We start from the raw sequence: 55,178 nt of genomic DNA, 5'->3' as shown, positions 1-55,178 counted from the left end.
ACGACATCAGCGGGCATGCGGTCTTCGCACTGAGCAAGCGGCCGAACCCGCAAGCGCGCGAGGCCTTCGAGGAGAAGTTGACCGACGACCGCCCGTGGGTGCGGAAGAAGGCTGCGCTCGGGCTGCGGAAGATCGGATGAAGCGCGCCGCGCTTGCGAAAGGAACCGTAGGAATGCCGGATGACACCGTCGTCACGCACGACAACCCAGTGCTCGGAGTCGAGAAGGTCGTCCGTGTGGAGCTTGATCCGTCGTGGGACCCGATCCGCTACGAAGACCTGACGATCATCGTCCTCGACGACGGCCGCAACGTCGTCAGCTGCGTCCCCTTGTTCGCGAAGGACGTCCATCTCGGAGACATCATCGACACGGTCGAGGACACTTCGACCGGACAGCTTGAGTACGGAGGTCGTGTCGAACGGGGACAGTCGTGGGTCTTCAGGATCAGCCCTCGTGATGCAAGCGCCTTCCGCATCGCTCACCAGGTCATCCACGAATTCGGCGGCGCCGTCGAGACGTGGGGCTCGATCACAGGAGTAGCGATCCGAGGGGATGCGGCCGCCGACCAGTTCGCGGACCGGTTGCAGCGGCTGGAAGACGACGGACTCATCGAGTACGACACCGCAGAGCGCTGAGCGGGCGAACGTGTCATGGGGTGGCGAGTCCCTGACGCGGGACAGCATCCGATGCTCGCGGCCCCGCACCCGGCGAACGATCGACCGGTTCCGGACACCGACCTGGAGGCGCGACGTACTGCCGCTGTTGTCGCGGCTGCGGGGCTACTGTCGCGCAGGGTCTCACCAGCTCCTGCGCGGGCCTGGGTTGAGACGAAGCTCCTCAACCATCCACCATGAGAGACAGCCGGTCGTTCAGCAGCACGCCCGTCGGGGCTCACACGCTCAGTTGAAACACCGAAGGGGCCACGACAGGAGGTTGTCGCGGCCCCTTCCGATCGCGTCAGGCCTGAGCGGCCGCGAGGACTTCCTTCGGCAGCACCTTGGTGGCACCCAGAACCTCGATCCCGAGGAGCAGCCCGTTCTCGTCGAAGTCGAGCGTCACCTCCCCGAGCTCGCCGGGAGTAGCCACGGAGTGCAGCTGCCGTGCACCAGCTACGTCTGCGATCTCGTCGACGGAGCTGTACGCCGCCTCCACGGTCTGGTCGTAGGTGATGCGCATGGTCTAGCCCTTCGTGACAGTGATGACGTTGCCGGTCTTGTTGTCAACGATCACCCGAATCTTGTTTCTACCCGAGCCCTGCGTGAAGACGGAGGTGCCCTTGTTCCCCGCCGTCTTCTTGACGATCGGCTGTCGAGACGCAGAGAAGCCCGGGCACAGGTGCTGCGGCGGGGCTCTTGCCTGTTCTATTGGAAGAAGGTGGCCCTCGCGCTGGGGCCGTCCTCTGTTAATGCACACGGAAGGCGCGGTACCAGCTGGCACCGCGCCTCTCGTGTGGTTCCCGAGTACGTTGCTCAGTCCACCGCGTCGCCGATGGCGGCACCCACGCCGCCGGCCGCGACCACAGCTGCTGCCCACGCCACGGCGGCCGGGGTGGCCGCCACGGGGCGGAGCCCGCGGAATGCGGTCGCGTCATCGGTGTCGAACGGGATGTCGTTGAGCTGTGGGATCTGCTGCATGGTGCTGGTCCTTTCTCGTGGGTCGGGGGTTCAGTTGCCCACGGTCTCTTCGACCGCGTACGCGGCGACAGCCCCGGTGAACACGGAGGTCGCAGCGAGTGCTGCGAGCGGGGTCGCTGCGAGGGGCTGCTCCGGCGCGAACCGCTGCCCGCGGTCGCTGTCGAAGGCGATGTCGGCGATGGTCGTCATGCTGGTGTCCTTCCGTTGCATTGCGTTGATGGCCGGACCACGGTGGTCCGGCCGCCGGTCCTGCGGACCGGGGTCACTCTCGTCGGGCTGAGACGACGAAGACTGCGGCGGCGATGGCGAGGACGACCGGTACCGAGAGCCACACCAGGCCCGGCAGGTCGAACAGGAGTATCGCCACGACGAGTGCGATGAGCACGATGGGGGCTGCGAACCAGAGCGTGGCGCGCGAGTTGACGTTCATCAGGTCTCCTCCTTCGATCGAGCGGACGCCGTCGGCGGAGCCGCGGCTCGACGGGGCTCGTGCCCGTCGGTCATGGGTTCCCGACGAGAGGCGAAGAGCTCCTCGACGGGTACGTCGTCGTCGTGGCCACCGGTGCGCACGATCGCGAACTGCACGGCGTCTGCGCGACCACTCGTCTCGGCAGCCACGGTTCGGCGCACGAAGGCGAGCAGCGCCCGGTAATCTGCTCCGGCTTCGTAGCCGTCTGGCTGTTGCTCAGCGGCGACCAGGAAGCGGCCGATGACGTCGAAGAGGCCCTTGTCGATCCGGCGGCCGGGGAACCAGGCCATGTGCGCGAGGCGGCGCGCGGCGGTCTCCTTCGTCCGGCCCCACTCGCTCACCTCGCCGTCCACTCGGAATCGGTGCAGCAGCTCGAAGTCCATGGACGCCGGTACCGGTGCGAAGAACCTCCAGTTGGGGATCAGCAGGGCAGCTGTGTCCACCTGGCGAACCCGGTCGAATCGACGGTTGGGGTGTTGCCCGATGACCGTGGCGATCAACCACAGTGCAAGTCCTGCGGCCAGCGGCAGGTGGCCTCTGCTGTTCCGCCGGCCCATCACTGCTTCGTTCCGATCATGTCGCGAACCAGTTCGCCGACGCGTCGGACCGGGCCGGAGTGGATGAGCAACCCGTCGTGGGTCGAACGGACGATGGCTCGCTGCCCGGCGTGCTCGCGCGCTACTCGCTGATGGGCTGCGCTCACCGCTGGCTGGAGTTCGTCACTCGTGCTGGCAGTCACGACCAGGACCTGCGTCGCTTTCGGGAATCGGGGACCGGGTCGGTCGTCGAGGAGATCCACCTCCGCCGCCTGCCACTCCGCGCGGCCGGTGCGCCACAGTCGGGCGTTCCGGTACACGGCGCTGAGGTCCTTGGTGGGCGCACCGCGGGCTGGTATCGCCCACGTGGACGCATCGAGCAACCAGCCCCAGCCCGTCCGCAGCGACCACTCCATCAGCGGGAACCCCTCGGTGAGCGACCGGACCGCCGACAAGACATCGTGGTCGGGCTGGTCGATGAATCCCGTGGTCGGGTCGAGCAACACGACTCCGGCGACTTCGCGTCCGAGGGAGGTGACGTGCTGCCGGAGGAGGTACCCGCCGAAGGAGTGTCCGATGAACCAGATTGGCCCGTCTCCGGCGTATCGGTGCACGAGTTCACGCAGGTCGTCCGCATAGCTGCTCAGGGGCGCGGTGGGACTCGTGCTCGCCCCCGTCCCGGGCCGGTCGTAGGTGAGTGTCGCGATGTCATCGCCGAGTTCCGCGATGAGTGGTTCCCAGTACTCCTGGACGGCGACGAGCGAGTTCTCGAACACCACCAGTGGTGCACCTGCCCTCGCCGCCGCCGCCGGACGGTACCGGACGGCCAGCTTCGACCCCGCCGCTGTCTCGACCAGCTCTTGCTGGGCTCTCGGACGCCGGCTCCGCCGAGCGTCGATGACCTGCCGCGCGATCGCCTGGACGCCGACCGCCGTACCGATCGTTCCGAGCACCAGCGGGAACCCGTCGTTGCGGGCGGGATGGGTCGACGTGCGATCTGCCGTCACGAAGAGGACCGCGGGCTGCAGAGCGAGGAACGCGGGCAGGAAACGACCGAGTCCCATCGTCGCGGCGATGGTGAGGTGCATACCCGCGATCGCCGCCAAGTAGGCGACCCGCATTCTCGGTCCCGAGACGAAGACCACCGGGAAGGCGCACTCGAGGATGAGGGTCGCAACCTCACCCGTTCGAGCAAGGGCCGGCCGGTCCCGGAGGGTCCGCCACATCACCTCCGAGCCGTACGTCCTCGTCCGCATGACTCCCAGGAGCGCGGACCCGTTCCGCCAGGGCGCTCCGAGCAACTTCACCCATCCGGACACGAGGTACGACAGCGTCGCTTGGCTCGCGATCGCCCACAGCGCCGTGTCGACGGTGGCGACCCGTCCCGAGCTCCGGGCCACGCCAGAGAGTGCCTGCGTGAAGAATGCGGCTTGGTCGCTGCCGTCGCCACCGTTGTGGTGCAACGGGCCGAGTGCGTAACCGGTGACCACCGTCACAGCGGACGCGGCAGCGCGGACGCGGTTGTCCTTGATCGGCGAGAGGTGGACCAGTGCAGCAGCCACTCGCATCACATGCATCGCGGTCACTACTCGTGGCCGGTACACCTGATCGAGCACGCGCTTGAGTGGTTCGTTCCGGACCAGCGCCGACCCTCGCAAGACAGCCCAGTCGTTCAAGCCGCCCGATCGCCGGTTCTCCGCGTTCGCGAGGTGTTCCAGGCTGCCGAGCAGCACCACGAGCGCTGAGGCGCGTTCGGTCGCCTCGACCACAGCGGTGCGGTCGGTTGCGCGATCCAGTACGCCGCGCACGACGCGATCGACGATGCGCATCACCGCGCCACCTCGAACTCGATTGTGTAGGTGGGCGACTCCGCGGTGACCGGACCACCGGCCCGGTCTCCGGTCACCGAGCGGACATCGAGACCGACCTCGGCTGCCATGTCAGTCAGGACGTCAACCGGAGTCAGGAGACTCGTCTCGGTCCCGATGATCGTCCGTCCACAGTCGTGCCACAGATGGCTCACCTGCCACAGCCCGGCCTCCTCGTCGAGCATCGAGTAGGTCTGCAGGCCCCGTCCTCTGCCCGGATAGGGAACGAACCAGCTCGCTCGGCGGCGGCCTTCGTGTAGTCCCAGCACCACCTCGGGATTGTGCGTCTCAACCACCAGCCGACCATCGTCTGCGAGGTGTTCACGCGCGGTCGCCAAGGTGGCCCGCTGTTCGTCGCGGCTCAACAGCATCGAGAGCGACGCACACACGCTGAAGACCAGATCGAAACGCCGCTCGAGACGCACATCCGTCATGGACCCCTGGATGAGCTCGACGTCGACGACGGCGTCCTGCGCACCTCGGCGGCACCGTTCGAGCATCTCCGGCGACAGGTCCACCCCGGTGACCGCAACTCCGGCATGAGCAAGCGGAACAGCGATACGACCGGTCCCCACCCCGAGCTCGAGTGCCGTGGTCGGCTGGGACTGCGTCAGCAAGCCGACGAGGTCCGGATCGGGCGGGAACACGTCATCGTAGATCGCCGCGAACTGCTGACCGTACGTCTCCTGCATGGTCTGATCCCCCGATCTCGGACTCCCTCGGCCCTCTTTCAAGACGGTAGACCTGTGCGTCTACTCAGGCCCGAAAAGGCAATCAGTTCTCAGTTTCTTGTGAGCTTGCCTCGGTCCTCTCGCGCTTCCGCTTGATCCAAGTGCCGAGCCCTTGCGCGAACACGACGACCCCACACACGACGAGCACACCGACCAGCACCGGCGTCGGAATCATGTTCAGAGGCCCCTGATTCACGCGATCTTCCGGAGCGGCAACCACCGGTCCGACGACGACGCCCATGATGACGAAAACCGCCCCGAGCCCCATCTCTGCGACTGGATGAGGCGAGTTGAAGAACTTGGCCATCCGACGCGTTCCCATCCTCGAACTTCGCGCACGTGCGAGCGCACGACTGATCGAACCATGGAGTCCCGGTAGCCGGTGGATCACCGCTACACGACAGCTGTCACCTTCGACACCTTCCGTTGCCTACTGCCGTCTGACCAGGGGTATTCCCGTATACCTGTCCCGCAAAAATGCCGGGTGAAGGGGTGCCGAACGCTCCACGCCACCCCGGGCGACGAAGGCCAAGGAACCCGCGCCGACATCCTTCTCGACACCGGCATCGCCGTGACGGTCACGGACGCCCCCGACGACAACCTCGAGCACGAGGACCGGAACTCCGTAGCCGAGATCACGGTGCGTCCGGACGATGGCTGAGCCTCGCCCGTGACTCGGCCGTGTACCGACCGGAGGCGCGGTGCCAGCTGGCACCGCGCCTCCAGTCCGGGTGGGGTCGCGTCAGTTCGCAGTGTCCTCGAGCGCGTCGAGTGCGGCCACGTCCTCGGCGGCCAGCACGAAGTCGACGTCAGCGTTCTCGGCGATGCGTGACGGGGTGGTGGACTTCGGCAGCGGCAGGACGTCCTTCTCGAGCAGGTAGCGGATCGCGACCTGGGCAACGGTCTTGTCGTACTTCGCTGCGATCTCGGCGATCTGCTCGTTCTCGAGCAGGCCGCCGGTGGCGAGCGGGGAGTAGCCCTCGGTCAGGATGTCGTGCTCGCGGTCGAAGGCGGTCGTCTCGTCCTGGGTGTTGCCGATGAACCAGCGGATCTGGTTGGCGTGCGGGACGACGTCCGTGCGGCCGAGCAGGTCCTCGAGGTCGGCGACGGCGAAGTTCGAGACTCCGATGCTCTTGGTGCGGCCGGCGTCGTAGAGCTCCTCGAAGACCTTCCACACCTCGACGTTGCCGTCACGGTGGTCGGAGCCCATGTCGCTCCAGGGCCACGGCGCGTGGATCAGGTACAGGTCGACGTGTCCGAGGTCGAGGTTGTTGCTCGACTCCTCGAAGGCGTCGCGGGCGCCCGAGGCCGTCTTGATCTCGGCCGGCAGCTTCGTGGTGATGAAGAGTTCGTCGCGGGGGATGCCGCTGTCGCGGACGGCCTCGCCGACGCTCGCCTCGTTGCCGTACGCCAGGGCGGTGTCGATGTGGCGGTAGCCGAGGTCGAGGGCGGTCTTCGTGGCGTCGTACGCGTCGGAGCCGGACGGGATCTGCCAGGTGCCGAAGCCGATCTTCGGGATGTGCAGACCGTTGGACAGGGTGAACGTGTCGATGAGTGCGGGCATGCAGCGGACAGTACGCCGGACGGGTTCAGCCACGGTCACGGTGCGGAACGCGGGTGCGCTCGGGCTTGAGCACATTCGGGGAGGAAGTGCCGGTACTCCTCCTTGCGGGCAGCGGTGCTCACTGCGCCGTCGAAGTCGGTCTCCGGAACAACCCCGACTGCGACGTCCCGGTGGCCAATCCCATCGCAGACGGCGACGATGACGCCGTCCGCTCCGTCGGCCTGAGACAGTGTCGCTGGGCGATGGAGCACCTGTGGAGACAGGTCGTACCAGACGAACGCGTCACCGTCCGGGACGAGGGCACCGGCTTCGGTGACCGTCATCCCGACCCGGATCTCCGTGGCGACCGGCGGTGTCAGAGGGGTGCACCCCGTCAGCAACGCTGCCACGAGGGAGCTCGCGAGAGCTGCGGCTTGCTTCGTCATCCGACCAGTCTGCCGCGTGCAACACCGCATGCAGAACATCAGCCATTGTGCAGTCGGTCGCCGGCCATGCGAGGGCGGGGAGGTGCCAACGGGTTGCATGGCGCCCACCTCGAACGGACGGAAGGACGCCCCCATGCCCCTGAACCCCACCGTGCACGACCGGAAGACCGGTGTCACCCCGCCCGGAGAGCCCGGCGGCTTCGAGCTCGCCCTGCTCGACCGCGGCGCCGCCGTGTTGCAGACCTCGGCGCCGCTGCGGGGCTTCGACGTCTACGTGGTCGGGTTCCACTGCGTGAAGGGCGAGCCCGACGTGCAGATGGAGGCGCACCACTTCTGCAAGGTGGTGAACGCCGAGATGCTGCAGTGCGTGCTCTTCGACGGCAACACCGCCGACGCGAACCTGATCGGCATCGAGTACATCGTGTCCGAGCGGCTGTTCGACTCCCTGCCCGAGGACGAGCAGGCGTCGTGGCACCCGCACAACCACGAGGTGTTCTCCGGCGAACTCGTCGCTCCGGGCCTGCCGATCGCGGTGGAGACCGAGCTGATGGGGCACCTGGTGAACTCGTACGGCAAGACCTGGCACACCTGGCACAGCACCCCGATGGGTTCGCAGCCCGCACACGACCTGCCGATCGGTGATCCGATGCTCATGTGGTCGTTCAACCGCGAGGGCGAGGTGGACAGTGCGCTGCAGCAGGACCGGAACCAGGCGATGCGCACCGATCCGGAACCGCGCAAGCAGTCGCGGGCGAAGTACCTGGACCGCGCCCACCCGCAGCGCGGTGTCGGCACGATGCGCGACGCCTTCACGGGCACGACCCCGACCCCGGGCGTCGTCGACGCGGACGACGGACGCCCCTGACCACGGACGCCCCTGACGACGGACGGGAGGCCCGTGGCGGTGTCGCCACGGGCCTCCCGTCCGGTGTGTGCTGCGGTTCAGCGCGCGGTGCGCGTCCCGATCCGGGGCAGGACGAAGCCGAGCACGATCATCGCGACCGCGAGGAACGCGTGCAGGACGTTGTCGGCGCTGTTGAGCGGCACGAAGTTGGCGGGGTCTGCCATGCCGGCGGTGAACAGGCCGTAGACGAAGAGCACCAGGTAGACGATGCCGCCGACGAGCAGGTACAGGCGGGCGGAGGCGGCGCGGCGGGCGGCGACCAGGCCGACGATGCCGAAGAGCAGGTGCACGATGTTGTGCAGGACGGACACCTGGAACGTGCCCAGGAGCAGGGCCATCGAGCTGTGGCCGGCCATCGACATCGAGCCCATGTCCATGGTGAGGCCGGGGATGAAGCCGGCGATGCCGACGATCAGGAAGACGACACCGAAGACGAACGCGCCCCGCTGGGTCCACGTCGAACCGGAGGCGGTGCGTGCGGTTGCTGCGCTGCTGGTCATGATCAGCCCTCTTTTCTGTACGCGCCGCACTGTGCGGCACACATGACATTCGGAGCGCTTCCCCGGTCGGTTTGCAGCGTGACGACTCAGTGCGTTCGGGGGACAACGAGCCTGTGCCCCCGTGCACGAGCACTGCCTACCGTCCACGGCACACCACGACGAGAGGAAACACCATGGCAAGTGGAGTCGCAGCAGTCTGGGTCCCGGTCAGCGACATGGAGCGCGCCGTCGCGTTCTACCGCGACACGCTCGGTCTCACCGTCAAGGACCAGTCCGACGACTGGAGCGAGATCGATGCCGGCGGCCTGATGATCGGCCTGAACGGGCGCGAGTCCGCCAGCCAGGCGAGCGAGGGCGGCGCCGTCGTGTCGTTCCAGCCGGACGGCAGCATCGAGGACGAGGTCGCCGCGCTCAAGGAGCGCGGTGCGGACATCCAGGGCGAGATCAGCGAGCACCCGTGGGGCAAGATCATCCCCTTCAAGGACAGCGAGGGCAACGACCTGCAGCTCTACTCGCCGCCGCAGGGCTGACCCAGCCGGGTGCAGGACGCACCCACGGACGGACTGGAGGCCCGTGGTGACGCCGCCACGGGCCTCCAGTCCGTCCTGCGGCCGGCTACGCGGACCCGCGCCAGACGACCTCCGTCGGCAACAGCAGACCGCGTGGACCGTCGTCCGTGCCGCCGATCTGCTCGAGGACCTGGTGTGCCGCCTGCTCGCCGAGCAGGCGCGCCGGCTGCCGCACCGTCGACAGCTGCGGGTCGCACCGCAGCGCCCAGGCGCTGTCGTCGAACCCGACCACACCGACGTCCGACGGCACGCTCCGGCCGCTGCGCTGCAGGACGTCCATCGCACCGGCGGCGACCGCGTCCGACGCGGCGAACACCCCGTCGATGTCCGGGGCCCGCTCGAGCAGCTCGCGCATGCCCTCGGCGCCGGCGGTGTAGCTGAACAGGGGGTTCCGGGCGACGAGGTCGGGGTCGAAGCGCTCGCCGAGCGCCGCGGTGAAGCCCGCCAGACGGTCCTGGCCAGAGTCGCGGTCGAGCCCGGAGGCGAGCATCCCGATCCGGCGTCGACCGGTGTCCATGAGCCGCCGGGTGATCTGCTCGGCGGCGTCGCGGTTGTCGATGCCGATGTACGAGATGTTCGCGGCGTCGGACGGGTGCCCGACGAAGCACGCGGGCATGCCGATCTCCTCGATCGCGCCGGTGATCGGGTCGCCGTCACGGGCGGACAGCACGATGGCGCCGTCGACGAACCCGCCGCGCAGGTACTCGACCACGCGCTCGCTGTCGCGGGCGGAGTCGACCATGATCGTGACGAGCTGCTGGTCGGCGTCGGACAGCACGGCGTTCGTGCCGATCAGGATGTTGCCGATGTTGGGGTCGTCGAGCACCACGACCGAGGGTTCGTGGACGATGAGCGCGATCGCCCCGGACCGCCGGGTGACCAGGCTGCGGGCGGCGGCGCTGCGCACGTAGCCGACGCGTCGGACGGCGTCCTGCACGGCCTCGCGCGCCTTCGGCGACACGTACGGCTCGTCGTTGAGCACCCGTGAGACGGTGCCGCGGGACATCCCCGCTTCGTCGGCGACGTCCTGGATCGTGGCGCGCTGACGAGCGGATCGGACCTCGGACATGGGGCAACCATATCCGCCGCTGAGGAGCCCTCGGAACGCCTCGCAGTTGACAGGGTGCAGCCGCTGGTGTTTGCTCTGGGAGCGCTCCCAGAAACGTCCGGCCCCGATCGGAAGGTGTGGACTGGGAGCGCTCCCAGAACACTGGGTGGCCTTCGCCGTCGAAGGGGTCGCACGCGACCGAGGCGGCCGGGGTCGCCCCGATCAGCGAGGATCCCCGTGACGACCACCACCCTGCCGACGACCGCCACCGGCGCGCTCGGCCTCGGCTCGACGGGCCTCGCGTTCGGGTGCGACTACAACCCCGAGCAGTGGGACCCCGAGGTGTGGGTCGAGGACGTCCGGCTCATGCGCGAGGCCGGCGTGAACCTCGTCGCGATCAACGTCTTCGGCTGGTCGCACGTCGAACCGCGGCAGGGCGAGTACGACTTCGCCGCGCTCGACACCGTCATCGAGCTGCTGCACGGCGCGGGCATCGGGGTCGACCTCGGCACCGGCACCGCCTCGACCCCGCCGTGGCTCACCACCCGGTACCCCGAGGTCCTGCCCGTCGTCGCCGACGGCACCACCCGCTGGCCCGGCGGCCGCCAGGCGTTCTGCCCGAGCTCGCCGATCTACCGTGAGCACGCCCTCGCCCTGGTCCGCGCCACCGCCGAGCGCTACGGCGACCACCCCGCCGTGCGGCTCTGGCACGTGTCGAACGAGCTCGGCTGCCACAACGCTGACTGCTACTGCGACGTCTCCGCCCAGGCGTTCCGCGGCTGGCTGCAGGCCCGGTACGGCACGGTCGACGCACTCAACGCCGCCTGGGGCACCTCGTTCTGGAGCCAGCGCTACTCGGCGTGGGAGCAGGTGCTGCCGCCCCGCGCGACGCTGTCGTTCACGAACCCGGCGCAGACCATCGACTTCGACCGGTTCTCGTCCGACGAGCTCCTCGGCCACCACCGCGCCGAGGCCGCCGTCCTGCGCGAGCTGAGCGACAAGCCCGTCACGACGAACTTCATGGTCGCCGCGCACATCACGGCACTCGACTACTGGTCGTGGGCCGGCGACATGGACGTCATCGCGAACGACCACTACCTGGACCACCGCCTGCCCCGGCCGCACGTCGAGCTCGCCTTCGCCGCCGACACCACGCGTGGCCTGGCCGGCGGCGCCCCCTGGCTGCTCATGGAGCACTCGACGGGTGCGGTCAACTGGCAGCCGCACAACGTCGCGAAGGCCCCGGGCGAGATGCTCCGGAACACCGCGGCGCACATCGCCCGCGGCGCCGACGGGGTCTGCTTCTTCCAGTGGCGCGCGTCCGTGCAGGGCAGCGAGAAGTTCCACTCCGCGCTGCTGCCGCACGCCGGCACCGAGTCGGGGACGTGGCACGACGTGGTCGCGCTCGGCGCCCTGGTCGAGCGGCTCGGTGAGCTGCGCGGCTCCCGTGTGGTCGCCGACGTCGCGCTCGTGTTCAGCTGGGAGAACCAGTGGGCGGCCGACCTGGAGGCCCACCCCAGCACCGCGCTCCGCTACCTGGAGCAGGTCCACGCCTTCCACGCCGCGCTCTGGGACCTCGGCGTGACCGTCGACGTCGTCGCCCCCGGGGCACCGCTCGACGGGTACGCGCTCGTCGTCGTCCCCGAGCTGTACCTGGTGCGCGACGAGCACGCTGCCGTCATCGCCGACCACGTCGCCGGCGGCGGGCACGCGATCGTCAGCTGCTTCAGCGGCATCGTCGACGAGCGCGACCGGGTCCGCACCGGCGGCTACCCCGGCGCCTTCCGCGACCTGCTCGGCGTGCGGGTGGACGAGTTCCTCCCGCTCGCCGCCGACGCCACGATCGCGCTGTCCGACGGCACGACCGGCAGCGTCTGGTCGGAGCCGGTCGAGCTGCGCGGTGCGACGAGCGTCGTCGACTACGCCGAGGGCCCGCTCGCCGGCCGTCCGGCCGTCACCCGCAACGAGCACGGCGCCGGGACCGCCTGGTACACGTCCACGGTGCTCGACGCCGGTGCGCTGGGCGGGTTCGTCCACCGCGTCCTCGACGAGGCCGGGGTGCGCGCCGACCCCGCCGTCCGCCTCGGACTCGAGGTCGTGCGACGCCGGGACGACACCCACGAGTGGGTCTTCCTGCTGAACCACTCCGACCGCACCGTGGAGCACCACGAGGCCGGCCACGAGCTCGTCGCCGACCGCCCCGTCACCGGCACCACCGCCATCGCCCCCGGCGGGACCCAGATCATCCGCACCGACAGGAACCGCTCATGACCACCACCGCACAGTCGCCCAGCGCGACCCGACGACGCCGGGGCGGCGGGTTCCGCTACCGCCGCGCCATCGCGATCTTCGTCCTGCCGTTCGCCGTCCTGTTCACGGCGTTCTACCTGGTCCCCATCCTCTACGCCGTGTGGGAGTCGCTGCAGAAGATCGAGCGGCAGGGCACGTTCGGCGCCCCGACGCAGGTCTTCGGCGGTCTGAGCCAGTACGCCCTGGTGTTCCAGGACGGCGAGTTCTGGAGCTCCGTGCTCCGCGTGCTGCTGTTCGGCGTCGTGCAGGTGCCGGTGATGCTCGGGCTCGCGCTGCTGTTCGCCCTGCTGCTCGACTCCCCGCTGCTGCGCGGCAAGCGGTTCTTCCGCCTGGCGTTCTTCGCGCCGTACGCGGTGCCCGGCGTCATCGCCGCGATCATGTGGGGCTACCTCTACGCCCCCGACCTGTCGCCGTTCTCCGCGGTGACCTCGCGGGTCGACCTGCTCGGCGGCAGCACCGTGCTGTGGGCCGTGGCCAACGTCGTGACCTGGGTCTACGTCGGCTACAACATGCTCATCATCTACTCGTCGCTCCTCGCGATCCCCGCCGAGGTGTACGAGGCGGCGAAGCTCGACGGTGCGTCCCAGCTCCGGATCGCCCTGTCGATCAAGATCCCGCTCGTGGTGCCGGCCATCGTCCTCACCGCGGTGTTCTCCGTCATCGGCACGCTGCAGCTGCTGACCGAGCCGACCGTGTTCCGCCAGTTCACCTCGACCATCTCGTCGACGTTCACGCCGAACATGCTCGTCTACTCGACGTCGTCGGTGCCGAACTTCAACCTCGCCGCGGCGTTCTCGGTCGTCCTCGCCGTCGCCACGTTCGTCCTGTCGATCGGGTTCCTCCGACTGACCCAGCGGAAGGCCGCCGAATGACCGTCAACGCCCCGTCCCAAGGTGACCTCGTCCGCGACGTCGGCCGACCGCTCGAGCCGAACCGGGCCTCCCGTCCGCACCAGCGCGGAGCGCGCGGTCCCCGTGAGAGCGTCATCTCGCGCAGCGCCGCGATGATCGTGATGGGGGTCTTCACCCTCTACTTCCTGCTGCCGATCTTCTGGCTGCTGGTCTCGTCCACCAAGACCGCCGCGAACTTCAACTCGACGTTCTCGCTGTGGTTCAGCGCCACCTCGGTGCAGGACTTCTTCGGCAACCTCGTCGAGCTGTTCACGCGGCAGGACGGCATCTACCTGCGCTGGCTGCTGAACAGCATCGCCTACGCCGGGGTCGCCGGCCTGCTCGGCACGGTGCTCTCCGCGATGTGCGGGTACGCCCTGGCCAAGTACCGGTTCCGCGGCCGCGAGGTGCTGTTCAACGTGTTCCTCGGCGGCGTGCTCGTGCCGGCGACCGCCCTGGCCCTGCCGCTGTTCCTCATCTTCAGCCAGGTCGACCTGACCGACACGTTCTGGTCGGTGTTCCTGCCGAGCATCGTCAGCCCGTTCGGCGTCTACCTGTCGCGGTTGTTCGCGGCGTCGAGCGTGCCCGACGAGATCATCGAGGCCGCGCGAATCGACGGCTCCGGCGAGGTCCGCACGTTCTTCACCGTGGCCGTGCGGCTCATGTCGCCCGCGCTCGTGACGATCTTCCTGTTCCAGTTCGTCGCCGTGTGGAACAACTTCTTCCTGCCGCTCGTGATGCTCCGCGACTCGTCGCTGTTCCCCGTCACCCTCGGCCTCTACACGTGGAACTCGAGCGTGAACCAGTACCCGGACCTGCGCACCCTCGTGCTCATCGGGTCGTTCGTCTCGATCATCCCGCTGCTCATCGCCTTCCTGAGCCTGCAGCGCTTCTGGCGCTCCGGCCTCGGCTCCGGCGGCCTGAAGTAGCCCCTCGACCCGCACCCCTTCCCGCACCAGCTCTCCCCACACCACATCCGAACGGAAACAGCATGAAGACAACGAAGTTCCTCAGCGTCGCCGCGATCGCCGTGGCCGCCACCGTGGCCCTCGCCGGCTGCAGCACCGGTGGCAGCAGCAGCGGCGGTGGATCCGACACCGCGGCCGCGAGCTGCAAGCCCTCGGACGGCAAGGTCACCCTCGACTTCACGACCTGGGTGCCGAACATGGACAAGGTCGTCGCGATCTGGAACAAGGCCAACCCGGACATCCAGGTCAAGGTCTCGATCGTCGCGAACGGCAACAGCGGCACCTACCAGAACTTCTTCAACCAGCTGAAGGCCAAGCAGGCGCCGGACATCGGCCAGGTCGAGTACGACACCCTGCCGGCGTTCCGCGTGCAGGGCGGTCTCGAGGACATCGGCGCGTGCGCCGGCATCAGCGACGCGAAGAAGGACTTCTCCGACGGCCTGTGGAACCAGGTCACCTTCGGTGAGTCGAAGTCGGTCTACGCGGTGCCGCAGGACTCCGGTCCGATGGCGCTGTACTACCGCAAGGACCTGTTCGAGAAGGCCGGCCTCGACGCCCCGAAGACGTGGGAGGAGTACGCCGAGGACGCCGTGAAGATCAAGAAGCTCGGCGGCAACATCACCAACTTCGCCAAGGGTGACGTCAACCAGTTCGCCGGGCTCGTCTCGCAGGCCGGCGGCCAGTGGTTCGAGAACTCGGGCCAGGACTGGAAGGTCAACCTGGACGACGCCGCGTCGAAGAAGGTCGCCGACTACTGGCAGGACCTGATCGACAAGAAGCTCGTCAACACCCTGCCGAGCTTCACCGACCAGTGGAACAACGCCTACGACAGCGGCAAGGACTGGACCTGGGTCTCCGCGGTCTGGGGTGCGAACACCATCTCGAGCGGTGCGCCGTCGACTCCGGGCAAGTGGGCCGTCGCTCCGATGCCGCAGTGGAAGTCCGGCGAGACCAAGTCGGCCGCCTGGGGCGGTTCGTCGAACGTCGTCTTCGCGGGCAGCAAGCACCCGGCCGAGGCGTCGAAGTTCCTGGTCTGGCTGAACACCTCGACCGAGGCGCTCTCCGCACTGAACAAGGAGGCCAACCTGTACCCGGCCTCGACCACCGGCGCCGACCTGCCGGCCCTGACCGAGGGTCTCGACTTCTACGGTGGCCAGAAGATCTACGAGGAGTTCGCGACCGCGGCGAAGGACATCCAGCCCTTCACCTGGGGTCCGACGATGACGCAGACCTACTCGGACGTGTCCGACGGCTTCGGGCAGGCGGCGTCCGGCTCGGGCACGTTGGCCGAGGCGCTCGAGTCCGGGCAGTCCAAGACCATCGCGGCGCTCAAGGCGCAGTCGATCCCGGTCAAGGGCTGACGGACGGCGGCTGACGTCGCGCGGTCCACGCGCTGACAGCGGACAGGAGGCCCGTGGAGGGATCGCCACGGGCCTCCTGTTGCGTCTCGGGTCGTGTTCCGGACCCCGTCGCGCGCTCGCATCGCGCTCGTCTTGCTCGTCGCTACGCGACCGCGATCTCGTTCGGCACGCCCGGCAGCTCGTCGCTCGAGGCGATGACCTTGCCGGTGGTCAGGTCGACCGCGTGGACCTTCCGCTCGGCGGGGTCGGTGACGTAGGCGACGTCACCCTCGACCTTCAGGGCCGGGTGGGCGTCCTGCCACTCGGCCGGGCCCTCCCACGCGTCGATCACCGGGTACGACTCCAGCTGCTCGCCGGTGGTCTCGTCGAAGGTGTGCAGGGCACCGTCGTCGCCGAGCACGACGGCCTCGTCACCGGGGCCGCGGGCGAGGTCGCGGAACGTGAAGCCGACGCCGTCGGGCATGTCCGCGACGGTGTACTTCCCCGAGGCCGCGTCGATCAGGGCGATCTGGTCGAGCAGGTAGCCCTCGCTGTCGGGGTCGTCGTTGTAGTCGCCGACGGCGACGGACGAGTCCTCGGTGGTGAACAGGTTGCCGGTGCGGCCGTACTCGGTCGGGGCGTCGATCTTCTCGAACGCGCCGTCCTGGTAGACCAGGGCGCCGTCGGTGCAGCCGAACACCGCGACCTCACCCTTGACCGCACCCTCGCCGTGCACGTCGGGGCACTCCTCAGACCGGGTGATCTCCGTGCCGTCGGCGTCCAGGGCGCGCACGCCGGAGCGGCTCTCCTCGGTGCCGATGGTCGTCAGGAGCGTGCCGTCCTCGAGCTCGATCGCGACGCCGTGGTGGGCGGCCTCGGACTTCGTCGTCTCGACCTCGGGCAGGTCGGCGCCGTCGAGCTCGGTGTGGTCGAACGTCGTCACGTCGCCGGTGCCGTCGGCGAACAGGGCGGTGCGGTCGCCGTGGACGACCGCGTGGCCACCGGTGTCGGCGGGGAAGACCGCGTCGGTCAGGGCCGGCTCGGCCTGCGTGTCGAGGACCCGGAAGCCCTCGGGCACGGTGACGAGCACGTGGCGTCCGTCACCGGCCGGGTTGACCCGGGTGAAGCCGTCGATCGCGTCGTCGGCCACGACCCGCAGATCCTGGTCGAGGACGAGCAGGCCGCCGTCGTGGGTCAGGGTGATGCGGGTCCCGTCGGCTTTCGGGGTCGCAGTGGTGTCGGACCCGGCGTCGGTGTTCGTGGCGCACCCGGTCAGGGCCAGGGCGGCCGCGCCGAGCAGGGCGGCGGGCCACACGGCCCGGAGCGTCTTCGTGTTCGTCATGCCGCTCACTGTATTGATTCTCATTCTCAATTACTAGTCGACAGGCCGTCGACGATGGCCTCGGTGTTCGAGCGCATCATGCCGAGGTAGGTGGAGGCGTCGCCGTCCTCGGTGAGGGACTCCGTCGCCAGCGGTCGGATCTCGACGTGCAGGTCGACCTCTTCCGCGAGCACCTCGGCCAGTCGCGCGGGCTGCGAGGCGTCGGCGAAGATCGTCCGGACCCCCGCCTCGTCGATGGCGTCGGCCAGGTCGCGCAGGTCGGCGGCGCTCGGGGAGGCCAGGGTGGTCCCGCTCGGGATCACCGCCCCGACGACCCGGAACCCGTAGTGGTCGGCCAGGTAGCCGAACACGTGGTGGTTCGTGACGAGCGCCCGGCGTTCCTCGGGCACGGTCCGGAACGCGGTCGTCATCGTGTCGTCCAGGTCGCGGAGCTCGTCCAGGTAGGCATCGGTGCCGGTCGGCTCGATGCCGTTGTCGCGCAGGTCCTGGTCGAGGGCCTCGACCACGTCGACCATCCGGGCGGGGTCGGTCCAGAAGTGCGGGTCGGGGCCGCTGTCGTCCTCGGTGGTCCACTCCAGCGGGTCGAACGCGTCTCCGGCAGTGGAGACCGGCACGCCGTCCTCGGCTGCCGCCGCGACGTGACGGGCGACCCCTTCTTCGAGCCCGAGCCCGTTCTCGACCACCAGGTCGGCGCTCCGCAGTCGTGCGGCTTCCTGCGCGGAGACCTCGAACGAGTGGGGGTCGGCACCCGGGGGCATGAGGACCATGACGTCGGCCTGGTCCCCGACGACTTCGCTGACGACGTCGCCGAGGATGTTCGTCGTCACCGCGACGAGGGGGCGGTCGGAGCCGGCGGTGGTGCACCCCGTGGCGACGAGGGCGACGGCCGCGGCGACGAGGCCCGCGGTCAGGGCCCTGGTGCGCATCACAGTCCGACCTCGGCGAAGGCGACGGGGGTGACGGGGAGCTCGATCGTGCGGGCGACCCGGGCGCCGTCGGCGAAGTCGATCTCGTGCACGGTGCCGTCCGCGGGGTCGGCCACGTAGGCGCGCTGGGCGTCGAGCTGCAGCATCGGCGCGGGGTCGTCTGCGCCGGTGTCGATGAGCGCCTTCGTCGTGGCCACCTTCCCCGTCGAGGCGGTCACGACGACCACCCGCCCGGAGTCGTCGACCCCGACCACGTGCTCGTCCTCGTCGTCCACCGCGACCACGGCGCGCAGGGGCCGATCGGTCGGCACGAGCCGCCAGGAGCCCTCGCGCACGTCGAGCAACCAGAACCCGGTGGTGCCGGCCAGTCCGGCGACGGTGGGCCGGCCGGCGCGTGCGGCGAAGGCCGTCGGACGTTCGGCACCGTCGGGCAGGTCGACGAACGAGGGCTCGCCGGCGTCGTCCACCACGACCGCTCCGTCGACGCAGCCCACGACGGCACCGGCGCGGGTGACGATCCCGCCGGCGGGGTCGGTGCAGGTCTGCGCTGCGCCGGCGGCGTCGGTCGCCTCGCCGTCCGGGTCGAGCACGCGGACCGTGTCGCCGTCGGCTGCCACGAGCTGCTCGCCCATCGGCAGGAGGACGCTCGCGTCGATCCGTGCGGTCTCGTCGACCTCGCCCTGGCCCAGCGCCTCGCGGTCGAGCACGACGGCCTCGGCCCGGTCTGGCCAGGTGATCGTCGTCATGGTCTCGGACGAGTGCACCGCGACCCGGCCGCCGCCGTCGATCGTGCCCACCACCCGCGGCTCGGCGGCGTAGTAGTGCGTGTGGTCGCCGTGGTCGACGGTCCAGGACCCGCCGTCGACGATCGTCGTGCGGTCGGCGTCGCTGGTCACGAGGAACCGGCCGTCGGTCGCCGAGTGCTCCGGTGCGTCCACGTCGTCGAGTTCGGTGGTCTCCTCGGTGAGCAGGTCGTGCAGCGCGGTCGCGCCGGATGCCGACACGGCCAGGAGGCGCACCTGGGGTTCCTGGGACTCGCTCGCGCCCGCCACGTAACCGTGGGGACGGGCGGTGCCGGTCGAGCTGTCGGCCGACGGGGTGCCCGGGGAACAGGCGGTGACGGTGAGGGCCAGGCCGGTGGCGAGGCCGATGGTGGACAGGAGGCGCGCGGGGGCGCGGCTGGTGGTCGAGTGCTTCATGCTCCCTCTCGAGACGGTGCGGCGGATCGTGGTGCTGCCGGCGCGGCCGCGCGCGCCGGTGTGGGGATCGGGGTGCGCCGCAGGACGACGGCGGCCAGGGCGCGTGAGACCACGACGCTGGCGACGGCGACCGCGGCGATGCTCGCGCCGGCGGCGGTGCCGGCGTGCCAGGACACGAGCAGCCCGACGAGCACGGCGGTGGCACCGATGCCGGCACCGAGGAGCATCGTCGAGGCCACGTGCCGGGTCCAGGCGCGGGCGGCGGCCGCCGGCGCGAGCAGCAGGCCCACGACGAGCAGGGTGCCGACGGCCCGGTACGAGGCGACGACCGCCAGGGTGACGAGCCCGATGAGCACGACCTCGGCCAGGCGCGGGTGCAGGCCGAGCGTCGTGGCCTTGCGGGTGTCGAACGCCAGTGCGGTGAAGGGCCGGTGGAACGCCGCGGCGACTGCCAGGGCCACGGCGGCGGCCATCGCGAGGCCGCTAACGTCGGCTCGGGTGACGGCGAGGACCTCGCCGAACAGGATCGCGGTGACGTCGGTGGCGAACGACCGCGAGGACGAGACGATGATCACACCGAGCGCGAGCATCCCGACGAACAGCAGGCCGATCGAGGTGTCGTACGACAGTCGGGCGCGACGACGCAGTGCCCCGACGCCGAGCACCATCACGCCCGCACTCACCGCGGCACCGAGCACCGGCGCGACCCCGGTCAGGGTGGCGATCGCGACGCCGGGCAGCATGCCGTGCGAGAGCGCCTCGCCCAGGAACGCCATGCCCCGGACCAACACCCAAGTGCCGACCACGGCGCAGAGGACCGCCGCCAGGGAGCCGCCGACCAGGGCGCGCACCATGAAGTCGACGGAGAACGGATCGGTCAGCCAGGTCACGCTCCGAGACGCTACATGAAAACGAGTATCGATACTGATAGCGTGCTCAGGTGCCTGCGACCGAGCCGACCGACCCCGCCGAACCCCGATCTCCCGTCCACCTGGACCGGGTGACGGCCGTCCTCGGCGACCGGACCGTCCTCGACGGTGTGGACGCGGTCTTCCCCGCCGGGGTCGTCACCGCGCTCACCGGGCCGAACGGCTCGGGCAAGTCGACGCTGCTCGACGTGGTCGCGGACGTCGTACGGCCGACCGCCGGGCGGGTGACGGGCCTCCCGTCCGACGGCGTCGCCTACGTGACCCAGTCCGTGCCGCCGACCACGCTCCCGCTCACCGTCCGCGCGGCCGTCACGATGGGGCGGTGGCGGCACCGCGCGTGGTGGCGGCCGCTCGGACGCGCCGACCGAGCGGTCGTGGACGCGCAGCTCGAGCGGATGGCGATCACGGACCTCGCCGACCGGCCGATCGAGGAGCTCTCGGGCGGGCAGCGGCAGCGCACGCTCGTCGCGCTCGGGCTGGCCCAGCGGGCCGGGGTGCTGCTGGTGGACGAACCGACCGCTGGCGTGGATGCGGAGTCGGCGGCGCTCGTGGTGGCGGCGCTCGCCGACGAGGCCGCGGCCGGGGTCGTGGTCGTGCACGCGGCCCATGACCCGGCGGTGATCGCCGCGGCCGACCGCGTCGTCACCCTGACCTGACCTTGCTTCCGGCGTGCCGATTCCGCAAAACACCGGTGTTCACCCGTTGAACCGCGGTTTGCGCGTGTTCAGCGCTCGAACACCGGTGTCTTGCGGACGCCGGAGCGGGTGGCGGTGAGGTCGATCTCGGACCGGGTGCGCAGGATTTTCTGAGATACGGCCTGATCTCAGAAAATCTGGTGCGTCGATTCTGAGATCAGGGAGTGCTCGTGTTCAGGCCGTCGGGACCGGTTCCGCGCCGTCCGGCTCGCAAAACACCGGTGTTCGCCTGTCGAACCGCGCTTCTCGCGTGTTCAGCGTGCGAACACCGGTGTTCTGCGGGCCCCGGAACGGCGGTCAGGGGCAGGCGACGGACACCGGGCCGGTCGACTTCGGGTCGGCCGCGACCGGCTCGACCACCGGCACGGCGCTCGACTTCCGCAGCCCCATCGCGACGAGCACGACGGCACCGACGATCGCGACCCCGCCGGCCAGCCAGAAGTCGGCAGCCAGGCCGAACGACGACACCGCGGCACCGCCGAGCACCGAACCGGCGGCGATCGCGAGCTGGATCGTCGTGACGAACAGCGCGAGCCCGGTCTCGGACCCGGCCGGCGACGCCGTCGACATCCACGTCTGCATCCCGAGCGGCAGCGCACCCCACACCAGGCCCCACACGACGAGCAGCACGAAGACCCCCACGACGGAGTGGGCGAGCAGCGGGAGCAGCACGACGGCCGCCGCGAGCACGAACTTCGACGCCCCGATGGTGCCGAGGACACTGCGGTCGAGTGTGAAGCCCGCGGCGAAGTTCCCGACGATGCCCGCGACGCCGAACACCAGCAGCGCGATCGTCACGGTGTCCGGGCCGACGCCGACGAGCTGCTGCAGGTACGGCGCGATGTAGGTGTACGCGGCGAACTGGGCCGCGAAGACGAAGGCTGCGGCGATGAGCCCGACCCGGGCGCGGGGCACACGGAGCAGCGACCCGAGCGTGGCGAACCGCACCCGCTGCTGCGCGGGGATCCTCGGCAGCATCGCCAGCTGCAGGACGAGCGCGACGACACCGAGCGCCCCACCGATCACGAAGCCGAGGCGCCAGCTGGCGAGCGACGACACGAGGGCGCCGAGCGGCAGGCTCACGACGGTCGCGACGGAGACGCCGGCCGTGATGAGCGAGGTCGCACGGATCGTCAGCTCGGGCCGGACGAGTCGCCCGGCGATCCCGGCACCGATGGCCCAGAAGCCCCCGATGCCGACACCGAGCAGCATCCGTGCGATGAGCAGCACCCAGAACGACGGTGCGATCGCGGCGAGGCCGTCGGCGACGACGAGCAGCACGGTCAGGGACACGAGCACCACCCGGCGGTCGAGTCGCGAGGTCAGGACGGTGACGACCGGTGCCGCGACGGCGCCGACGAGTCCGGTGGCGACGACCATCAGGCCGGCGGTGCCGATGCCGACGTCCAGGTCGTCGGCGATGGCGGGGAGCAGCCCGATGGGCAGGAACTCGGACAGGACGAGCACGAACGACCCGAGTGCGACGGACGTGACGCTGAGCCACCCGCGGCGCGCTGCTGACGATGTCATGGGGGCGTCAAGCCCCGGAGTGCGACGATCCATTCCCGGCCTCGCCGAGTCCGCTCCACAGGTGCGCGATCGTCGCCGCACCGTCGAGCAGGGTGCGCAGGTCGACGCTCTCGTCGCTGGCGTGCCAGTGGTCCTCCGGCAGCCCCGTGCCGACGAACAGGACGGGGGCGTCGAACACCCGGCCGAGCAGCTCCGCGGGACCGCCCCCGGCGTTGCCCATCCGCCCGGCGGTCTCGGTGCCGTGCCCGAGTTCCATCGCCCGCACGAGCGCGTCGAGTTCGGGGCCCGACGGGGTCACGTACGGGTCCTGGCCGGTCTCCTCGGGGATCGTCAGCTCGTAGGTCACCCCGTCGGGCATCGTGTCCCGGACGAACCGGCGCAGCTGCTCGGCGACGGCCTGCACCCGCTGCCCCGGCACGGTGCGGATGCTGATCTCGGCCGTTGCCTCACGCGGGACCACGGCTCGTGGGAACCCGGTGGGGTCGCCTGCGAGCAGGGTCAGCACCTCGATGGACGGTCGTGCCCAGAGCCGCTCCTCGACCGAGTACCCCGCCTCGCCGGTGATCGCCCGGGTCTCGGTTCGCTCGACCCAGACGTCGGGGTCGAAGTCGAGTGCCTGCAGCTCGGCACGGCGTTCGTCCGTGAGCGCGTCGACGTCGTCCAGGAACCCGGGGATCCTGATGCGGCCCTGGTCGTCGTGCAGGGCCGCGAGCGCGGTGACGAGCGCGTGCACCGGGTTCGGCGCGGGGCCGGACACGGCGCCGCTGTGGACGTCGCGCGCTGGCCCGGTGACGGTGAGGGTCGCGCCCGTCATGCCACGCATCGACGTGACGACGGCGGGGTTGCCGGCCTTCCACTGCAGCGTGTCCGAGAACACGACGACGTCGCACGCCAGCCGCTCCTGCTCGGCGTCGAGCAGGTCGGCGAAGTGGCTGGAGCCGAGCTCCTCTTCTCCTTCGACGAGGAACTTGAGGTTCACGGCCGGGGTGGCGTCCGGTCGGGTGGCGAGGTGCGCGCGCAGCCCCCACAGGTGGGCGAGCACCTGCCCCTTCGCGTCCGACGCCCCGCGCCCGTACAGGCGTCCGTCACGGAACACGGGTTCCCACGGCGAGGTCTCGTGCCACTCCTCGGGCTTCGCGTGCCGCACGTCGTGGTGGCTGTAGACGAGCACGGTCGGCAGCGCCGGGTCGACGAGCAGCTCGGCGTACACGGCCGGTGCGGGACCGGCCTGCAGGATATCGGTGTCGAGCCCGACCTCGCGCATCGCTCCGGCCAGCCAGTGCGCGGAACGGTCGACCTCGATCGCGCGCTCGGGTTGCGATGCGACGGACGGGATCCGCACCCACTCGCGGAGTTGCCGCACCAGGTGTTCGCGGTGCTCCTCGAGGAACCGCGCGACCTCGGCACGACGGGTGTCGGGTTCGGTGCTGTCGGTCACGGGAGCGGACACGGTTCTCCGTTCGGTCAGGTGGTGCCGACCGTAGGAGCGGGTCCCTCCGGGTGGTCCCGGATTGGCCTGGAGGCGCGGTGTGCGTCCGCTACGCGCCGCACCTCGGACCCGGTGCGGGTCCGGAGCCCGGTGTGGGTCCGGGACTCGGTGCGGGTCTGGAACGACTCAGGCGTCGAGCGCGCGCCGCGCGGCCGCGACGACCTCGGCGTCGGTGACGAAGTGCGCCGAGCCGTCGTCCCCGGCGCCCATCGGCACCCCGGCGTGCGTGCTGTCCGCGGCCGGACGTTTGGCCGACAGATGCACGGCGGCGGCGCCGGTGGCGAGCAGTGCACGGACGTCGGCGGGGGTGACGCCGGCACCGGCCATCACCTGCACGGGCCCGGCGGCCTCGACCATGCGCGCGATCGTCGCCGCACCGGCGACCGCGGTGGGGGCGGCGCCCGAGGTCAGGACGCGGGTGAACCCGAGCGCGGCGAGCGACCCGGCTTCGGCGACGGGGTCGGTCGCGTGGTCGATCGCGCGGTGCAGGGTGATCTCGGCGGTGGCGCTGACCGAGCGGGCGGCGTCCACGAAGCGGCGGAGGGCGTCCTCGTCCAGGGTCCGGTCGGGGCGCAGGGCACCGACCACGACGCCAGCGGCCCCGGAGCGCAGGACCGTGCGGACCTCGCGCACCATGAGCTCGACCTCGTCGGGGGAGTGCACGAACCCGCCCGGGCGGCAGCGGACCAGCGCGTGCGCGGGGATCCCGGTCTCGTGGGTCGTCTCGACCAGGGCCTGTGAGGGCGTGAGTCCGCCGAGCTCGAGACCGACGCAGAGTTCGACGCGGTCGGCGCCACCGTCCCGCGCGGTGATCGCACCGGCGGGTGAGGTGACGGCGATCTCGAGTGCGGCGGTGGTGCTCATGCAGGGGCTCCGAGCGGTTCGTTGGAGGCGGGGACGATGCGGGCGCGGAGGTCCGGTGCCGTCGGGAACACTCGATCGTAGGGGAACATCGGCCGCTCGATCCTGTGGTGCCCGAGGCGCAGCAGGTCCTGGTCGACACCGCCCGGGGTGAGCGCGAGCATCCAGTCAGCGGACATGTCGAACAGCTCCGGTTCGAGGTACCCGATCTTCACGATGACGACGTCCGCCTGCCGCGGCGCCAGGTCGAGGTCGGTGAAGTCGTGCTCGTGGTGGTACGGCTTCCGCAGCTTCGTCAGGATCGCGAAGACGCTACCGACCTGCAGCACGACCTCGGTCTCGGCGTCGCGGTCACCCTGTTTGATCGCGTGCACCCGGCCGGTCATCGTGATCGGGCCCGCGTGCACGTGGTCGACCTCGGCACCGGCGGTCACGGTGATCGTCGCACCGACGCCGGCGTCCACCGCCGCGGCGACGGCGGCCGGTCCGGGCACGCTCGCGTAGATGACGGTCGGGCCGGACGGGTCCTGGAACTCCGGGCGGGCGAGCACCTGCGTCAGGCCCCAGGTCATGTCCCCGGAGCCGCCCGCCGTGGGGTTGTCGCCCGAGTCCGAGACGAAGTACGGCTTCGCGGCGCCCGGGGCGAGCGCGGCGTCGAGGCACTCCTCGAACGTGCCGGTCGGTGCGACGAACACGAAGTCCTCGCGGACGTCCCAGAACGCCGCCGCGAGCCGCTCGGCACCGGCGGCGACGGCGGCCTCGTCCCACCCGGTGACGACGGTGACGGCCTGGTCGCGGGGCTGGTCGGCCCAGGCGTACCCGACCCAGATCGCGGCGTCGAGCACACCCTCGGTCTGCTCGACGAGCGGGACCTGCGAGTACAGGGACTTCGCCGGCTCGAGACGGGTCGAGGTCTGCTCGCCGGGCAGCAGGACGGGGATCGGGACCCAGGCCTTCACGGGTCGCTGCGCACCGACCGGGCGTTCGGTGAGCACGTCGACGAGGTTCCGGACGGCACGCTCCTTCGTCTCGAGGGTGTCCTCGTGCGGGGCCATCCGGTAGCACGTGACGAGGTCGACCTGGTGGGCGAGCTCGCGCGTGACGTTGCCGTGCAGGTCCATCGACGCGGACACGATGACGTCGGGGCCGACGACCGCGCGGATGCGACCGAGCAGGTCCGTCTCCGCGTCGTCGAGCCCCTCGACCACCATCGCGCCGTGGATGTCGTACCAGAGCCCGTCGACCGGACCCATCGCACCCAACCGCTCGACGATCTCGTCGGCCAGGGCTTCGTACGACGCCCGGTCGACGATCCCGCCGGGCAGCGCGTGCCCGATGAGCGCCCCGCGGAAGTCCGCCCGGTCGGCCATGGTCGCCAGGAACGGGTACCGGGCGACGGCCTCGTCGCCGCGGTCCGGGTGGAACGCGGGGGCGTGGGTCCGGGTCGGCGTGAACGTCGACGTCTCGATGGCCAGGCCGGCGATGGCGATGACCGGGCGACGGGCACCAGCGGTGCTGGCGGGGGCGGCGGGGGTGACGGGACCGGTCTCAGACACGGACGCTCCTGTTCCTGGTGGTGGACTGGGGGATGGGCGCGGAGAGCTCCTCGAGCGAGGCAGCGAGGCCCCGCTGCAGGGCGAACTGGCCGGCGCCGACGAGCCCGGCGTCGGCACCGAGCGACACCGGCTCGATGGCCAGGTGCTGGGTCATCAACGGGTGGCAGCTCTCGTAGAGCTGGCTGCGCACGGCGGCGATGAACGGGTCGAGGGTCGACAGGATGCCGCCCAGGTAGACGGCGTCCGGGTTGAAGAAGTTCACGTTGGCGGCGAGCACCTCGCCCAGGTACTTGCCCGCCATCCGCACGGCACGGGTGGCCTCGGGGTGTGCGTCCGAGGCGAGCCGGACGACGTCGGCGGTCGAGGCGACGTCGACCCCCGCGTTCGACAGGATCCGGACCAGGGCGGCCCCGGACGCCACCGTCTCGAGGCAGCCGGTGTTGCCGCACGAGCACGGGGTGTCCCCGGCGGCGTCGATCCGCACGTGCGTGATGTCCCCGGCCGCACCGGTCGACCCGCGGTAGAGCCGACCGTCGATGACGATGCCCGCGCCGATCGCCGAGCCGGCCTTGATCGTGATGGTCTGGCGTCGAGCGGGGTCCTGCACGGTCTGCTCACCCGCCGCCATGCAGTTCGCGTCGTTGTCGACGATCGCCGGCAGGCCGAACCGGTCGCTCAGCCACGCGGCCACGGGGAACCCGTTCCACCCCGGCATCCGGCTCGGCAGGTCCACGACCCCGGCGACGACGTCGACGGGCCCGGGCAGGCTGAGCCCGACGCCCCGCAGCCCCTCGCGACCACGGTCGTCGGCGAGCCGCTCGAGCAGCGCGGCCAGGCGCTGGAGCCCGGCGGTCGGACCGTCGGAGAGCGCGAACGGGACGTTCGCGACCGACTCGAGCGCGCCTCCAGGCAGGACCACGCCGATGCGCGCGTGCCCGCCACCGACGTCCGCGGCGACCGCGTACTCGTCGACGCCGCCGATGCGGAGCACCTTGCGGGGGCGACCGCCGGTCGAGACGTCGGTGCCCTCCTCGGCGAGGATCCCGTGCTCCAGGAGCTGGCCGACGACGTGCGAGACGGTCGACGGGGCGGCTCCGAGCACCTTGGCGATCTCGGTCCGGCTGGCGGCCTGCCCCGATGCGACGAGCTCGAGGACGCGGGCGCTGAGATCGGCCACGACTTTCTCCAATCCGGGCGGAACGGGAACGGAACACCGGTCGGTGGTCCGTTCTGCCGCGAGCCTACGGGGCGGATCGAGCGGTCCACCCTTTCGTCCGTTCGGCAGTAACGCAGTTTTTACATCGAGATGTTTGTTTTTCCAATTGCTTTGGTCCTTGACTGTCCTCGTGCCGCTCGGCACCCGTGCTCCACCTCCCCGAAGTCCCTCGCACAAGGAGACACCGCATGTCCAAGCCCCGTCGCTGGGCGCTCCTCACCGGAGCTGCGATCGCCGTGAGCGCGCTGCTCGCCGGCTGTTCCGGAGGCGGCAACGCCTCGCAGGGATCGACCGACGAGATCGACTACGCGCTCCCCGCCAACTTCACGCCGAACTGGATCCTGCCGATCGGCACCGCCGCGCACCTCAACACGAACAACGGCTCCATCGCCCAGTCGCTGTACGAGCCGCTCGTCGCGTACGACGGCTCCACCGGCAAGATCGCGTGGAACAAGGCCGGCTCCGTCGCCACCGACGCGAAGTTCGCCGACGACGGCAAGAGCGTCACCATGACGCTCGGCGACCGGCACTGGTCGGACGGCGAGGCGATCACGAGCCGCGACGTCGGGTTCTGGTTCAACCTGATCAAGGCGAACAAGGACCAGTGGGGCTCGTACTCCAAGGGCAAGGCGCCGGACAACTGGACGTCGTTCAAGGCCGTCGACGACACGCACTTCACCATCACGTTCGACAAGGCCTACAACTCGGACTGGATGCTCGCCAACCAGCTGAGCCACATCATCCCGCTGCCCCAGCACGCCTGGGACAAGACCAGCGCGACCGCGAAGGTGACCGACGCCGACGAGACCACCGCCGGCGCGAAGCAGGTGTGGAAGTACCTCAACACCGCCGCCGGCAAGATCTCCGACTACGCCACCGACGACCTGTGGAAGACCATCTCCGGTCCCTACGGCGTCAAGACCTTCACCACGGCCGGCAAGGTCACGCTGACGGCCAACAAGAAGTACGACGGCGGTGAGAAGCCGTCGATCACGACGGTGAACCTGCTGCCCTTCACCACGGCCGACGCCGAGGTGAACGCCGTCCGCTCCGGCGAGGTCGACTACGGCTACATCAACGCCACCGACATGGACCAGAAGTCCGCGTTCACGGCGAAGGGCTACGAGGTCGAGCCCTGGACCGGCTGGGCCATCACGTACATGCCGTACAACTTCAACAACCCCGACATGGGCGCTGTCTTCAAGCAGCTGTACGCCCGTCAGGCCGTCCAGATGTCGATCGACCAGACGTCGCTGTCGAAGGTCGTCTTCAACGGAACCGCCACCTCGACCTACGGTCCGATCCCGCAGGCACAGGAGTCCGACTACGTCTCCGACGTGCAGAAGTCGAACCCGTACCCGTTCAGCACCTCGAAGGCCAAGGACCTGCTGACCAACCACGGTTGGAAGGAGCAGGCCGGCACGATGGTCTGCACCGACCCGGGCACGTCCGCCAGCCAGTGCGGCGAGGGCGTCAAGGAGGGCACGAAGTTCTCGATGCAGGTCCTGTCGCAGTCCGGTTCGACCGTGACCGACAACATGATGAGCGCGATCCAGTCCTCGCTCGCGAAGACCGGCATCGACTTCACCATCAAGACCGCGCCGGTGTCGAGCGTGCTGTCGCAGACCCCGACCTGCACCTCGGACGAGGCCAGCTGCGACTGGGACCTGTCGTTCTTCGGCACCGCGGGCAGCTGGTACTTCCCGGCCTACCCGACCGGTGAGTCGCTGTTCCAGACCGGCGGTTCGGCGAACTTCGGCAGCTACTCGAACAAGGAGGTCGACTCCCTGATCGACGCGACCACCACCTCGACCGACGCCACCGCCGTGCAGGACTACAGCGCCGCGGTCGCGAAGGACCTGCCGGTGATCTGGCTGCCGAGCCCCGACTACCAGATCTCGGTCGTCAAGAAGGGCCTGTCCGGCTTCGACCAGGACTCGCTCGCCAACTTCCACCCGGCCCAGTGGAAGTGGACCAAGTAGGAAACCGACCCTGGAGGCGCGGTGCGCGGCCGACGCGCACCGCGCCTCCTCCCCGGCTCACGTCTCCAATCCGACCATCGGAAGCCGCATGACCACAGCTCTCTACCTCACCAGGCGCGTCCTGCAGGCGCTCGCGGTGATCCTCATCGTCACCGTCGTGGTGTTCTGCCTGCTGCACGCGCTGCCCGGCGGCCCCGCCCGCGGCGTGCTCGGCGTCTCCGCGACCCCCACGCAGATCGCCCAGTTCAACCAGGCGCAGGGGCTCGACCAGCCGCTGCCCGTGCAGTACCTTCGGTTCCTCGGTCGTCTGCTGACCGGCGACCTCGGCACCTCGTACACGCTCAACGAGCCGGTCTCGCAGCTCATCGCCGAGCGCCTGCCGAAGACCCTCGTGCTCACCGGCATCTCCGCGGTGCTCGGACTCGTCGTCGCGATCCCGGTCGGGATGCTCCAGGCGGCCCGCCGCAACGGTGCGGTCGACTACGCCGCCACCGCCCTGGCCTTCGTCTTCTACTCGACGCCGGCGTTCTTCCTGGGGCTCGTCCTGATCATCGTCTTCAGCCAGCAGCTGCCGTGGCTGCCGTCCCAGGCCCCGAGCGGCACCACCCTGGCCGAGGTGTTCCAGGACCCCGCCGGACTCGTGCTGCCCGTGGTCACCGGAGCCCTCGCGATGATCGCGGTGTTCAGTCGGTACATGCGCGCCTCGACGCTCGAGAACCTGCAGGAGGACTACGTCCGCACCGCCCGTGCCGGCGGCGCCTCGACCGCGACGATCCTGCGACGGCACGTGTTCCGGAACTCGCTGACCCCGGTCGTCGCGATGCTCGGGTACTACCTGCCGGTGCTGTTCGGCGGCGCGCTGGTGACCGAGCAGCTGTTCAACTACCCCGGCATGGGGCTGCTGTTCTGGAACGCCGCGCAGTCCTCCGACTACCCGACGCTGCTCGGCTGCGTGCTCGTCATCTCCATCGCGACCGTCATCGGCACCCTGCTCGCCGACGTCGCACAGTCCTTGATCGATCCCCGAGTGAAGGCGAGCCGCGCATGACCGCCACGTCAGCCATCGATGCTGCGTCCACCCATGACGTGAAGGCGAGCCGCGCATGACCGCCGTCCAAATGGCCCCCGAAGCCCCGGGCGCCCCCGTCACCGTCGCGGCCACCGGGTTCCGGCTCGCCGCCCGACGCTTCCGGGGCAACACCCTCGCCGTGATCGGCCTCGCCCTGATCGTCGTCATCGTGCTGTTCTGCTTCGTCGGCCCGTTCGTGTACCCGACCGACCAGACCCACACACTGCTCGAGCAGGCCAACCAAGGTCCGAGCGCCGCGCACTGGCTCGGCACCGACGCCGTCGGCCACGACGTCCTCGGCCGCCTGATGTACGGCGGCAAGGTCTCCCTGATGGTGGGCATCGCCGCCGGGGTCCTGGCCACCGTCGTCGGCACCCTGTGGGGCTCCGTTGCCGGATACGTCGGCGGCTGGGTCGACGCCCTGATGATGCGGGTCGTCGACGCCGGCATCGCGATCCCGGCCCTGTTCATCCTGCTCGTCATCTCGGCGATCACGAACCCGGGCGTCGGTGGCCTCATCGTCATCCTCGGCCTGGTGTCGTGGCTCGTGCCGTCCCGCCTGATCCGCGCCGAGACCCTGACGCTCAAGAACCGCGACTACGTCCTGACCCTGCGCGCGATCGGCGGCTCGCACGCCCGCGCGATCGGCAAGCACCTGCTGCCGAACTCGGTGTCGACGATCGTCGTCGCGGCGACGTTCCAGGTCGCCGACGCGATCCTGCTGGTCGCCTACGTCTCGTACCTCGGGCTCGGTGTGCAGCCGCCCGCGACGGACTGGGGCGGCATGCTCTCGGCGGGTCTCACCGCCGCCTACTCCGGACGCTGGTGGCTCATCGTGCCGCCGGGTCTGGCCGTGATCCTGGTCGTCTGCGCGTTCAACGCGGTGGGCGACGGACTGCGGGACGCCTTCGACGTGCGGGGCCGCTGATGACCAACGAACCGATCCTGCGGACGACCGACCTCGGCGTCTCCTTCAGCACCGAGTCGGGCACCGTCGACGCCGTGCGGGGGGTGTCCCTGTCGGTCGCCCCCGGCGAGACCCTCGCCCTGGTCGGCGAGTCCGGCTCCGGCAAGTCAACCGTCGCCCTCGCCGCGATGGGCCTGCTCTCCGGCAACGCGACGGCCTCGGGCAGTGCCGTCGTCGCCGGACACGAGGTCGTCGGCGCCCCCGAACCCGCGCTCCGGGCCCTGCGCGGCTCGACCGTCTCGATGGTCTTCCAGGAGCCCGCGACCGCCCTCGACCCGCTCACCCGCGTCGGTGCCCAGATCGCCGAGGTGATCCGGAACCACCGTGACGTCTCCGCGTCCGCCGCCGCGGCCGAGGCCGTCGACCTGCTCCGTCGCGTCGGCATCCCCGACCCCGAGTCCCGTACCCGGTCGTTCCCGTTCCAGCTGTCGGGTGGGCAGCGTCAGCGCGTGGTCATCGCGATGGCGATCGCGAACGCGCCGAAGCTGCTCATCGCGGACGAGCCGACCACGGCCCTCGACGTGACCGTGCAGGCCGAGATCCTCGAGCTCCTGCGCGCGCTCGCCGTCGAGACCGGCACCGGCGTGCTGCTCGTCACGCACAACATGGGAGTCGTCGCAGACTTCGCCGACCGGGTCGCGGTCATGCTCCAGGGCGAGATCGTCGAGACCGGTGGCGTCGAGGACGTCCTGCTCCGCCCCGAGCACGAGTACACCAAGCGGTTGCTCGCCGCGGTGCCGCGGCTCGACGTGGCGGGGGACCGTCCGTCGGCTCCCCTCACCGACGCGGAGACCGAGCCGGCCGGGAGGCCCGGTGCGGCCCCGGTGGTCGACCTGCGGGACGTCTCGGTGACGTTCGGGCGCGGGGCGCGCGCCGTCCGCGCGCTCGCGGGCATCGACATCGCGGTGCACGCCGGTGAGACCGTCGGCCTGGTCGGCGAGTCCGGCTCCGGCAAGTCGACCGCGGCCCGGGTGGCGCTCGGGCTCATCAAGCCGACCTCCGGCACGGTGTCGCTGTTCGGGCAGGACCTGCGGACCGCGAAGGGCCGTGACCGCCGTGCCCTCCGCTCCGGCATCGGCGTCGTGTTGCAGGACCCGGTGGCGTCCCTCGACGCCCGGATGTCGGTGGCCGAGTGCATCGCGGAGCCCCTCGCCGTGCACCGTCGCGGGATGTCCTCGGCCGATCGTCGTCGTCGCATCGACGAGGTGCTCGACGCCGTCCGGCTGCCGCGGACCCTGGCGTCCCGTGCCCCCCGCGAGCTGTCCGGAGGGCAGCGCCAGCGGGTCTCGCTCGCCCGGGCGCTGGTGCTCGAACCGCGGTTGCTCGTCGCCGACGAACCCACCTCGGCGCTCGACGTCAGCGTGCAGGAGACCGTGCTCGAGGTCCTCGGCGAGCTGCAGGACGACCTCGGTTTCGCGTGCCTGTTCGTCTCGCACGACCTGGCCGTCGTGCAGCACTTCGCCGAGCGCGTCGTCGTGATGCGCCAGGGCGTCGTCGAGGAGCAGGGCACGACCGGCACGACGCTGCTGCACCCCACCACCGACTACACCCGTCGCCTGCTCGCCGCGGTACCGGTGCCCGACCCCGTGCTGCAACGGCAGCGTCGGACGGAGCGCCTCGCCTCACTCGCGGCGGTGACCGCGTGACCCGGGTCCTGGCCGGGGTGGACGTCGGCGGCACCAACACGAAGGTCGTCCTGACGACGCCCGACCTCGAGGTCATCGACCGCCTCGACCTGCCGACGCCCGCCCACGCGGGCGGGGCGGCGATCGTGACGGCCGCACTCGGGGCCGTGACGGGTCTGCTCGAGACGCACCGGGCCTCCTTGGCGGGTGTCGGGGTGGGCGCGGCCGGCGTCGTCGACCGGACCACGGGGACCGTCCTGGTCACCGGCAACTCGTTCACCGGTTGGGCCGGGTACGGCGTGACCCGCGCGGTGACGGACGCCCTCGGCGTCCCCGCAACCCTGGACAACGACGTGAACGCGTTCCTGCTCGGCGAGATCGCCACCGGTGCGGTCGTGGGGGAGTCCGACGTGCTCGGCATGACCCTCGGCACCGGTGTCGGCGGCGCGCTCGTGCTCGACGGACAGCTCTTCGCTGGCCCGCGCGGTGCCGCGGGTGAGATCGGCCACGTCCCCGGCTTCGGCGACGCCCGGTGCACCTGCGGGCAGACCGGGCACCTGGAGACCATCGCGGGCGCGCGCGGTATCGCCGACCGCTACGCCGAACGCTCCGGGCGGATGCTCTCGGCACGGGACGTCGCCGTCGCCGCACGCGGTGGGGACGCCGACGCGGCCGCCGTCTTCGCCACGGCGGGGTGGGGCCTGGCGCGGGCCGCACTGCTGACCGCGGGGATCCTCGACGTCACCACCGTCCTGATCGGCGGCGGGATCGCACGGTCCTGGGACCTGCTCGAACCGGCCATCGCGGCGGCGATCGCCGCGGAACCACCCGTCAGCGGGGCGACGATCCGGCTCGCGCAGTCGACGCTCGGGTCCGACGCCGTGGCACTCGGCGCAGCGGCGCAGGTGCGAGCGCGCGTGCTGGAGCCGGAGACCGCGTAGCGGGGGAGCGCCCGGTCAGGGCACCCAGACGACGATGCCGCGCAGGTCGTGGAGCACGGCGGCGAGGCCGGCGCGCAGGCCACGGGCCGCGCGGTCCTCGGTGAAGGTCTCCGGGTCGTAGTGGCTCGACGGCCCGAGGCCCTCGCCGCGGAACCCGCCGCCCGTCCAGTCCGCCGCCGTGACGTTCGACGTCGGCTCCGCGATCTCGGCACCGACGACCAGGAACTGCTGGTGGAGCGCGGTCGGTGAGACCGCCGCGAGCGGGTCGACCATGTGGTTGCCGACGGTGATCACCAGGTCGGGCTCGGCGTCGACGGCGCGCAGGACCGCGGCGATCCGGTCGTCGGGGCCCTTCGCCGAGACCGGGGTGACGGTGACGTCCTCGTCCGCGGCCCACGACTCGACGGCGTCGAGCAGGGTCCGGGTCGGAGCGTCGGCGGCGTCACCCGCGTCGGAGAGCAGCACGACGTCGTAGCCGGCGGGGGCGTGCACCCCGGACCACGAACCGGGCTCGGGGTGGATGGTTGCCTCGGGCGCCGGCGGCTGGTCGGGGTCGGAGAACCCGGTGCCCAGGACCCCGGCCGAGGCGTGCGCCGACGCGGTCGCCGTCGGGCCGGTGCCGCCGGTGGTGCCGTTCGACGCCCCGGAGCAGCCGGCCAGCAGAGCGGTGCCGGCCGCGGCGACGGCGACGGCGGTCAACAGGGAGGTCGTCCGGGTGGCGGGGCGGATCACGGCACCATGCAAGCACGCCCGACGGCCGCTCCGGGCTGGTACGGGGACCTGTCCGACCGCCGTCCCGTTGCTGGTCACCGGTTGTTCACCTGCCGGTCGTCTGCGGGCCGGATCGTCTGCGCGTGCCCTCCGGAACCACCGCCGCGCTCCTGCGCGCCCGCCCTGCCCGCTCCTTCCCCCTGTTCGCGCTCGTCGCACGGGTCGTCGCCGCGCTCGTCCTGCTCGGGGTGGTCGTGATCGGCGTGCTCGCGGGGGCGTCACCGGCGTCGGCGCACGGCTTCAGCTCGGTGGTCTACGCCGACGTCACGTCCACGAAGCCGACCGTCGTGCAGGCGAAGCTCGGGCTCGAGTACGACCTGATGCTCGTCTCGGTGGCCACGAGCGAGCACGACGACGCGCTGCACGAGCAGGGGCAGCAGGCCTGGGACGACGGGGACTTCCCGGGGATGGTGACGGCCGCCGAGGCACACACCGACGCGATCGGGAAGTACCTGTTCGACCGGTTCCGGGTGACCGGAGCCGGCGGGCAGGTCTGCACGGGCACGCTCGACGACACGGTCACCGTCGACCTGCAGGACGAGGTGCCGTACGCCCACGTGACCGCGGACTTCACCTGCCCGGAACCGTCGGAGACGCAGTCCGGGCACGTGGTGTCGTCGGAGCTCTTCCCCGACGACGAGACCTTCGTGCGCGACACCAAGACGATCGTCACCTACGACGTCGACGCCCGGACGGGTTCGGCCACCCTCGACGCCTCGCAGCGCACGTTCTCGACCGAGCAGTCCGCGGGTGAGCGCTTCTGGGAGTTCTTCCGGCTCGGCGCCGAGCACCTGCTGACCGGGATCGACCACATCCTGTTCCTCGTGGCGCTCATCGCCGGGTCGCGTCGCCTGCGTGAGGTCGTCTACACGGCGTCCGCGTTCACGATCGCCCACTCGATCACGTTCATCCTCGCCGCCCTCGGTGTGGTCAGCCCGCCTGCGATCGTCGTCGAGCCGCTCATCGCCCTGTCGATCGCCGCGGTCGCCGGCTGGTACCTGTGGCGGCTCTGGCGTCGTCGATCGCGGGCCGACGAACTGGTGGTCGGTGAGCACGGACACTTCTCGCTCGACCGCGCCGGGTGGACCCGCCTGGCCGTCGTCTTCGCCTTCGGGCTCATCCACGGGCTCGGGTTCGCCGGGGCCCTCGGGATCCACGAGGCGTTCTCGTGGCAGCTGCTCGTCTCGCTCCTCATCTTCAACGTCGGCATCGAGGCCGTGCAGCTCGCGATCATCGTCATCGTCTTCCCGCCGCTCTCGCTGCTGCGGCGGAAGGCGCACCGGGTGTCGCTCTGGGTGACGGGCGCCGTGACCGCCGGCGTGTTCGTGATGGGGGTGATCTGGTTCGTCGAGCGGCTCGCGGCGGGCTGACGCTCGCCACCGAACAGCTGGCACGTCGCGTTCGTTCCTGAACAGCGACGAACTGTCACTCAGCGTTTACCAAGACGTTTTGCAGTGCATGCAGAGTCTTCCGTGCTGCACCATCCCACGTCTGAGAAACGGACCAACATGAGTCTCCTGTCCGGCGCCACTACCCGGCGCAGAACCACCACCCTCCGCGTCTGCGGAGCCGTCCTCGGGGCCGCGCTCATCGCCGGTGCCTCGATGGTCGGCACGAACGCCGCCACCGCTGCGACGAACACCCCCACCACCAACATCTCGACCGGTGGCCCGATCCACATCCTGCTCGGCGTCGGCGCGACCGAGAGCCAGCGCATCGCCTCGTGGTACTTCCCCACGAACGTCGCGCAGTCGCTCGAGATCCAGAAGACCGCGTCCATGACGGACGGCGTCTTCACGGACGCCAAGCAGACGGTCGCCGCCTCGGAGGCCGCGAACACCGCAGCCGACTCGAGCGCGACCGACTCGAACACCAAGAGCATCCCGGGCATCGCCGCCGAGTCGGGCTACATCAACGCGCACGCGACGATCTCGGCCCTCGAGCCGAACACGTCGTACACGTACCACGTCGGTGCGGCGGACGGCTCGGCCTGGTCCGCGTCGTACACCTTCACCACGAAGAGCTTCTCCGGTGACTTCGACTTCCTGTTCTTCGGTGACCCGCAGATCGGTTCGTCCGGCTTCACCGACGACGACGGCGCCGGCTGGGCGGACACGCTCAAGTACGCCACGTCGACCGAGCCGGACGCCGAGCTCCTGGTCTCCGGTGGTGACCAGGTCGAGCACGCCAACAACGAGTACGAGTGGGGCGCGTTCGCGGACAGCAGCGACGTGCTGAAGCGTTACCCGTGGGCCTCGACCATCGGCAACCACGACGTGGGTGGCAAGGCCTACGAGCAGCACAATCAGGTGCCGAACTCCCTCAAGGTGCCGGACTTCTACCCGGGCGGCAACACCACCGCGAACTCGGGTGGCGACTACTGGTACATGTACAAGGGCGTCCTGTTCATCGACATCAACTCGAACGCCTACGCGGCCGGTTCGGACGCTGCCCACGTGAACTACGTGCGCGACGTCATCAACCGCTACGGCGACGACGCGAAGTGGACGACGCTGGTCTACCACCACTCGATCTACTCGCCGGCCGACCACGCGAACGACAAGGACAACCAGCAGCGCCGGTTCGACTTCACGCGTTCGTTCTCGGACATGGGTGTCGACCTCGTCCTGCAGGGCCACGACCACTCCTACTCGCGCAGCTACGCGATCAAGAACGGCAAGAAGGCCAACGTCAACGAGCAGCCCGCTGCTCCCGAGGTCTTCTCCGGCCCCGGCGGCGTCATCTACATGACGGCGAACTCGGCCTCCGGCTCGAAGTACTACGACCTCACCACCCCGGACGCCACCCAGGGCTACGGCGCGGACCCGCTCGACCCCAAGGGTGAGCGTCACTTCGCCAACTCGGTCGAGAACCAGGAGCACGTCCGCACCTTCGTGAAGGTCTCGGTCACCGACGACAAGCTCGCCGTCGAGAACATCCGCGCCAGCGACTGCACCACGCTCAACTCGGCGGTGCAGCACGGCAAGGTGGACAGCTGCGGCGTGACCCTCCAGCCGACGGCCACGGCCGACCCGGCTGCGATCGGTTCGACGGTCGACAAGTTCAACCTGCACGCCACGCTGCCGACGACGACCACCACGCTCACCGCGTCGGCCGCCGAGCAGACCTACGGCACCGCCAAGCCGGCCACGGTCACCGCGACCATCGCCGGTGGCATCGGTACCCAGCAGGGCACCGTGACGTTCAAGGACGGCACCAAGGTCCTCGGCACCGCCCCGGTCAAGGGCGGCGCGGCCAGCATGACCCTGCCGAGCACGCTCGCCATCGGCAAGCACGCGGTCACGGCCTCGTTCGTCAACGCGGACCCGGTCTACTCGGGAACGAACTCGAAGACGGCGAAGGCCATGACGGTCACCGTCGAGAAGGCCCCGTCCCGCACCGCCATCAAGTACAGCGGCGGCAAGGCGACCGTCCAGGTGAAGGCCACCGGATTCAGCGTCGACGGCACCGCCCGGATCTACCAGGGCTCGAAGCGCCTCGCCACCGTCACGGTGGAGAACGGCGTGGTCACCACGAAGCTCCCGCTGAAGAAGGGCACGCACAACCTGCACGCCGTCTTCGCCGGGACGTCGGAGCTGACCACGAGCACCAGCCCGACCATCGCGGTCGTCATCAAGTAGCACCCGGCACCAGCAAGGGCCCCGCGATCTCGATCGCGGGGCCCTTCGCCGTGCAGTCCGGGGGTGGGCGCCCTGTCCTACCCGGGACCGGCGCCGCACCGGCTGACGGGAGACCCGAACTCCCAACCCGGTCGCTGGTGAAAGCGCCCGGTCAACCTGTGGTGAGCATGCGCCCACAGGCCCGGATCGCCTAGACACCCAGGCCAACTGCCAGGCTTTGAGCGAATGTTCAGACATTGCTAGGTAATCGCTGTGGAGAAGCGCATACTTCGAGCCACCGAGAATGCGCGCTCGTCGCCGACGTCACCCCGCCTCTCCTTGCAGGAAGCGGTCGGACCGTGCAGGCTCGCCATCTCAGACGCAGTTCCCTCCTGGTCGTGTCGGCGGCTGCCGTCGCCGCACTGATCACCCTCGGGACCGGGGGCGGAGCATCCGCCGCCACGGTCATCGACGGTCCGGTCAACCTCGGAACCGCATCGACCTACGGCGTCCTCGGCGCGAGCGCGGTCACCAACACCGGCCCCTCCGTGATCAACGGTGACCTCGGGTTGTCGCCGGGTACGTCCATCACCGGCTTCGGCGGCGCACCGAACGGCGTCGTCAACGGCACCACGCACCAGACCGACGCCGCGGCCGCACAGGCCCAGCGCGACACCACCACCGCGTACAACGTCGCCGCGTCGCTCTCCCCGACCCAGACCGGTCTGACCGAGCTGAACGGCCTCTCGCTCTCACCCGGCGTGTACTCCGGCGGCGCCCTCGCCCTGGCCAACAACGGTGCGCTGACCCTGGCCGGCAGCGCGAACTCCGTGTGGGTGTTCCAGGCCGCGTCGACCCTGACCATCGGGTCCGCCAGCCAGATCGTCATCACCGGCGGTGCCAGCTCGTGCAACGTGTACTGGCAGGTCGGCAGCTCCGCCACCGTCGGCACCGGCGCCCAGTTCCAGGGCACCGTCCTGGCGCAGCAGTCCGTGACCGCCACCACCGGCGCGACCGTGCAGGGCCGACTGCTGGCCCGCACCGGCGCGGTCACCCTCGACACGAACACGATCACGGCCTCCAACGGCTGCCCCGCACCGGGCACGCCGTCCGAGTCGCCGACCATCACCTCGGGCACCCCGTCCGACGGCACCGTGGACGTGCCCTACTCGTCCACCGTCACCGCGACCGGTACCCCGAACCCGACCTTCACCGCCACGGGCCTGCCCGACGGCCTGACGATCGACAGCACCACCGGCGTCATCTCCGGCACCCCGACCACCCCGGGCACCTCGACCGTGACGATCACCGCGTCGAACGGCACCAGCCCGGACGACACCCAGACGGTCACCATCACGGTCCGCGCCCCGGCACCGGTGCCCACCGCGACACCCACCCCGACGGCACCCGCAGTGGTGCCCACCGCCACCCCGAGCGGCCCCGCAGGCGCCGGCGGCGGCGGTGGCGGCGGAACCGACCAGCCCATCGGTGAGCTCGCGTTCACCGGCTCGGACCCGACCGTCCCGCTGAGCATCGCCGCGGCACTGCTCGCCGCGGGTGCAACGCTCATGGTCCTGCTGCGTCGTCGTCGCCGCACCGTCGGCCGCATCTGATCCACACGCAGACGGCCCCGCGACCCTGGTCGCGGGGCCGTCTGCGTGCCGTCACCGGCCTTGCGGTCGGTCCACGTGCCCGATTGCATGGGGGCATGCCGACCGACTGTGTCTTCGACGACGTGCCACGGGCCTCCCGGCTCGTCGAGGACGACCTGGTCGTCGCGTTGCTGGACGTGAACCCGGTCTCGCCCGGGCACAGCCTGGTCGTCCCGAAGCGCCACGTGGTGTCGTGGTTCGACGCCACCGCGGACGAAGTCGCCGCGATGACGCGGCTCGTCTGCGCACTCAAGCTGGTGCTCGACGACCGGTACCGACCCGACGGGTACAACGTCGGGTTCAACGACGGCACGGCAGCCGGGCAGACGGTGTTCCACGCCCACCTGCACGTCATCCCGCGGTACGCCGACGACGTGCCGGACCCGGCCGGCGGCATCCGGCACACGATCCCGGGCCGGGGCCACTACTCGCCCGGCACCCGGTGGTCACACCCGTGAGGACCCTCAGGGACTGAGCCGCCACCTCATCCTCCAGGACGATCCGCGGCGAGCAGCGCGCTCCCTACTGTTGGCGACGGAGCGTGCGGTGGCGCATGCCCGTCGCACCAGGGGAGATCCGACGTGAACCGTTCGCCGAGACGCCGTTCCACCATCGCGCTGCAGATCGCGTGTTCGACACTCATCGCCGGGGCGCTCGCCGTCTCCGGCACGATCGCGGCGTTGCCGGCCACGGCGGCACCGGGCGACGGGTCCACCGCCGCGACGGGGACGACCACGATCACGACGCCGGGCACGCCCGTCGCGCAGGGTGACGACTGGACGGTCACGCCGACCGACGGCGGGTACACCGTCGTCCTGACCCTCGCCGACCCCCTGCCGCTCCGTGCGGCGGCCCCCGTCCTGCTCGTGGACGGCACCGACATCGGCGTCGCGCAGACGAGCCTCGACCAGCGGCAGCTGACGGTCACCACGACCGACCCCGCGGTCGCCGATGCCCGCAGCGTCGAGCTCGGCTGGACGGGCGAGACCGACCTGCAGGGCAACAGGCAGGCCGCCACCGCACCGCAGACGGTCGCGCCGAGCGAAGCGCCGGCACCCCTGACCGACGACCCGGCGGCCGCGGGCCAGTACGCGGTCACCCGGGCCGACTACGACCTGGGCAACGAAGCCGAGACGATCAAGGGCTTCGGTCGCAAGGGCGAGATGCGTGCCGCTGTCTTCGTGCCGAAGGACGCCCCGGGCAAGCGTCCGGTCGTGGTGTTCCTGCACGGCCGCCACGAGGCCTGCTACGGCGGCACCTCCAACCCGAAGGCGTGGCCGTGCGGGAAGGGACAGACCGACATCCCGAGCTACCTCGGCTACAACGCGGCGGCGACCGCGCTGGCGAGCCACGGCAACGTCGTCGTGTCGATCTCCGCGAACGCGATCAACGCCCTCGACGGCAGCTACTCGGACGACGGCGGAGCGGTGGCCCGCGGGCAGCTCGTCCTCGACCACCTCAGCCTGCTGCAGCGGGCCGACGCCGGACAGGAACCCCGGCTCTCGCCGCTGCTCACCGGCAAGCTCGACCTGCAGGACGTCGGCCTCATGGGCCACTCGCGCGGTGGTGACGGCGTGGTCCGCGCGGCCCTGCTCAACACGCAGCGCACGAACCCCTTCGGCATCCGTGCCGTCCTGCCCCTGGCGCCGACCGACTTCGGCCGCATGACCCTGCCGGACACCAACACGGCGGTCGTCCTGCCGTACTGCGACGGCGACGTGTCCGACCTGCAGGGCCAGCACTTCTACGACGACTCCCGCACCGCCTTCGGGGACGACGTGCTGCGCTCCTCGGTCCTGGTGATGGGTGCGAACCACAACTTCTTCAACACGACGTGGACGCCGGGCAAGTACGCGAAGGCGTCGTCGGACGACTGGTACGACGAGTCCGACGCGGTCTGCGGGGCGAAGGCGAAGCGCACCACGCGGCTCTCGTCCGACCAGCAGTACGCCGTCGGCACGAGCCTGATCAGCGGCTTCTTCCGCCTGACGCTCGACGGTGAGCAGCAGTTCCTGCCGATGTTCGACGGCACCAACCGCCAGCCCGCCGCCCTGGGCACGGCCGACATCCGGGTGAGCGCCTCCCAGCCCGGCGCGAGCCGGCGCGACCTCGCCCTGTTCGACACCGCGAACCCGGCGATCACCACGACCGGCGCCCTGACGACGAAGACCTGCGCGAGCACCGACAACCTGCCCGCGAAGCAGATCCTGCCGGCGTGCGTCTCGATCTCGTCCAACGCCCCGGACTACACCCCGGCCTACCTGGCGTCCTCGGTGCCGGCCACCCCCGCCCTGCACGTCTCGCCCACCAAGGCGGCGACCGGCGGCCAGGTGCACGTCCCGGTGGCTCCGGCGGCCGGTGACTTCACGGGGTTCCAGGCGCTGTCGCTCCGCCTCACCCCGGACGACACCGCGACGACGAACGCGAACGTCTCGATCACCCTCCGCGACGCGACCGGTGCCGTGGCGACCCGACGCCTGTCCGACACCAGCCGTGCCGGACAGCTGCTCCCCGGTACCCGGATGGCCCCGCGCAAGACGATCCTGCAGCAGGCGCGCATCCCCCTCGACGCGTTCACCGGCATCGACCTGACGTCGGTGCGCGAGGTGACCATCGACGTCCCGCAGAAGAACAGTGGGGTCCTGCTGAGCGACCTGTCGCTCGTGCCCGCTGCAACCCTCGGCACCCCGGTGGTCACGAAGCGTCCCGCCGCACGCATCGCGGACCGGTTCGTCGACGAGGGCCGCACGCGCACGGTGGTGCGGGCAGCGGTCGTGCTCTCCCGACCGGCCGAGCAGGCCACCACCGTGTACTTCGACCTCGACCAGGCGTACGACGGGCGCATCCGCCCGGCGGTGCAGCCCGTCACGTTCCAGCCCGGTGAGGTCTGCCGCACGGTCGCGGTCTCGGTGAACGGGGACCGCACGCCGTCGTTCTCGCGGACATCGGACTACGCGATGACCCTCAGCAACACCCAGGGCGGTTCGGTGATCGGTGACTCGGTCGGCACGATGCGCATCCGCGAGGACGACGGCGTCCGCAGCGTGAACGGACGGCCGACTGCGTCCGCTCCGGCGGTCGGGACCCCGGGTGACGCGTGTGCCGAGGCACAGGCGACCAGCACGGCCATCGCCGTGACGCCGACGAGCAGCCGGAAGGGTGCCAAGGTCGCGATCTCGGCGACGGGGTTCCGCGCCGGCGAGTCGGTCACCGTCAGCATCGACGGCGGTCGGGCCACCCGCACGACGGCCAACGCCGACGGCAAGGTCCGCCTGAAGATCACGAAGGCCGTGGCGGCGCTGGCGCCGGGCACGCACGTGGTGCACGCCCGTGGCTACGGCTCGGACCAGCGGGCCCGGGGTACCTTCACGACGACGAAGTAGTGCGCACCCTCGGCAGCACCGTTCAGCCCGTGCTGCCGAGGTCGGCGCCCCGGTGCACGACGTCCTCCGCCATGGCCCGGATCCCGCGGCCCGCACCGGCAGCAGCACGTCGCAAGATCTGGAACGCCTCGTCCATCCGGATGCCCCGTCGGTACGCGAGGGCACCCTTGGCCTGTTCGAGGAGTTCCCGGGCCTCGAGCGCGTCCTCGACCTGTTCCTCGATCGTGGCCGACACCCCGCGGTCGCGCTGTCGGACCAGGGCAGCCGAAGCCGCGTCGGCGAGCAGCTGCATCAGCACGACGTCCTGGTCGCTGTGCCCGCGCGTGTGGTCGGCGAAGACGCACAGGGAGCCGATGGTCCGGTCCCGCAGACGGATCGGCTCGGCGAACGTGCCGTGCAGCCCGCGGTCACGCATCGTCGCTGAGAACTCCGGCCACTCCGACTCGTGCGTCGACACGTCGGGCACGTCGATGGTCTTCCCGGTCCGGTAGCAGTCGAGACACGAGCCCTCGTTCGTGCCGAGCTGCGCTTCCTCGGCCTCGCTGCTGCGCTCGCTCGTCGAGGCGACGACCTGCAGCGCACCGGACCGGTCCGCGAGCACGACCCCCGCCTCCGTCGCCGAGGTCCCCTCCACGCACGCCGCGATCACGCGGTCCATGGCGTCGAGCACCTCGAGGTCGGTGTCCAGAGCCGGCACCAACCGATCCGGCAGGTTGATCGCGTCACTGGTCGTCATGCTTCGACGCTACGACCAGACCGATGGCGCACGGCTCAGCCAGTTCGCGTACCGGATCACGGCTCTCGGGTCCGCAAGCAGCCGCGTCCGTCGAAGTGCGGACTGGTGCGACCCCCGGACAGGGGGTCAGGATGACCCATCAGTTGCACAACGCAACTGGCAGGTGCTTCACCGACAGAGGAGTCGTCATGAAGAAGTCCATCGCAGCCGCGTTCGCCGCGGTCGCCGTCATCACCGCCGGCGTGTTCGCCGCTTCGCCCGCGTCCGCGCTGCCCGTCAGCACGAAGGTCGTCGGCGGCGAGAAGGCACCCACCACCTCGTGGGCGGTGCAGCTCGAAGCCTCCGGCGGCTCCATCCCCTCCGGCTACGTCAGCAACTGCACCGGCGAGCAGCTCAACGCCTCGTGGATCCTCACCGCCCGGCACTGCATCGACGGCATCGGCGCGATGAACGTGTACCACTCGAACTCCACCGTCAACCGCGGCACGGCCGTCGCCGTCGACCGCGTCAGCGCCTCGCCGGCTGGTGACATCGCGCTCGTGCACCTGCGGGCCGCCTACTCGCTGTCCACCTACGCGCCCCTCGACCTCACCGCGACGGCCAAGTCGAGCGGAACGGGCACCATCCAGGGCTACGGCCTGCGCGCCAACGCGACCCAGTCCGACGGCCTGTACCAGGCCACCGTCTCGCTCACCGGCGCGAGCACCGACGCCTTCAGCGGTCGTGCCCAGCACCTCACCGGCGTGACCGGCGCCTCGAACCACGGTGACTCGGGCGGCCCGCTGCTCGTGAACGGCAAGGTCGTCGCCGTCTGCTCCACCGGCGACAGCGCCGACCCGGGTGCGAACACCAAGGCCGGCTCGAACTACGCCCTGCTGTCGCAGGCCTCGTCCTGGATCCGCACCACGGCCGGCGTCTGAACCACCTGACCGACTGGAGGCGCGGTGTCAGCTGGCACCGCGCCTCCAGTGGCGTCCCCACCCGTCTCCAGAACCGGGGTCGCCTGCTCGGCGTCCGCCCACCCACCAGCTGAGCGCCCGTGCGGGCGCCGCGACGACAGTGGGGCCATGAGCCAGTACGAGAAGCGCGATCCGAACACCCTCTACCCGGCACCGCCGTACCCGAAGCAGGAGCAGTCGCTGCCGGGTGCCGCGTGGAAGATGGACCCGAAGCCCGACCACGGCGAGGAGAGCTACGTCGGGCTCGGACGGCTGAAGGGGTACCGCGGCATCGTCACCGGTGCTGATTCCGGCATCGGCCGTGGCGCCGCCATCGCCCTGTCGCGCGAAGGCGCGGACCTGGTGCTCTCGTACCTGCCGGACGAGCAGGAGGACGCGGAACAGGTCCGCGACCTGCTCGAGTCCGAGGGTCGTCGGGCCGTGCTGTTCCCCGGGGACATCTCCGACGAGCAGTACTGCACGGACCTGGTGCAGAAGGGCGTCGACGAGTTCGGCGGTCTCGACACCCTGGTCATGGTCGCGGGGCGCATGGAGAGCAACGAGGACATCCTCACGCTCGACACCTCGATGTTCGACTCCACCTTCAAGACGAACATCTACTCGCTGTTCTGGCTGACCAAGGCCGCCGTGCCGCACCTCGAGCCCGGTTCGACCATCGTGACGACCGGTTCGATCCAGGCGTCCACGCCCTCGCCGGACAAGATCGACTACGCCGTGTCGAAGGGCGCGATCAAGCTCTTCACCGAGGCCGTGGCGCAGCAGCTCGCGCCGAAGGGCATCCGTGTGAACTCCGTTGCGCCGGGGCCGGTGTGGACGCCGCTGCAGCCGGGTTCCGACGACGCCGAGACGGTGTCGCACTTCGGTGAGAGCTCGCCGTTCGGCCGTCCCGGTCAGCCCGCCGAGCTCGGTGCCGCCTACGTGCACCTGGTCAGCCCGGAGTCGAGCTACCAGTCCGGGTCGACGATCACGATCGCCGGTGGTACGCCGGCGTTCTGAGGTTCTGGGTTTCGTGTTCTTGCGTTCGAGGAAGGGGACCACGTGTCCGGAGTGACGCACACCGTGCTGGTCGAGTGGGACGGGGAGGACCGGTCGTACGAGGCCTCGGCCTCGTCGCGTGAGCACCTGCCACGGGTCGAGGGGGTCGAGTCGGTGCAGTCCGGCACGAGCGTGAGCACCGAGGGGCTGGAGGGCGGGTTCCACTGGATGCTCGTCGTCCGGTTCCGCGATCGTGCCGCGCTCACCGGGTACCTGCCGCACCCGGAGCACCGGCCGGTGGCCGAGTTCATCGGTGCGGCGAGTGCGCGGGTCGTCGTGTTCGACGTCGAGGACGCCGACTGATCGCTGCGTCGGAAGCTGTGTAACGCTCTGGTTGCGATGGCGGACGAGGGGTTCCGTTCCTCGTGGAGGCTCGACGTACGGTGGATCGGCCATCGCAACGGCGCGGGGGTCATCGGCCGGCGCTGCGGCTCTCCGGAGCGCGCGCCGGTCGGGTCCCCGCCTGCGGGCGGGGACCCTTCGACATCCGCCGACGGAGGGAAACAGACGATGCCCGGCAACCCGAACCCGTTCGTCCACGACGGCGCGAAGATCCTGCTCGGCGAGGCGGGAGCGGCGCACTGCGACGAGTGCGGTGACGCCGTCCGGCTCGACCCGCGGATCGGCAGCTGGAGGACCGTGCAGCAACCCGGCCCCCAGCTCCCGCCTGACCGGCAGCGGCGCAGTGCGGCGGGGGCCGCGTGAACGGCACCGCCCGGACCGCCGGGGTGACCCTCGGGCTCATCGCAGCGATGGCGCTGACCGCCTGTTCCGGCTCACCGGCTGCGACGCCGACCCGGACCGTGACTGCGACTGCGACTGCGACCCCGGAGGCGCCGGCTGACCCCGACACTGCGACCCCAACTCCGACCCCGACCGAGACGGACACGGCCTTCAGCCTGTCGGACCCCGCGACGTGGACCATCTCGACCGAGGAGGTCGGACCGATCGCCCTCGGTGGTCCGGTGCAGGGCGAGATCGACGACCTGGCAGCCGCCTACACCCGGAGTACGGATGCGTGCCCGGCCAGCCCGGAGACGACGTTCTGGGAGCGATCCGACGCCCCCGGGCTCATCGTCATCCCCCGCGACGGGAAGGTCGCCGGGGTGACCATCGGTGGGGTGGGGTCGGACCCGGTGACGACGAACTCGCCCGAGACCGACGCCGGGATCGGCATCGGAGCGCCCCTGACCGAGGTGCGCTCCGCGTACCCGGACCTGCAGTACACCGGCACCTACGGTGAGGACCAGGGGCCGTACTCGATGTGGAGCGTGCAGGCCGACGGGCGCTACATGACGTTCCAGCTGGGGACGGACGGCACCACCGTGGGGGCGATCTGGGTGGGGTCGGTCGCGATGTTGCCGTACGAGTACTGCGCCTGACGCCACCGAGGGTCGAACGTCGCTGCTGGCAGGATGACCGGTATGGCCAGCGCTGTCCGTCTCATCCGGTCCGACGTCCTGAGCGATGCGGCGCAGTACGCGTACGCGTCCACCGTGCCGGCCGGGACGCGGCTCGTGTTCCTCGCCGGGGCCTGCCCGCTGGCCCCGGACGGGTCGACCGTCGCGGTAGGCGAATACGCGGGCCAGGCTGCCCGGTGCATCGAGACGATGCAGGAGGCGCTGCGTGCCGCAGGTGCGTCCATCGAGGACGTCGTGAGCACCCGGGTGCTCGTGGCGTCCTCGCGGCAGGCCGACCTCGTCACCGCATGGCAGGTGGTGCGCGATGCCTTCGGCGCGCACGACGTGCCGAGCACCCTGCTCGGGGTCACGGTGCTCGGCTACGACGACCAGCTGGTCGAGATCGAAGCCGTCGCGGCCGTCGCCGACGGCCAGGCCACGTGACGGCGCGAGGCGTCGAGGTTCCCGCGCTCCCGCGCACGCTCGCCTCAGAAGCCGGGACCCGCTTTGACCAGCGCGATGCCGACACCGACGAGCGCGAGGACGAGACCGGCCACGAACGTCCGCGGGGACGGGTTCTCGCCGCGGAGCCTGGCCACGACGGGCCCGAGGAGGGCGAGCCGGACCACGAGGTACGCGATCGCGATGATCTCGGCCGCGAGCCCGGACGTGCCGGTCAGCCAGGCGTAGGCGAGGACGGCAGCCGGCAGGAAACCGGAGGTGAGGACGGGCAGCGAATCTCGCAGCTCGGCGCGGACGGTCTCCCCGGTGAGGCGGTGGTCGCTCCGCGCACGTCGTCCGACCGACTCGGCGAAGGTGTGTGCGAGGAAGGTCGAGAACGCGGTGGCGAGGACGTACCAGAGCCCCCGACCGCTCTCGGCGGTGTCCGGGACCATCGGTGCGATCGTGCCGAGGATCACGATGTTGCCGTACACGAACGCGGTGATGCGGCTCGCGGCGTCCTCACGCGACAAGCGGCTCCGGCCCACGGAAGTCCTCTCGTGCGGGCTCAGTAGTACTCACCCTGCCGGTAGTCCCAGCTCGTGAACGTGTCCGCGAGCAGCCCCATGATCCGGTCGACGTCGAGGCCCTTGCGGATGAGCGTCGGTGCGGGGACGACCGATCGGCGTCCGTCCTGCAGCGGGATCAGGGCTCCGGTGCTGTCGACCATCGACACCATGACGCCCTGCTCGTAGCGGGTCTCGGCACTCTGCTCCGGCTGGATGGACGCCACGTAGTCGTCCGCCTCGACGATCACGTCGGCACGCTCGGCGATGCGCTCGCCGATGCCGTCGACCACGCCACGGTTCCCGGTACCGGATGGGTTGGCCGAGCTCGCGAAGGCGAACTTGCCGTGCTCGGTCCAGAGCTCGCGGGCGGCGAGCTCACCGGGGACGCCGAACTTGATGACGAAGCAGGACGTGCCACGGGTGTCCATCATGAGTTCGTCGGAGCCGTCCGCCGGCAACGCCGCTCGACCCGCTTCGCTCCAGGGCAGGATGCACCCGAGCAGGATGTCCTGGTCCCAGCACCGCTGGTACAGGGCGTCGATCTCGGGGGTGAGCTGCGCGATGCTCCGGAGCATCTCGAGCGAGCTCACGAGGACGACGCCGGGCTTGTTGCGGTTGCGTTCCTTCGCGTCGAACTTGCGCTCCAGGCCCGCACGGTCCGAGGTCATCAGGATGTAGCCGACCTTGGTGGGGACCACCGCGAGACCGCCGTCGTGGAGCAGCGCGTCCACCGCGCTGCGGGGCACGCCGCCGGTCCAGTGCACCCGGTTCATGCTGACCTGCGTGTCGTCGTTCATGCCCGTCCTCGTCCCGTTCTGGAGTCAGACGATCGTCTGACAGCGGGAGCCTATGGACGGCGTCCGAGCCGGACAAGGGCGAAGGGCGCGACCTGTGGGCCTTCTCCGAAGGGTTCAGGCGGGCTCGCAGCGTACGACCGCGGTCAGTCCGCGCCGAGACGTGCGACGAGCCGGGCGATCGCCTCGTCCCACTCCGCCCCGTCGCTCTCGGCCCAGAGCTCCGCGAGTTCGCCGGCCGGGTCGGCGGCAGCGGTGACGGGCCGCCGTGCCTGCTCGGTCAGCCGCCGGTTCGGCTTGCGCGCACGACCGACGAAAGCCTCCACGCTCTCTGTGTAGGCATCGGTCTGCGTGGGGCGACCCAGGCCGTGCGCGACGACCTCTGCTGCGGCGATGGCGGTGACAGCGATGTCGCTGCCCATGTCCGGACCCGCCTTCGTGGCTTGCTCGAGTGCTGCACGGACCACGCCCCAGCGCTTCTGGCCGTCGAGTTCCCACGCGAAGTCTGCGGCGGTGTCGTTGCCGAACGGCTCGGCGCTCCATGTCCCCATGCGTGCATCGTAGGGGGAGCCGAGCGTCACTCCACCAACGACTGCGTCCCCACCACGATCGCCAGGGCCAGCCGCTCCGCGTCCACCGACCCGGGTTCGGCCGTGTACGCCAGGATCAGCAGGTCCTCCGGCCCGACGACCAGGGTGTCGCAGTCGAGCATGATCAGCCCGACGTCCGGGTGGTCGATCACCTTCCGGCGGGCGGTCTCGCCGAGCGCGGTCGAGCCCGAGTCCCACAGCTCGACGAACCGCGGGCTCGCCGCCCGCAGGTCCCGCACGAGCTGCTGCAGCTGGCGGTCGAGCGGGTAGCGCGCCGCGGTCATCCGGAGCCCCGCCACCAGGTTCGCCTCGAACGCCGCTTGCTCCTCCGGCGTGTGCACGGCTCGGCTGCCGGATCCGACCAGGTGCCGCCACGCGGTGTTCCGGTCGTTCCCGCGCAGCGCCCCGATCGGCCCCATCAGGGCGTCGTACGGGGCGTTGGCGACGAGCAGGTTCCCCGCGGCGTCGAGCACCGCGACCGGGGTGTCCGCCAGGCGGTCGAGCAGTCGCTGCACGCTCGGCGGGATCCTCGACGGCACCACGTCGGCGCCGGGGACCGCGTGCCCGGCGAGCCGGTAGAGCAGCTCGCGGTCGGCATCAGCGACCCGCAGCGCCCGCGCGAGCGCCTCGACGACCTGGGCGGACGGCGAGGTCGCCCGCCCCTGCTCGAGCCGGGTCAGGTAGTCGGCGGAGATCCCCGCCAGCCCGGCCAGCTCCTCGCGCCGCAGACCGGTCGCACGCCGACGCGGCCCGACGACCACTCCCGCCGCCTCGGGGGAGACGTGGTCGCGCAGTCGCCGCAGGGTGTGCCCGAAGTCCGTGTCCGCCATGTCCCCAGTCTGCGCGTCGAGGGGCGCCCGGGTCCTGGCCCTGCTGGTCCCACCGATGGGAGGATCAGCAGCGTCTCCCGCCGCCCGAACACCCGAGGTCAGCACCGTGAAGTCGTACACGAACGGTCCGAGCCCGTTCGGGCCCGGCGAGGACGCCGTGCTGCGGGGTCCGTGGGACCCGAAGATCGGCAAGCTCGTCCGGTCCGGCAAGGTGCAGGGGCTCCGCATCGGCGCGGGGTTCCCCGACACGCACATCGAGTTCGTCCGGGACCTCCCGCTCCGGCGCTTCTTCATGATCGCTCGGCACGTGGACGACGTCTCGGCGCTCGGGACGCTGCACGACCTGGAGTTCCTCCACCTGCACGCCGGGTTGAAGGTGCGGATCGACCTCGCGGCGTTCCCGCGGCTGCGCCGTCTCGCCGTCGCGTTCTGGAAGTACCTCGACGGCGGGGTCACGAACGCGGCGCCGCTCGACGACCTGTACGCGGGGCACTACTCGGCGGACGACCTGCAGCCGCTCTCCGCGATGACCTCACTCCGCAAGCTCCGTCTCGACGACTGGCCGAGCCTCCGGTCGTTGCACGGGGTGGAATCACTGACCGGGTTGGACGACCTGACCGTGGCCGTCGCCCGACGACTCACCGACGTCAGCGGAGTCCGCGGGCTCGCGGCGAACCTGCGGAGGTTGGACCTCGGGAGCAACCGGAAGATCCCGGACCTGGACCCCGTGGCCGGTCTGACACGGCTCCGTCATCTCAATGCTGGGAACTGCGGCGACTTCCCGACCCTCGACCCACTCCGGGGATTGACCGCTCTCGAGACGTTGCACCTGTACGAGTCGACTCGGATCGTCGACGGCGACCTGCGCGTGCTGCTCGAACTGCCCGCGCTGCGGGACGTCCGGATCTCGAACCGCCGCCACTACGTCCCCACGGTCAGAGCGGTGCACGAGGCGCTCGACGCTCGGCAGTCTGCCTGACCCTGACCCTGGCCCTGCCGGTCCTACGACAACCGGGCGACTCCCTGCGGTCGTCGCCGAGCACGACGCTGGACCCATGACAACGACACTCATCACCGGGGCCACCCGCGGCCTCGGCAAGGAAACCGCCCGCCAGCTCGTCGAGGCGGGCCACACCGTCTGGATCGGCGCCCGGGACGCCGACCAGGGCGCCGCGGTCGCCGCCGAGATCGGCGCCCGCTCCGTCCAGCTCGACGTCCGCGACGACGACTCGGTCGCCGCGGCCTTCGCCCACGTCGACGCGAACGGCGGGCTCGACGTGCTGGTCAACAACGCCGGCATCGCCGTCTGGGGGCAGAGCGGGCCCGACGCGCTCGCCGTCTTCGACACGAACGCCGTCGGCACCATCCGCGCGACCGAGGCCGCACTGCCGCTCCTGCGTCGCTCCGCGAACCCGATCGTGGTGAACCTGTCGAGCGCGCTGGGCTCCTTCACCGCCACCCACGACCCGTCGAAGCCGGCGTTCACCGTGCCGGCCGTGGTCTACGGCGCGTCCAAGGCCGCTGTCTCCATGCTGACGGTGCAGTACGCACGCGTCGTGCCCGAGGTGCACTTCGTCGCGATCGAGCCCGGCTACACGGCCACCGAGTTCGGTGGCATGCCGAACCCGCACGGTCGCCCCGTCGAGGTCAGCGCCGCGACGATCGCGGCCGCCGCGAGCGCGGGCCCGGAGGGCCCCACCGGCGTGTTCCTGGAGGACGGCCAGCCGCTCGGGTGGTGACGTCGTGACGGCCTGGAGGCGCGGTGCCAGCTGGCACCGCGCCTCCAGGCCGTCGTCCGGTCGCGTCTACAGCAGCTGGCGCGCGTTGGTGGACGCGAGGTCCAGCAGCTCGTCGCCGCGTCCCGACAGCACCGTGCGGATGGCGTAGAGCGTGAAGCCCTTCGCCTGCTCGAGCGTGACCGCCGGGGGCATGGAGAGTTCCTGGCGGTTCGCGCGGACCGACACGAGCGCCGGGCCGTCGTGCGCGAGCGCGGCGGCCATGGCGTCCTCGAAGTCGTCGGACACGTCGACGTGGAACCCCTTGATGCCGATCGCCTCGGCGACGGCGGCGAAGTCCGGGTTCTGCAGCTCGGTGCCGTAGTTCACGAAGCCGGCGGCCTTCATCTCGAGCTCGACGAAGTTGAGCGACGAGTTGTCGAACACGACGATCTTCACCGGCAGCTTGTTCTGCACGATCGTGATGAGCTCACCGAGGAGCATCGTCAGCCCGCCGTCACCGGCCAGGGCGATCACCTGCCGGTCCGGGAACGCCGTCTGCGCGCCGATCGCCTGCGGGACGGCGTTCGCCATCGTGCCGTGCACGAACGAGCCGATCAGTCGGCGCTTGCCGTTCATGGTGAGGTAGCGCGAGGCCCAGACGACGGGGGAGCCGACGTCGGGGATGAAGACGGCGTCCTCCGCGGCGAGCCGGTCGAGCACCCGGGCGACGTACTGCGGGTGCAGGGGCTTCTTCTTCCCGGCGGGGACCGCCAGGTCGTCGAGCTTCTCGCGGGTCTTCCGGTAGTGCTTGAGCGAGTCCTCGAGGTGCTTCGTCGGGTGCGAGCCGGTCAGCAGCGGGATGAGTGCGAGTGCGGTGTCCTTGACGGTGCCGACCAGCCCGATGTCGACGGGGTGCCGCCGACCGAGCTGCGAGCCGCGGATGTCGACCTGCACGTGCTTCGCCTTGGCGGGGAAGAACTGCTGGTACGGGAAGTCCGTGCCGAGCATGAGCACGACGTCGGCGTCCTCCATCGCGCGGTACCCGGAAGCGAAGCCGAGCAGTCCCGTCATGCCGACGTCGTACGGGTTGTCGTACTCGATGTACTCCTTGCCGCGCAGCGCGTGCACGATCGGGGCCTGCAGTCGCTCGGCCAGGGCGACGACCTCGTCGTGGGCGTCCGTGACGCCGGCTCCGGCCAGGATGGTGATCCGGTCGGCACCGTTCAGCAGGTCGGCGGTGCGCTGCAGCTCGGCCTCGCTCGGCACGATCCGCGGGGTGGCCCGCTCGATGCGGGTGGTGCGGTCGTCCTTCGCCTCGGCGAGCAGCACGTCGCCCGGGATCACGAGCACGGCGACGCCGCGCTTCTCGATCGCCTCGCGCATCGCGATCTCGAGCAGGCGGGGCATCTGGACGGGGTCGGCGACGTACTCGACGTAGATGGAGCACTCGCGGAACAGCTCCTGCGGGTGCGTCTCCTGGAAGTAGCCGGAGCCGATCTCCGCCGTGGGGATGTGCGCGGCGATCGCCAGCACCGGCACCCGCGAACGGTTCGCGTCGTACAGGCCGTTGATCAGGTGCAGGTTGCCGGGCCCGCAGCTGCCGGCGCAGACGGTCAGGTCACCGGTCAGGGCGGCCTCGGCAGAGGCGGCGAACGCGGCCGCCTCCTCGTGACGGACGTGCTCCCACCGCATCGTGCCGTCCTTGCGCAGGGCGTCGGTGAAGCCGTTCAGGGAGTCCCCGGGCAGGCCGTAGACCCGGTGGATGTCGTTGGCGCGGAGGGTGGCGACGATGTTCTCGGCAACGGTTGGCATGCGTCCTGTCTACTCGCGACCGCTGCGCTGAACGCTTTCGGAGTTTTGTGAGGCTCACTCGCCCTGGGATGCCGGGGTCGTGCTGCGACGATGGCGGGATGACCGACGACGCGCCGCTCCTCCGTCCCCGCCGACGGGAGCCCGCCGCGTACGGGATCCTCGAGCGCTCGCCGTACCCGCTCGTCTCGGTGGCGATCGCCGTCATCGCGGTCGTCGTCATCACCATCGTCGGGTTCACCCTCGGCACCGTGGACCTCGGGCTGTCGAAAGCCCTCAACGCGCTGCACACCGGGTTCCTCGGGGCGTTCAGCACGGCGGTCTACCACGTGATCAGTCCGGCACCGGCGATCGGGATCACGGTCGTCGTCGTCGCCGTGATCTGGTGGCGCACGCGCGACCTGCGACCGGCCCTGGCGTTCGGCGGCACCATCGCGATCACGTGGGTGCCGTCCGCGATCGTGAAGGAGATCGTGCACCGCGCCCGGCCCGACGTCGCCGTGCTGCCGCACCCGTTCCCCGTGCAGCCCGACCCCGGGTACCCGAGCGGGCACACGGTCTACATCACGGCGTTCGTCATCGCCCTGATCTGGCTGCTCCGCGAGACCCGGTGGCACCGGCTCGCCCTGACGCTCGGGGTCGTGGCCATCGTGATCGTGTTCTTCGCGGTGTCGATCGATGCGGTGCACTACCCGACCGACGCCGCTGCCTCGATCCTGTGGGCGCTCGCCGTGGCGCCGGGGGTGCGGGTGGTGTGGGTCGACTGGCTCCTGTCTCTTATACACATCT

General features: G+C 70.6%; 56 protein-coding genes (1 of these 56 running past the window's edge). 28 read left to right on the top strand and 28 right to left on the bottom strand.

Annotated elements, in window-relative coordinates:
* Both DEJ03_RS03570 and DEJ03_RS03565 read left to right on the top strand, forming a co-directional pair.
* A protein-coding gene (locus tag DEJ03_RS03570) for a HEAT repeat domain-containing protein (RefSeq protein ID WP_110863540.1) crosses the window boundary here: on the top strand, nucleotides 1–140 show its end. Its footprint begins 448 nt before the window's first position; 140 of the gene's 588 nt are visible here — the last part of the coding sequence; its start codon lies beyond the left edge, outside the window; it ends in the stop codon at nucleotides 138–140.
* Between the two features lie 32 nt (nucleotides 141–172).
* Entirely contained in the window at nucleotides 173–634 is a 462-nt protein-coding gene (locus DEJ03_RS03565) for a DUF4265 domain-containing protein (protein WP_181422591.1), read from the top strand.
* A gap of 322 nt (nucleotides 635–956) precedes the next feature.
* Here DEJ03_RS03565 and DEJ03_RS03560 read toward each other — a convergent pair whose 3' ends face one another.
* The 10 genes from DEJ03_RS03560 to DEJ03_RS03530 all read right to left on the bottom strand — a co-directional run bounded on the left by DEJ03_RS03560 (nucleotide 957) and on the right by DEJ03_RS03530 (nucleotide 7,226).
* Nucleotides 957–1,175, bottom strand: a complete 219-nt coding sequence (locus tag DEJ03_RS03560; RefSeq protein WP_110863538.1) for a DUF2283 domain-containing protein — start codon at nucleotides 1,173–1,175, stop codon at nucleotides 957–959.
* 293 nt (nucleotides 1,176–1,468) lie between these two features.
* Nucleotides 1,469–1,633, bottom strand: coding sequence for a hypothetical protein (locus DEJ03_RS17815; protein ID WP_181422590.1), 165 nt, complete (start codon nucleotides 1,631–1,633; stop codon nucleotides 1,469–1,471).
* Nucleotides 1,634–1,663: 30 nt separating this feature from the next.
* Complete coding sequence (locus tag DEJ03_RS17810) at nucleotides 1,664–1,822, bottom strand: hypothetical protein (protein WP_181422589.1); 159 nt, start codon at nucleotides 1,820–1,822, stop codon at nucleotides 1,664–1,666.
* Nucleotides 1,823–1,895: 73 nt separating this feature from the next.
* Complete coding sequence (locus tag DEJ03_RS17665; protein ID WP_146237639.1) at nucleotides 1,896–2,063, bottom strand: DUF4175 domain-containing protein; 168 nt, start codon at nucleotides 2,061–2,063, stop codon at nucleotides 1,896–1,898.
* Nucleotides 2,063–2,485: a hypothetical protein gene (locus tag DEJ03_RS03555; RefSeq protein ID WP_110863537.1), complete on the bottom strand. Its 423-nt coding sequence runs from the start codon at nucleotides 2,483–2,485 to the stop codon at nucleotides 2,063–2,065. Before DEJ03_RS03555 ends, DEJ03_RS17665 begins: the two co-directional genes overlap by 1 nt.
* Nucleotides 2,486–2,658: 173 nt before the next feature.
* On the bottom strand, nucleotides 2,659–4,467 hold the full coding sequence (locus DEJ03_RS03550) for an alpha/beta fold hydrolase (protein ID WP_258370524.1): 1,809 nt from the start codon (nucleotides 4,465–4,467) through the stop codon (nucleotides 2,659–2,661).
* Nucleotides 4,467–5,198 carry a bifunctional 2-polyprenyl-6-hydroxyphenol methylase/3-demethylubiquinol 3-O-methyltransferase UbiG gene (locus DEJ03_RS03545; protein WP_110863535.1) on the bottom strand — a complete coding sequence of 244 codons (732 nt, stop codon included), beginning with the start codon at nucleotides 5,196–5,198 and terminating at the stop codon, nucleotides 4,467–4,469. Before DEJ03_RS03545 ends, DEJ03_RS03550 begins: the two co-directional genes overlap by 1 nt.
* 82 nt (nucleotides 5,199–5,280) lie before the next feature.
* A complete protein-coding gene (locus DEJ03_RS03540; protein WP_110863534.1) occupies nucleotides 5,281–5,544 on the bottom strand; it encodes a hypothetical protein in 264 nt (87 codons plus the stop codon).
* A gap of 435 nt (nucleotides 5,545–5,979) precedes the next feature.
* Complete coding sequence (locus DEJ03_RS03535; protein ID WP_110863533.1) at nucleotides 5,980–6,801, bottom strand: aldo/keto reductase; 822 nt, start codon at nucleotides 6,799–6,801, stop codon at nucleotides 5,980–5,982.
* A gap of 35 nt (nucleotides 6,802–6,836) precedes the next feature.
* Entirely contained in the window at nucleotides 6,837–7,226 is a 390-nt protein-coding gene (locus DEJ03_RS03530) for a hypothetical protein (protein ID WP_146237637.1), read from the bottom strand.
* A gap of 133 nt (nucleotides 7,227–7,359) precedes the next feature.
* On the opposite strand from DEJ03_RS03530, the gene DEJ03_RS03525 reads away from it, so the two are divergent.
* On the top strand, nucleotides 7,360–8,091 hold the full coding sequence (locus DEJ03_RS03525; protein WP_110863531.1) for an OBAP family protein: 732 nt from the start codon (nucleotides 7,360–7,362) through the stop codon (nucleotides 8,089–8,091).
* Nucleotides 8,092–8,168: 77 nt separating this feature from the next.
* Here the strand turns inward: DEJ03_RS03525 and DEJ03_RS03520 are convergent, their stop codons facing one another.
* Entirely contained in the window at nucleotides 8,169–8,630 is a 462-nt protein-coding gene (locus tag DEJ03_RS03520; RefSeq protein WP_110863530.1) for a DUF4383 domain-containing protein, read from the bottom strand.
* Between the two features lie 173 nt (nucleotides 8,631–8,803).
* On the opposite strand from DEJ03_RS03520, the gene DEJ03_RS03515 reads away from it, so the two are divergent.
* On the top strand, nucleotides 8,804–9,160 hold the full coding sequence (locus DEJ03_RS03515; protein ID WP_110863529.1) for a VOC family protein: 357 nt from the start codon (nucleotides 8,804–8,806) through the stop codon (nucleotides 9,158–9,160).
* Nucleotides 9,161–9,245: 85 nt separating this feature from the next.
* Here the strand turns inward: DEJ03_RS03515 and DEJ03_RS03510 are convergent, their stop codons facing one another.
* On the bottom strand, nucleotides 9,246–10,268 hold the full coding sequence (locus tag DEJ03_RS03510; protein WP_110863528.1) for a LacI family DNA-binding transcriptional regulator: 1,023 nt from the start codon (nucleotides 10,266–10,268) through the stop codon (nucleotides 9,246–9,248).
* 216 nt (nucleotides 10,269–10,484) lie between these two features.
* Here DEJ03_RS03510 and DEJ03_RS03505 point away from each other — a divergent pair, with 216 nt between their 5' ends.
* The 4 genes from DEJ03_RS03505 (at nucleotide 10,485) to DEJ03_RS03490 (ending at nucleotide 15,776) form a co-directional block, all read left to right on the top strand.
* Nucleotides 10,485–12,518: a beta-galactosidase gene (locus DEJ03_RS03505; RefSeq protein ID WP_110863527.1), complete on the top strand. Its 2,034-nt coding sequence runs from the start codon at nucleotides 10,485–10,487 to the stop codon at nucleotides 12,516–12,518.
* Entirely contained in the window at nucleotides 12,515–13,429 is a 915-nt protein-coding gene (locus tag DEJ03_RS03500) for a carbohydrate ABC transporter permease (protein WP_027467229.1), read from the top strand. The genes DEJ03_RS03505 and DEJ03_RS03500 overlap by 4 nt, the downstream gene beginning before the upstream one ends.
* Nucleotides 13,426–14,376, top strand: a complete 951-nt coding sequence (locus tag DEJ03_RS03495) for a carbohydrate ABC transporter permease (RefSeq protein WP_228516621.1) — start codon at nucleotides 13,426–13,428, stop codon at nucleotides 14,374–14,376. Before DEJ03_RS03500 ends, DEJ03_RS03495 begins: the two co-directional genes overlap by 4 nt.
* A 62-nt stretch (nucleotides 14,377–14,438) precedes the next feature.
* On the top strand, nucleotides 14,439–15,776 hold the full coding sequence (locus DEJ03_RS03490; protein ID WP_110863526.1) for an ABC transporter substrate-binding protein: 1,338 nt from the start codon (nucleotides 14,439–14,441) through the stop codon (nucleotides 15,774–15,776).
* 142 nt (nucleotides 15,777–15,918) lie between these two features.
* Here DEJ03_RS03490 and DEJ03_RS03485 read toward each other — a convergent pair whose 3' ends face one another.
* The 4 genes from DEJ03_RS03485 to aztB are packed head-to-tail and all read right to left on the bottom strand — an operon-like array spanning nucleotide 15,919 to nucleotide 20,112.
* Complete coding sequence (locus DEJ03_RS03485; RefSeq protein WP_110863525.1) at nucleotides 15,919–17,097, bottom strand: hypothetical protein; 1,179 nt, start codon at nucleotides 17,095–17,097, stop codon at nucleotides 15,919–15,921.
* Nucleotides 17,098–17,123: 26 nt separating this feature from the next.
* A complete protein-coding gene (locus DEJ03_RS03480) occupies nucleotides 17,124–18,023 on the bottom strand; it encodes a metal ABC transporter substrate-binding protein (RefSeq protein ID WP_110863524.1) in 900 nt (299 codons plus the stop codon).
* Entirely contained in the window at nucleotides 18,023–19,222 is a 1,200-nt protein-coding gene (locus DEJ03_RS03475; protein ID WP_110863523.1) for a YncE family protein, read from the bottom strand. Before DEJ03_RS03475 ends, DEJ03_RS03480 begins: the two co-directional genes overlap by 1 nt.
* The gene (gene aztB / locus DEJ03_RS03470; protein WP_110863522.1) at nucleotides 19,219–20,112 is read right to left on the bottom strand and encodes a zinc ABC transporter permease AztB; all 894 of its coding nucleotides are present in this window, start codon (nucleotides 20,110–20,112) and stop codon (nucleotides 19,219–19,221) included. Before aztB ends, DEJ03_RS03475 begins: the two co-directional genes overlap by 4 nt.
* Nucleotides 20,113–20,162: 50 nt before the next feature.
* On the opposite strand from aztB, the gene aztA reads away from it, so the two are divergent.
* A complete protein-coding gene (aztA, locus tag DEJ03_RS03465; protein ID WP_258370472.1) occupies nucleotides 20,163–20,807 on the top strand; it encodes a zinc ABC transporter ATP-binding protein AztA in 645 nt (214 codons plus the stop codon).
* 336 nt (nucleotides 20,808–21,143) lie between these two features.
* On the opposite strand, the gene DEJ03_RS03460 is transcribed toward aztA, so the two are convergent.
* The 5 genes from DEJ03_RS03460 to DEJ03_RS03440 all read right to left on the bottom strand — a co-directional run bounded on the left by DEJ03_RS03460 (nucleotide 21,144) and on the right by DEJ03_RS03440 (nucleotide 27,459).
* Nucleotides 21,144–22,376: an MFS transporter gene (locus tag DEJ03_RS03460; protein ID WP_110863521.1), complete on the bottom strand. Its 1,233-nt coding sequence runs from the start codon at nucleotides 22,374–22,376 to the stop codon at nucleotides 21,144–21,146.
* A gap of 7 nt (nucleotides 22,377–22,383) precedes the next feature.
* On the bottom strand, nucleotides 22,384–23,814 hold the full coding sequence (locus tag DEJ03_RS03455; protein ID WP_110863520.1) for a M20/M25/M40 family metallo-hydrolase: 1,431 nt from the start codon (nucleotides 23,812–23,814) through the stop codon (nucleotides 22,384–22,386).
* A 177-nt stretch (nucleotides 23,815–23,991) separates the two neighbouring features.
* Nucleotides 23,992–24,729 (bottom strand): copper homeostasis protein CutC, encoded by a 738-nt coding sequence (locus DEJ03_RS03450; protein ID WP_110863519.1) that lies wholly within the window; start codon nucleotides 24,727–24,729, stop codon nucleotides 23,992–23,994.
* On the bottom strand, nucleotides 24,726–26,282 hold the full coding sequence (locus DEJ03_RS03445) for a M81 family metallopeptidase (RefSeq protein ID WP_110863518.1): 1,557 nt from the start codon (nucleotides 26,280–26,282) through the stop codon (nucleotides 24,726–24,728). Before DEJ03_RS03445 ends, DEJ03_RS03450 begins: the two co-directional genes overlap by 4 nt.
* The gene (locus DEJ03_RS03440) at nucleotides 26,275–27,459 is read right to left on the bottom strand and encodes an ROK family protein (protein ID WP_083404204.1); all 1,185 of its coding nucleotides are present in this window, start codon (nucleotides 27,457–27,459) and stop codon (nucleotides 26,275–26,277) included. Before DEJ03_RS03440 ends, DEJ03_RS03445 begins: the two co-directional genes overlap by 8 nt.
* A gap of 227 nt (nucleotides 27,460–27,686) precedes the next feature.
* On the opposite strand from DEJ03_RS03440, the gene DEJ03_RS03435 reads away from it, so the two are divergent.
* The 5 genes from DEJ03_RS03435 (at nucleotide 27,687) to DEJ03_RS03415 (ending at nucleotide 34,082) form a co-directional block, all read left to right on the top strand.
* Complete coding sequence (locus DEJ03_RS03435) at nucleotides 27,687–29,480, top strand: peptide ABC transporter substrate-binding protein (RefSeq protein WP_110863517.1); 1,794 nt, start codon at nucleotides 27,687–27,689, stop codon at nucleotides 29,478–29,480.
* An 88-nt stretch (nucleotides 29,481–29,568) separates the two neighbouring features.
* The gene (locus DEJ03_RS03430) at nucleotides 29,569–30,528 is read left to right on the top strand and encodes an ABC transporter permease (RefSeq protein WP_027467218.1); all 960 of its coding nucleotides are present in this window, start codon (nucleotides 29,569–29,571) and stop codon (nucleotides 30,526–30,528) included.
* Nucleotides 30,529–30,583: 55 nt separating this feature from the next.
* Entirely contained in the window at nucleotides 30,584–31,477 is an 894-nt protein-coding gene (locus DEJ03_RS03425) for an ABC transporter permease (protein ID WP_027467217.1), read from the top strand.
* A complete protein-coding gene (locus DEJ03_RS03420; RefSeq protein ID WP_110863516.1) occupies nucleotides 31,477–33,162 on the top strand; it encodes an ABC transporter ATP-binding protein in 1,686 nt (561 codons plus the stop codon). Before DEJ03_RS03425 ends, DEJ03_RS03420 begins: the two co-directional genes overlap by 1 nt.
* Complete coding sequence (locus DEJ03_RS03415; protein ID WP_110863515.1) at nucleotides 33,159–34,082, top strand: ROK family protein; 924 nt, start codon at nucleotides 33,159–33,161, stop codon at nucleotides 34,080–34,082. The genes DEJ03_RS03420 and DEJ03_RS03415 overlap by 4 nt, the downstream gene beginning before the upstream one ends.
* A gap of 15 nt (nucleotides 34,083–34,097) precedes the next feature.
* Here DEJ03_RS03415 and DEJ03_RS03410 read toward each other — a convergent pair whose 3' ends face one another.
* Complete coding sequence (locus tag DEJ03_RS03410; RefSeq protein WP_110863514.1) at nucleotides 34,098–34,814, bottom strand: hypothetical protein; 717 nt, start codon at nucleotides 34,812–34,814, stop codon at nucleotides 34,098–34,100.
* A gap of 122 nt (nucleotides 34,815–34,936) precedes the next feature.
* Here DEJ03_RS03410 and DEJ03_RS03405 point away from each other — a divergent pair, with 122 nt between their 5' ends.
* From DEJ03_RS03405 to DEJ03_RS03385, 5 genes are all read left to right on the top strand, one after another.
* A complete protein-coding gene (locus DEJ03_RS03405; RefSeq protein ID WP_110863513.1) occupies nucleotides 34,937–36,223 on the top strand; it encodes a HupE/UreJ family protein in 1,287 nt (428 codons plus the stop codon).
* A gap of 138 nt (nucleotides 36,224–36,361) precedes the next feature.
* On the top strand, nucleotides 36,362–38,494 hold the full coding sequence (locus tag DEJ03_RS03400; protein ID WP_110863512.1) for an Ig-like domain repeat protein: 2,133 nt from the start codon (nucleotides 36,362–36,364) through the stop codon (nucleotides 38,492–38,494).
* Nucleotides 38,495–38,871: 377 nt separating this feature from the next.
* Complete coding sequence (locus DEJ03_RS03395) at nucleotides 38,872–40,086, top strand: ice-binding family protein (protein ID WP_258370471.1); 1,215 nt, start codon at nucleotides 38,872–38,874, stop codon at nucleotides 40,084–40,086.
* A 95-nt stretch (nucleotides 40,087–40,181) separates the two neighbouring features.
* Nucleotides 40,182–40,583, top strand: a complete 402-nt coding sequence (locus tag DEJ03_RS03390; protein WP_110863510.1) for an HIT family protein — start codon at nucleotides 40,182–40,184, stop codon at nucleotides 40,581–40,583.
* Nucleotides 40,584–40,706: 123 nt separating this feature from the next.
* Nucleotides 40,707–43,508, top strand: a complete 2,802-nt coding sequence (locus DEJ03_RS03385) for a hypothetical protein (RefSeq protein WP_110863509.1) — start codon at nucleotides 40,707–40,709, stop codon at nucleotides 43,506–43,508.
* A gap of 22 nt (nucleotides 43,509–43,530) precedes the next feature.
* On the opposite strand, the gene DEJ03_RS03380 is transcribed toward DEJ03_RS03385, so the two are convergent.
* Complete coding sequence (locus DEJ03_RS03380) at nucleotides 43,531–44,244, bottom strand: GAF and ANTAR domain-containing protein (protein WP_110863508.1); 714 nt, start codon at nucleotides 44,242–44,244, stop codon at nucleotides 43,531–43,533.
* A gap of 188 nt (nucleotides 44,245–44,432) precedes the next feature.
* Between DEJ03_RS03380 and DEJ03_RS03375 the strand changes: the two genes are divergently transcribed.
* The 6 genes from DEJ03_RS03375 (at nucleotide 44,433) to DEJ03_RS03350 (ending at nucleotide 48,082) form a co-directional block, all read left to right on the top strand.
* Entirely contained in the window at nucleotides 44,433–45,164 is a 732-nt protein-coding gene (locus DEJ03_RS03375) for a trypsin-like serine protease (protein WP_110863507.1), read from the top strand.
* Nucleotides 45,165–45,311: 147 nt separating this feature from the next.
* Nucleotides 45,312–46,199, top strand: a complete 888-nt coding sequence (locus DEJ03_RS03370; protein WP_110863506.1) for an SDR family oxidoreductase — start codon at nucleotides 45,312–45,314, stop codon at nucleotides 46,197–46,199.
* Between the two features lie 42 nt (nucleotides 46,200–46,241).
* On the top strand, nucleotides 46,242–46,541 hold the full coding sequence (locus DEJ03_RS03365; protein ID WP_110863505.1) for a Dabb family protein: 300 nt from the start codon (nucleotides 46,242–46,244) through the stop codon (nucleotides 46,539–46,541).
* A 207-nt stretch (nucleotides 46,542–46,748) separates the two neighbouring features.
* Entirely contained in the window at nucleotides 46,749–46,943 is a 195-nt protein-coding gene (locus DEJ03_RS03360) for a hypothetical protein (RefSeq protein WP_071404793.1), read from the top strand.
* A complete protein-coding gene (locus tag DEJ03_RS03355; protein WP_110863504.1) occupies nucleotides 46,940–47,620 on the top strand; it encodes a hypothetical protein in 681 nt (226 codons plus the stop codon). The genes DEJ03_RS03360 and DEJ03_RS03355 overlap by 4 nt, the downstream gene beginning before the upstream one ends.
* Before the next feature lie 42 nt (nucleotides 47,621–47,662).
* Nucleotides 47,663–48,082: a Rid family hydrolase gene (locus DEJ03_RS03350; RefSeq protein WP_110863503.1), complete on the top strand. Its 420-nt coding sequence runs from the start codon at nucleotides 47,663–47,665 to the stop codon at nucleotides 48,080–48,082.
* A gap of 44 nt (nucleotides 48,083–48,126) precedes the next feature.
* Here DEJ03_RS03350 and DEJ03_RS03345 read toward each other — a convergent pair whose 3' ends face one another.
* The 4 genes from DEJ03_RS03345 to DEJ03_RS03330 all read right to left on the bottom strand — a co-directional run bounded on the left by DEJ03_RS03345 (nucleotide 48,127) and on the right by DEJ03_RS03330 (nucleotide 50,862).
* Nucleotides 48,127–48,612, bottom strand: coding sequence for a hypothetical protein (locus tag DEJ03_RS03345; RefSeq protein WP_258370467.1), 486 nt, complete (start codon nucleotides 48,610–48,612; stop codon nucleotides 48,127–48,129).
* A gap of 35 nt (nucleotides 48,613–48,647) precedes the next feature.
* A complete protein-coding gene (locus tag DEJ03_RS03340; RefSeq protein ID WP_220034100.1) occupies nucleotides 48,648–49,445 on the bottom strand; it encodes a Sua5/YciO/YrdC/YwlC family protein in 798 nt (265 codons plus the stop codon).
* Nucleotides 49,446–49,588: 143 nt separating this feature from the next.
* Entirely contained in the window at nucleotides 49,589–49,993 is a 405-nt protein-coding gene (locus DEJ03_RS03335; protein WP_110863502.1) for a DUF4259 domain-containing protein, read from the bottom strand.
* 26 nt (nucleotides 49,994–50,019) lie between these two features.
* Complete coding sequence (locus DEJ03_RS03330; protein WP_110863501.1) at nucleotides 50,020–50,862, bottom strand: helix-turn-helix transcriptional regulator; 843 nt, start codon at nucleotides 50,860–50,862, stop codon at nucleotides 50,020–50,022.
* A 106-nt stretch (nucleotides 50,863–50,968) separates the two neighbouring features.
* Here DEJ03_RS03330 and DEJ03_RS03325 point away from each other — a divergent pair, with 106 nt between their 5' ends.
* Together DEJ03_RS03325 and DEJ03_RS03320 are read left to right on the top strand one after the other, a co-directional pair.
* Nucleotides 50,969–51,841, top strand: coding sequence for a leucine-rich repeat domain-containing protein (locus DEJ03_RS03325; protein WP_110863500.1), 873 nt, complete (start codon nucleotides 50,969–50,971; stop codon nucleotides 51,839–51,841).
* A gap of 76 nt (nucleotides 51,842–51,917) precedes the next feature.
* Nucleotides 51,918–52,601, top strand: a complete 684-nt coding sequence (locus DEJ03_RS03320; protein ID WP_110863499.1) for an SDR family NAD(P)-dependent oxidoreductase — start codon at nucleotides 51,918–51,920, stop codon at nucleotides 52,599–52,601.
* 66 nt (nucleotides 52,602–52,667) lie between these two features.
* Here the strand turns inward: DEJ03_RS03320 and poxB are convergent, their stop codons facing one another.
* Complete coding sequence (poxB, locus tag DEJ03_RS03315; RefSeq protein WP_110863498.1) at nucleotides 52,668–54,392, bottom strand: ubiquinone-dependent pyruvate dehydrogenase; 1,725 nt, start codon at nucleotides 54,390–54,392, stop codon at nucleotides 52,668–52,670.
* A 98-nt stretch (nucleotides 54,393–54,490) separates the two neighbouring features.
* Between poxB and DEJ03_RS03310 the strand changes: the two genes are divergently transcribed.
* Nucleotides 54,491–55,178 (top strand): phosphatase PAP2 family protein (locus tag DEJ03_RS03310; protein WP_110863497.1); only part of this gene is annotated, 688 nt, incomplete at its 3' end.

The organism is Curtobacterium sp. MCLR17_043 (assembly GCF_003224215.1).
GTDB classification, from domain to species: Bacteria; Actinomycetota; Actinomycetes; order Actinomycetales; family Microbacteriaceae; genus Curtobacterium; species Curtobacterium flaccumfaciens.
The sequence above is the reverse complement of the archived record's forward strand: the minus strand, read 5'-3'. Positions and strand labels throughout refer to the sequence as shown.

What these genes read in the sequence shown, in the direction of transcription:
- DEJ03_RS03565 (WP_181422591.1), top strand. Translation starts at nt 173, where the DNA reads ATGCCGGATGACACCGTCGTCACGCACGACAACCCAGTGCTCGGAGTC.
- DEJ03_RS03560 (WP_110863538.1), bottom strand. Translation starts at nt 1,175, where the DNA reads ATGCGCATCACCTACGACCAGACCGTGGAGGCGGCGTACAGCTCCGTC.
- DEJ03_RS17815 (WP_181422590.1), bottom strand. Translation starts at nt 1,633, where the DNA reads ATGCAGCAGATCCCACAGCTCAACGACATCCCGTTCGACACCGATGAC.
- DEJ03_RS17810 (WP_181422589.1), bottom strand. Translation starts at nt 1,822, where the DNA reads ATGACGACCATCGCCGACATCGCCTTCGACAGCGACCGCGGGCAGCGG.
- DEJ03_RS17665 (WP_146237639.1), bottom strand. Translation starts at nt 2,063, where the DNA reads ATGAACGTCAACTCGCGCGCCACGCTCTGGTTCGCAGCCCCCATCGTG.
- DEJ03_RS03555 (WP_110863537.1), bottom strand. Translation starts at nt 2,485, where the DNA reads ATGGACTTCGAGCTGCTGCACCGATTCCGAGTGGACGGCGAGGTGAGC.
- DEJ03_RS03550 (WP_258370524.1), bottom strand. Translation starts at nt 4,467, where the DNA reads ATGCGCATCGTCGATCGCGTCGTGCGCGGCGTACTGGATCGCGCAACC.
- DEJ03_RS03545 (WP_110863535.1), bottom strand. Translation starts at nt 5,198, where the DNA reads ATGCAGGAGACGTACGGTCAGCAGTTCGCGGCGATCTACGATGACGTG.
- DEJ03_RS03540 (WP_110863534.1), bottom strand. Translation starts at nt 5,544, where the DNA reads ATGGCCAAGTTCTTCAACTCGCCTCATCCAGTCGCAGAGATGGGGCTC.
- DEJ03_RS03535 (WP_110863533.1), bottom strand. Translation starts at nt 6,801, where the DNA reads ATGCCCGCACTCATCGACACGTTCACCCTGTCCAACGGTCTGCACATC.
- DEJ03_RS03530 (WP_146237637.1), bottom strand. Translation starts at nt 7,226, where the DNA reads ATGACGAAGCAAGCCGCAGCTCTCGCGAGCTCCCTCGTGGCAGCGTTG.
- DEJ03_RS03525 (WP_110863531.1), top strand. Translation starts at nt 7,360, where the DNA reads ATGCCCCTGAACCCCACCGTGCACGACCGGAAGACCGGTGTCACCCCG.
- DEJ03_RS03520 (WP_110863530.1), bottom strand. Translation starts at nt 8,630, where the DNA reads ATGACCAGCAGCGCAGCAACCGCACGCACCGCCTCCGGTTCGACGTGG.
- DEJ03_RS03515 (WP_110863529.1), top strand. Translation starts at nt 8,804, where the DNA reads ATGGCAAGTGGAGTCGCAGCAGTCTGGGTCCCGGTCAGCGACATGGAG.
- DEJ03_RS03510 (WP_110863528.1), bottom strand. Translation starts at nt 10,268, where the DNA reads ATGTCCGAGGTCCGATCCGCTCGTCAGCGCGCCACGATCCAGGACGTC.
- DEJ03_RS03500 (WP_027467229.1), top strand. Translation starts at nt 12,515, where the DNA reads ATGACCACCACCGCACAGTCGCCCAGCGCGACCCGACGACGCCGGGGC.
- DEJ03_RS03495 (WP_228516621.1), top strand. Translation starts at nt 13,426, where the DNA reads ATGACCGTCAACGCCCCGTCCCAAGGTGACCTCGTCCGCGACGTCGGC.
- DEJ03_RS03490 (WP_110863526.1), top strand. Translation starts at nt 14,439, where the DNA reads ATGAAGACAACGAAGTTCCTCAGCGTCGCCGCGATCGCCGTGGCCGCC.
- DEJ03_RS03485 (WP_110863525.1), bottom strand. Translation starts at nt 17,097, where the DNA reads ATGACGAACACGAAGACGCTCCGGGCCGTGTGGCCCGCCGCCCTGCTC.
- DEJ03_RS03480 (WP_110863524.1), bottom strand. Translation starts at nt 18,023, where the DNA reads ATGCGCACCAGGGCCCTGACCGCGGGCCTCGTCGCCGCGGCCGTCGCC.
- DEJ03_RS03475 (WP_110863523.1), bottom strand. Translation starts at nt 19,222, where the DNA reads ATGAAGCACTCGACCACCAGCCGCGCCCCCGCGCGCCTCCTGTCCACC.
- DEJ03_RS03460 (WP_110863521.1), bottom strand. Translation starts at nt 22,376, where the DNA reads ATGACATCGTCAGCAGCGCGCCGCGGGTGGCTCAGCGTCACGTCCGTC.
- DEJ03_RS03450 (WP_110863519.1), bottom strand. Translation starts at nt 24,729, where the DNA reads ATGAGCACCACCGCCGCACTCGAGATCGCCGTCACCTCACCCGCCGGT.
- DEJ03_RS03435 (WP_110863517.1), top strand. Translation starts at nt 27,687, where the DNA reads ATGTCCAAGCCCCGTCGCTGGGCGCTCCTCACCGGAGCTGCGATCGCC.
- DEJ03_RS03430 (WP_027467218.1), top strand. Translation starts at nt 29,569, where the DNA reads ATGACCACAGCTCTCTACCTCACCAGGCGCGTCCTGCAGGCGCTCGCG.
- DEJ03_RS03425 (WP_027467217.1), top strand. Translation starts at nt 30,584, where the DNA reads ATGACCGCCGTCCAAATGGCCCCCGAAGCCCCGGGCGCCCCCGTCACC.
- DEJ03_RS03420 (WP_110863516.1), top strand. Translation starts at nt 31,477, where the DNA reads ATGACCAACGAACCGATCCTGCGGACGACCGACCTCGGCGTCTCCTTC.
- DEJ03_RS03400 (WP_110863512.1), top strand. Translation starts at nt 36,362, where the DNA reads ATGAGTCTCCTGTCCGGCGCCACTACCCGGCGCAGAACCACCACCCTC.
- DEJ03_RS03390 (WP_110863510.1), top strand. Translation starts at nt 40,182, where the DNA reads ATGCCGACCGACTGTGTCTTCGACGACGTGCCACGGGCCTCCCGGCTC.
- DEJ03_RS03380 (WP_110863508.1), bottom strand. Translation starts at nt 44,244, where the DNA reads ATGACGACCAGTGACGCGATCAACCTGCCGGATCGGTTGGTGCCGGCT.
- DEJ03_RS03375 (WP_110863507.1), top strand. Translation starts at nt 44,433, where the DNA reads ATGAAGAAGTCCATCGCAGCCGCGTTCGCCGCGGTCGCCGTCATCACC.
- DEJ03_RS03370 (WP_110863506.1), top strand. Translation starts at nt 45,312, where the DNA reads ATGAGCCAGTACGAGAAGCGCGATCCGAACACCCTCTACCCGGCACCG.
- DEJ03_RS03360 (WP_071404793.1), top strand. Translation starts at nt 46,749, where the DNA reads ATGCCCGGCAACCCGAACCCGTTCGTCCACGACGGCGCGAAGATCCTG.
- DEJ03_RS03350 (WP_110863503.1), top strand. Translation starts at nt 47,663, where the DNA reads ATGGCCAGCGCTGTCCGTCTCATCCGGTCCGACGTCCTGAGCGATGCG.
- DEJ03_RS03340 (WP_220034100.1), bottom strand. Translation starts at nt 49,445, where the DNA reads ATGAACGACGACACGCAGGTCAGCATGAACCGGGTGCACTGGACCGGC.
- DEJ03_RS03335 (WP_110863502.1), bottom strand. Translation starts at nt 49,993, where the DNA reads ATGGGGACATGGAGCGCCGAGCCGTTCGGCAACGACACCGCCGCAGAC.
- DEJ03_RS03330 (WP_110863501.1), bottom strand. Translation starts at nt 50,862, where the DNA reads ATGGCGGACACGGACTTCGGGCACACCCTGCGGCGACTGCGCGACCAC.
- DEJ03_RS03320 (WP_110863499.1), top strand. Translation starts at nt 51,918, where the DNA reads ATGACAACGACACTCATCACCGGGGCCACCCGCGGCCTCGGCAAGGAA.
- poxB (WP_110863498.1), bottom strand. Translation starts at nt 54,392, where the DNA reads ATGCCAACCGTTGCCGAGAACATCGTCGCCACCCTCCGCGCCAACGAC.